At 42.3% G+C, this 43,032-nt stretch carries 33 protein-coding genes and 1 pseudogene; 14 read left to right on the forward strand and 20 right to left on the reverse strand.

Features of this window, described 5'->3' with window-relative positions; translation table 11 throughout:
• Positions 1–490 precede the first annotated feature (490 nt).
• Positions 491–1,210 carry a response regulator transcription factor gene (locus ACEYW6_RS27755; protein ID WP_190894864.1) on the reverse strand — a complete coding sequence of 240 codons (720 nt, stop codon included), beginning with the start codon at positions 1,208–1,210 and terminating at the stop codon, positions 491–493.
• 576 nt (positions 1,211–1,786) lie between these two features.
• Here ACEYW6_RS27755 and ACEYW6_RS27760 point away from each other — a divergent pair.
• Positions 1,787–2,413 carry a CPP1-like family protein gene (locus tag ACEYW6_RS27760; RefSeq protein WP_190894865.1) on the forward strand — a complete coding sequence of 209 codons (627 nt, stop codon included), beginning with the start codon at positions 1,787–1,789 and terminating at the stop codon, positions 2,411–2,413.
• A gap of 430 nt (positions 2,414–2,843) precedes the next feature.
• On the opposite strand, the gene ACEYW6_RS27765 is transcribed toward ACEYW6_RS27760, so the two are convergent.
• Positions 2,844–3,449, reverse strand: a complete 606-nt coding sequence (locus ACEYW6_RS27765) for a DUF4360 domain-containing protein (protein ID WP_412982276.1) — start codon at positions 3,447–3,449, stop codon at positions 2,844–2,846.
• A 425-nt stretch (positions 3,450–3,874) separates the two neighbouring features.
• Between ACEYW6_RS27765 and ACEYW6_RS27770 the strand changes: the two are divergent.
• A pseudogene (locus ACEYW6_RS27770) lies at positions 3,875–3,982 on the forward strand (IS5/IS1182 family transposase); the annotation flags it as partial.
• A 446-nt stretch (positions 3,983–4,428) separates the two neighbouring features.
• Here the strand turns inward: ACEYW6_RS27770 and ACEYW6_RS27775 are convergent.
• Together ACEYW6_RS27775 and ACEYW6_RS27780 are read right to left on the reverse strand one after the other, a co-directional pair.
• Complete coding sequence (locus tag ACEYW6_RS27775; protein ID WP_190894867.1) at positions 4,429–5,196, reverse strand: circadian clock KaiB family protein; 768 nt, start codon at positions 5,194–5,196, stop codon at positions 4,429–4,431.
• A 234-nt stretch (positions 5,197–5,430) separates the two neighbouring features.
• Positions 5,431–6,705, reverse strand: a complete 1,275-nt coding sequence (locus tag ACEYW6_RS27780) for a type IV pilus twitching motility protein PilT (RefSeq protein ID WP_190894868.1) — start codon at positions 6,703–6,705, stop codon at positions 5,431–5,433.
• A gap of 736 nt (positions 6,706–7,441) precedes the next feature.
• On the opposite strand from ACEYW6_RS27780, the gene ACEYW6_RS27785 reads away from it, so the two are divergent.
• Complete coding sequence (locus ACEYW6_RS27785; RefSeq protein WP_190894869.1) at positions 7,442–7,816, forward strand: hypothetical protein; 375 nt, start codon at positions 7,442–7,444, stop codon at positions 7,814–7,816.
• A 245-nt stretch (positions 7,817–8,061) separates the two neighbouring features.
• Positions 8,062–9,192, forward strand: coding sequence for a non-hydrolyzing UDP-N-acetylglucosamine 2-epimerase (wecB, locus tag ACEYW6_RS27790; RefSeq protein ID WP_412982277.1), 1,131 nt, complete (start codon positions 8,062–8,064; stop codon positions 9,190–9,192).
• Positions 9,193–9,379: 187 nt separating this feature from the next.
• Here wecB and ACEYW6_RS27795 read toward each other — a convergent pair whose 3' ends face one another.
• Together ACEYW6_RS27795 and ACEYW6_RS27800 are read right to left on the reverse strand one after the other, a co-directional pair.
• Positions 9,380–10,048: a peptidoglycan-binding protein gene (locus ACEYW6_RS27795; protein ID WP_412982278.1), complete on the reverse strand. Its 669-nt coding sequence runs from the start codon at positions 10,046–10,048 to the stop codon at positions 9,380–9,382.
• 83 nt (positions 10,049–10,131) lie between these two features.
• Positions 10,132–10,335, reverse strand: coding sequence for a RidA family protein (locus tag ACEYW6_RS27800; RefSeq protein WP_412982279.1), 204 nt, complete (start codon positions 10,333–10,335; stop codon positions 10,132–10,134).
• A gap of 43 nt (positions 10,336–10,378) precedes the next feature.
• On the opposite strand from ACEYW6_RS27800, the gene ACEYW6_RS27805 reads away from it, so the two are divergent.
• The 4 genes from ACEYW6_RS27805 to ACEYW6_RS27820 are packed head-to-tail and all read left to right on the forward strand — an operon-like array spanning position 10,379 to position 11,616.
• Positions 10,379–10,675 carry a hypothetical protein gene (locus ACEYW6_RS27805; RefSeq protein ID WP_412982280.1) on the forward strand — a complete coding sequence of 99 codons (297 nt, stop codon included), beginning with the start codon at positions 10,379–10,381 and terminating at the stop codon, positions 10,673–10,675.
• 11 nt (positions 10,676–10,686) lie between these two features.
• The gene (locus ACEYW6_RS27810) at positions 10,687–10,830 is read left to right on the forward strand and encodes a hypothetical protein (protein ID WP_412982281.1); all 144 of its coding nucleotides are present in this window, start codon (positions 10,687–10,689) and stop codon (positions 10,828–10,830) included.
• Positions 10,823–11,458: an NB-ARC domain-containing protein gene (locus tag ACEYW6_RS27815; RefSeq protein ID WP_412982282.1), complete on the forward strand. Its 636-nt coding sequence runs from the start codon at positions 10,823–10,825 to the stop codon at positions 11,456–11,458. The genes ACEYW6_RS27810 and ACEYW6_RS27815 overlap by 8 nt, the downstream gene beginning before the upstream one ends.
• Positions 11,459–11,490: 32 nt before the next feature.
• Positions 11,491–11,616: a hypothetical protein gene (locus ACEYW6_RS27820; protein ID WP_412982283.1), complete on the forward strand. Its 126-nt coding sequence runs from the start codon at positions 11,491–11,493 to the stop codon at positions 11,614–11,616.
• Between the two features lie 89 nt (positions 11,617–11,705).
• Here ACEYW6_RS27820 and ACEYW6_RS27825 read toward each other — a convergent pair whose 3' ends face one another.
• A complete protein-coding gene (locus ACEYW6_RS27825) occupies positions 11,706–12,110 on the reverse strand; it encodes a Fur family transcriptional regulator (RefSeq protein ID WP_412982284.1) in 405 nt (134 codons plus the stop codon).
• Positions 12,111–12,254: 144 nt separating this feature from the next.
• Between ACEYW6_RS27825 and purS the strand changes: the two genes are divergently transcribed.
• Together purS and purQ are read left to right on the forward strand one after the other, a co-directional pair.
• Positions 12,255–12,533 carry a phosphoribosylformylglycinamidine synthase subunit PurS gene (gene purS, locus ACEYW6_RS27830; protein ID WP_190894877.1) on the forward strand — a complete coding sequence of 93 codons (279 nt, stop codon included), beginning with the start codon at positions 12,255–12,257 and terminating at the stop codon, positions 12,531–12,533.
• Positions 12,534–12,643: 110 nt separating this feature from the next.
• Positions 12,644–13,318 carry a phosphoribosylformylglycinamidine synthase subunit PurQ gene (gene purQ, locus ACEYW6_RS27835; RefSeq protein ID WP_196511026.1) on the forward strand — a complete coding sequence of 225 codons (675 nt, stop codon included), beginning with the start codon at positions 12,644–12,646 and terminating at the stop codon, positions 13,316–13,318.
• Between the two features lie 163 nt (positions 13,319–13,481).
• On the opposite strand, the gene ACEYW6_RS27840 is transcribed toward purQ, so the two are convergent.
• The 9 genes from ACEYW6_RS27840 to ACEYW6_RS27880 all read right to left on the reverse strand — a co-directional run bounded on the left by ACEYW6_RS27840 (position 13,482) and on the right by ACEYW6_RS27880 (position 35,783).
• Positions 13,482–15,065 (reverse strand): HlyD family efflux transporter periplasmic adaptor subunit, encoded by a 1,584-nt coding sequence (locus tag ACEYW6_RS27840; RefSeq protein ID WP_412982285.1) that lies wholly within the window; start codon positions 15,063–15,065, stop codon positions 13,482–13,484.
• A 73-nt stretch (positions 15,066–15,138) separates the two neighbouring features.
• Positions 15,139–18,141 carry a peptidase domain-containing ABC transporter gene (locus ACEYW6_RS27845; protein ID WP_412982286.1) on the reverse strand — a complete coding sequence of 1,001 codons (3,003 nt, stop codon included), beginning with the start codon at positions 18,139–18,141 and terminating at the stop codon, positions 15,139–15,141.
• Positions 18,142–18,965: 824 nt separating this feature from the next.
• Positions 18,966–21,653 (reverse strand): FG-GAP-like repeat-containing protein, encoded by a 2,688-nt coding sequence (locus ACEYW6_RS27850; protein ID WP_412982287.1) that lies wholly within the window; start codon positions 21,651–21,653, stop codon positions 18,966–18,968.
• A gap of 381 nt (positions 21,654–22,034) precedes the next feature.
• Positions 22,035–25,136, reverse strand: coding sequence for an esterase-like activity of phytase family protein (locus ACEYW6_RS27855; RefSeq protein WP_412982300.1), 3,102 nt, complete (start codon positions 25,134–25,136; stop codon positions 22,035–22,037).
• A gap of 652 nt (positions 25,137–25,788) precedes the next feature.
• Positions 25,789–31,212 carry a phytase gene (locus ACEYW6_RS27860; RefSeq protein WP_412982288.1) on the reverse strand — a complete coding sequence of 1,808 codons (5,424 nt, stop codon included), beginning with the start codon at positions 31,210–31,212 and terminating at the stop codon, positions 25,789–25,791.
• A gap of 688 nt (positions 31,213–31,900) precedes the next feature.
• Positions 31,901–32,677 carry a COP23 domain-containing protein gene (locus ACEYW6_RS27865; RefSeq protein WP_412982289.1) on the reverse strand — a complete coding sequence of 259 codons (777 nt, stop codon included), beginning with the start codon at positions 32,675–32,677 and terminating at the stop codon, positions 31,901–31,903.
• Between the two features lie 302 nt (positions 32,678–32,979).
• Positions 32,980–33,150 carry a photosystem II assembly protein Psb34 gene (gene psb34, locus ACEYW6_RS27870; RefSeq protein WP_190894885.1) on the reverse strand — a complete coding sequence of 57 codons (171 nt, stop codon included), beginning with the start codon at positions 33,148–33,150 and terminating at the stop codon, positions 32,980–32,982.
• Positions 33,151–33,700: 550 nt separating this feature from the next.
• The gene (locus tag ACEYW6_RS27875) at positions 33,701–34,747 is read right to left on the reverse strand and encodes a DUF1611 domain-containing protein (RefSeq protein WP_412982290.1); all 1,047 of its coding nucleotides are present in this window, start codon (positions 34,745–34,747) and stop codon (positions 33,701–33,703) included.
• Positions 34,731–35,783, reverse strand: a complete 1,053-nt coding sequence (locus tag ACEYW6_RS27880; RefSeq protein WP_412982291.1) for a dipeptide epimerase — start codon at positions 35,781–35,783, stop codon at positions 34,731–34,733. Before ACEYW6_RS27880 ends, ACEYW6_RS27875 begins: the two co-directional genes overlap by 17 nt.
• Positions 35,784–35,910: 127 nt before the next feature.
• Here ACEYW6_RS27880 and ACEYW6_RS27885 point away from each other — a divergent pair, with 127 nt between their 5' ends.
• Entirely contained in the window at positions 35,911–36,462 is a 552-nt protein-coding gene (locus ACEYW6_RS27885; RefSeq protein WP_412982292.1) for an NUDIX hydrolase, read from the forward strand.
• A gap of 20 nt (positions 36,463–36,482) precedes the next feature.
• Positions 36,483–37,787: a toll/interleukin-1 receptor domain-containing protein gene (locus ACEYW6_RS27890; protein WP_412982293.1), complete on the forward strand. Its 1,305-nt coding sequence runs from the start codon at positions 36,483–36,485 to the stop codon at positions 37,785–37,787.
• Positions 37,788–37,838: 51 nt separating this feature from the next.
• Here the strand turns inward: ACEYW6_RS27890 and ACEYW6_RS27895 are convergent, their stop codons facing one another.
• Positions 37,839–38,762, reverse strand: coding sequence for a nucleoside hydrolase (locus ACEYW6_RS27895; RefSeq protein ID WP_412982294.1), 924 nt, complete (start codon positions 38,760–38,762; stop codon positions 37,839–37,841).
• A gap of 15 nt (positions 38,763–38,777) precedes the next feature.
• Here ACEYW6_RS27895 and ACEYW6_RS27900 point away from each other — a divergent pair, with 15 nt between their 5' ends.
• Positions 38,778–39,209 (forward strand): nucleoside deaminase, encoded by a 432-nt coding sequence (locus tag ACEYW6_RS27900; protein WP_412982295.1) that lies wholly within the window; start codon positions 38,778–38,780, stop codon positions 39,207–39,209.
• Between the two features lie 160 nt (positions 39,210–39,369).
• Here ACEYW6_RS27900 and ACEYW6_RS27905 read toward each other — a convergent pair whose 3' ends face one another.
• Positions 39,370–40,494 carry a metallophosphoesterase family protein gene (locus tag ACEYW6_RS27905; RefSeq protein WP_412982296.1) on the reverse strand — a complete coding sequence of 375 codons (1,125 nt, stop codon included), beginning with the start codon at positions 40,492–40,494 and terminating at the stop codon, positions 39,370–39,372.
• Between the two features lie 233 nt (positions 40,495–40,727).
• On the opposite strand from ACEYW6_RS27905, the gene ACEYW6_RS27910 reads away from it, so the two are divergent.
• The gene (locus ACEYW6_RS27910; protein WP_190894893.1) at positions 40,728–41,600 is read left to right on the forward strand and encodes an S-methyl-5'-thioadenosine phosphorylase; all 873 of its coding nucleotides are present in this window, start codon (positions 40,728–40,730) and stop codon (positions 41,598–41,600) included.
• Between the two features lie 38 nt (positions 41,601–41,638).
• Here ACEYW6_RS27910 and ACEYW6_RS27915 read toward each other — a convergent pair whose 3' ends face one another.
• Both ACEYW6_RS27915 and ACEYW6_RS27920 read right to left on the reverse strand, forming a co-directional pair.
• The gene (locus ACEYW6_RS27915) at positions 41,639–41,785 is read right to left on the reverse strand and encodes a hypothetical protein (RefSeq protein WP_412982297.1); all 147 of its coding nucleotides are present in this window, start codon (positions 41,783–41,785) and stop codon (positions 41,639–41,641) included.
• Positions 41,786–42,167: 382 nt separating this feature from the next.
• The coding region (locus tag ACEYW6_RS27920) for a WD40 repeat domain-containing protein (RefSeq protein WP_412982298.1) at positions 42,168–43,032 on the reverse strand (865 nt) is incomplete at its 5' end.

A 43,032-nucleotide genomic window follows, 5' to 3' on the forward strand; every position in this document is an offset into this window, starting at 1 on the left:
CGACCCTGGTTTCATACCTATCTTTACAGCAATACTAATGAATACTCACACCTGTGTAAAAAACCTACACCTGTCAGCCTTAGTAAGGGGAGGGGCGGTTTTGGCTTTAGACAAAACCGGGGTGGGGTAAGGTGGATCGTAATGGTAAGTGAATGAACTCAATATCACGTATTGACAAGCATTTCACGTTAAGTTGACACCTATGCATAGCTGTGCGCCCCTACTAACTCCAACCTCAGCACCGTTATATCTACCAAAACAGTCATATGCAAAGAAATATTTTCCAGTGGACTCTCCTTCCTGCCCACTGTCTTAAACAGATAAATAAATATCTCAAATAATTGCCTGGTCTGTATTTGAGGAATATCTACCTATTTTGATTGTCTAAAATTTGTCTTTTACCGAAGCCAAATAAATTCATTAATCTCTCCGCCAAGAGTCAACAGTCAACAGTCAACAGTCAAGAGTTAAAAAACTCTAGACTGTTGACTCAGGACTTAGCTTCCAATTGCTGGGGGTGAGCAGGAGATTCAAACTTATACCCTACACCACGTACAGTTTGAATTAATGCTGGCTGACTAGCATCAATTTCAATCTTCTTGCGAATTTGTCCGATATGGACATCTACAACCCGTTGATCGCCGACATATTCATAATCCCATACCTCTTGGATTAGCTCCGCACGCCGCCAAACTCGACCTGGATGACTGGCTAAAAAATGCAACAAGTCAAATTCCAGAGCAGTTAAAGGTACTGCTTGGTTATTAAGTGCCACCTCCCGTCGCACTGGATCAATCATAAGTTTTTCAAATACCAAGCGTTTCTGCTCGGCAGTAGTTATCACTCGTTGACGCCTCAAAATAGCTCCAACTCTGACTTCTAACTCTCCTAGCCCAAAAGGCTTGGTGAGATAGTCGTCAGCACCTTTAGCAAAGCCGCGAATTTTGTCAGCTTCGTCAGCACGGCTAGTCAACATCAGAACAAACACACCATTACGACTTTGCATCTCTTGGCAGAGGTTAAACCCAGTGACATCTGGTAAATTCACATCTAGAATCACCAAATCGGGGTTAAATTGCTCAAATAGAGTTAAGGCTGTCTTTCCATCTTCGGCAGCCTCTACCTGATAGTTCTGCTTAATCAGAAAGCGTTGGATTAAATTCCGAACCGCAGGGTCGTCGTCTACTACAAGAATCTTGGCAGGAGCCATGACCATTACTTTGCACAAAAATTCGTAAGATTAACAAGAGGGTTGCGTAAAAACGCAGTTGCCACTTTAGGACTAACTAAGAATCTACATGGCTACGGTATGAGAATCCTGATCATTCAAAAATAAATACTCTAATCAGGTTCTTGACACCAAGACACGTTCTTGATCCCAGTTAGGTGGTAACTTAAAACGTTTCAATTTTAAATCGATATGCGGTTATATACCACAAGCGATTATTCAGTATAATTAAAAAAAACTCTATTAGGGCACAGTAAGTTGCCAAATTTGAAACAGAAAAGTTGATTTCTTCATAAAAACTATGTGTTTTAGGTACTCTCCGTTCAAATTCTAGATTAGAGCCAGAATTAGGCAACGACATGAGGGTATACACGGAGTTATGGTGATATGTTAAAGTGACTATAGTTGAAATTACAAAGTCGATCAAACTAACCCGTGCTACTATCCTGGTAGGGCATAAAATAGGTCGAGACTTTAGTTTCGATCAAAATAAAACCTAAAGCTGTTTTTTCTTCGACAAAAGACTGCCGCTGACTGAGGCTGAAGTAACAAACTCCCATGAGCGATCAAAATCCCTACGAAAAACTTGGGGTATCAGAAGAGGCTAGCTTCGATGAAATTCAGGATGCTCGTAATCGCCTATTCGAGCAACATAGTGGCGATGCCAAGCATTTAGAAGTAATTGAAGCAGCTTACGATGCGATTTTAATGGATCGCTTACGGATGCGCCAGGAAGGTAAAATTAAAGTCCCTGAGCGTATCAGGTTTCCCGAATTGCGCGTGCAATCGCCTCCAAAAGAAAGTCCAACCCCTCGCGAGCAGTCACCTGCATGGCTGCAACGCATGCTGGATCAGCCAACGCCTGCGGATATACTCTTACCAGGAGCTTGGTTTCTTGGTTTGAGTTCTATTAGCCTGTTTTATCCAGAGGGAGGCGATCAGGTTTTGCAGTTAGCATTGGTAGTTGGGGTAGGCACCAGTATTTACTTTCTCAATCGTAAGGAAGGCAAATTTGGCAGAGCAGTTTTGTTCACCCTGGTCAGTTTAATAATTGGCTTAATCGCTGGGGGACTAGTTGCTAGTTGGCTATTACCACAAATATCATTTGCCAGTTTGGGAACCAATCAGTTCTCTACTGTAGTGACGTTTATATTGCTGTGGTTGGTTAGTAGCTTTCTACGCTAAATTGCTATCCGTAAGCAAGTTTCTATCAAGAAGACGTGGTTTATATGTTTTCTTCTTAAATAATAAAATCAGGAGTCAGAATACCTTTTCTGACTCCTATTTTAATTTTCAACCTGAATGCTGATTAGATTATAAAAATGTTGGCTGAAAACCCTAAAGTTGAAACCTAAATCCACATTCCGCAGGTTAGTTAACAAAGAAAATAGTATTTTCGACAAGATATCAACAGCTTGATACAGCGACCTAGTTTTAAACGTACCGATGAAGATTTTTATACCAAGATAGCTAAAAAGTAAAACTGCTCTGGCCTGCGCCCAGAGCAGAATTTAAACAGAGGAGGTTTATTTCGGGACTTAATAGTTAGTGTTGTCCCGGTTCAGGTACACCCTTCCAAAGCTAAGAGTTTGGTTGCTCCTTGCTTTAAAAAGACCTAAGTACACTTGCGATATTTGATGTGATAAACCAAACCACGGTGGGCGAGGTCAAAGGAGTCAACAGTCGCCATCCCTTGACCATTGGCGGTCATCGCAGCATTCACCCGCATATTTACACTGTCGCCACAGCGTGACCAGACATCAGCCACAGTCACTAATTGATCTCGAACGTTGTAGTCTCTTTCGCCGTTAAATGTCCTAGAAAAAACAGGGCCACGTTGACCAGCAAAAAAGTACTCTGCTCTTAGTCTGCCAATTGTGGCGGGAGCAACATAGCCCCGATAATCAGCATCGTAGAGGGAAATTTGAAAGCCTTGGGGTACTTGAATCGGAATGCTCAAGTTACAGCTTTTGCGTCTTTCTGCTGTCTTATTCCCCAGAGCTATAAACTTATCAAATAGAATACTTAGCTCTTGGCCATCGGGACTCACACCCACACTAGCAGATCCTTCAGGGCAACCGTTACCACCATATTCTGCACCTAAAATTTCAACTTTGTCGTTAGCAAAAGCAGGGCCGATAGAAGCCGTCATCAGTGTAGCCGCAGCCAGAAAAGCTTTTATAAAGTTGTTAGATGTTTTCTTGAAGTTTTGATTATTCATCACTCACCTGTCTTGAGTATTTTCAATAGTATTAAATCCAAATTGGATGCGACCAATTTCGGAAATCTCTGAGGCTATTTATAAAAGATAAAGGGGAAACAATCCTGTAGAAGAATAACTGTAAGATTCAAATACAAAGTATATTTACTGAGTAATAATGTCTTGCATCCAGTATTTTTGAACTCTACTTGGTATTTCTTGGTATTAATCATTTTCGAACTCCAGTAAACTAAGTTACCCTCGTAAGGTAAAATTCACCTTTAACTTTTTACATGACTTACTATGCCTGGATTTTCCACTTGCGAGAAATCCAGGTATTGCTAAGAGGCTATTTATAAAGTAAATCTAAAGGAGGGTCATCAGGTAAAAAGGCAACGATATGATACTGTTTATGCAGTATATCTACATAGTAAGCAATAACGTGAAAGCCTTATTCTACAGACCTTAGTGACTCAGAATAAGCAATTTTAGCTCCTTTGATTCCACCAGCTAAACGCGGTGGACATCCCCGAACAACTGATATGCGATCCTTATCCCTAATAGGGATTTTAGTTGATTGCGATTTTTTAATTTCTTGTTCTGTCCCTCGTACTTTGTAGTTTCAATCTCTAATAGGGATTTTAGTTGATTGCGATCGCTTCTCTCTGAAAACCCTGCCTTATTTGGTTTTCAAGGTTTAATAGCGCGGGGTGCAAAACTATAACATAAAGAGTGGCAATTGTGCTAGACGAAAATAGCTGAAAGCCATTCTACATAAGCTGCGCGGATATTTGAAAGATTATACAGCCGTCAAGTCCTTAAGCTCAAGTACAGACTTTCTTTTATTCCTAGCGAAAACAATTGCCACCCCTCAAACCTCTGCGTTTCACTTTTAACCCTAAATTTGCCACGATGCACCAAACTGTACCTAGCTGATCTTAAAGCGATGCCTGGGTTGGGCGACATCTACGCACTTTCTATGATGATATCGTTATAAAACTTAAAATTTTTCCTTAGCAGCTAACATCTGTAAAATCTTTTCTACATGATCCAACTCTCCAACGATTCGCCGAATTGGGTGCGGCCAAACTTTGACAAGGGTGGGAGTTGCAGAAACCTGATTGAGTTCTGCTTGTTCTGGATGAGTTAAAACATCAATCACTTTCAGAGTATAAGGATGTCCGAGCGATCGCTCCAACAATTCGTGTAAATTTTGCAGAATGCGTTCGGTGGTACTGCTATGTCCGGCAACAAACAAGCGCAGAACATAGCCTTGTGTGATTACTTCCTTTTTTTGTACTATTACTGGCTGGTGGTATTTTGGCACAGGATCAGAAAGGTCTAGACGAACAATTAAGTCATGATCCTCCCAAAGCTGCGAAAATGAGGAACGATAAGTTGTTAACACCATGCGATCGCACAACCCCTCTTGCCAGGGAGCTGCTTGCCATACTAATTCCCCTGTGCCAAAAATGGCATTAAGCAAAGCTTGATGTCTAATTACAGCCGGATAAGCTTCAGCAAAAGTTCGCACTTTTTGAGTGCGTGGATCTAACCAGTTGTCAATAGTTGCAGTATAACAAGGCACTAAAAAGTGCGGCGGCTCTGGCAAATCTAGGATTTCTTGCAAAGCCGAGCATAAATGCAAGTGCCATCGACCTTGCTTGCTAGGGTCGATGCAATAAATTAAATCTCCTCCAGGTGTAAATAGCGCAATGCCTTTAAACAACTGGGGTGTAGATAGTTTATTTGTCGTCAAGTTATTCACAGAGGCTAGGAAGCTAAAAGTAAAAGTTCTCTCTTTTACCTTTTACCTTAGCTATAACCGCAACCAGGATCAGCTAGAAAATTGCGAACCTATTAAAAAGCATGTAAATCTCGTTTCTAGTCGCCTACTGGAAACGATCTTAATTGGGCTGGTGCCGCTAGAATTGGAGCCGGAGCCTCTGGATTCGCATTCCCAGCCGGAGACTGGGAACGAGACAATCCTTAATCCCCAATCTTAAACTCTACCTCGGAGAAACTGCGCCATTTCGTTAGGAGTTGGTGACATTTCTAAAGCAGTTTCTTCAGTAATGCGACCGTCTTGATAGAGATTGAGCAACGACTGATTCATCGTAATCATGCCGTCAAAGCTAGCTTGTTTCATTAACTCGCCAATTTCATCATACTTGCCGTCTTTGATCCATTCTTTAATTGCCTCAGTATTAATCAGCACATCGTGGAAAGCAGCCCGCTTCCCATCAGTTGTGCGACACAAACCTTGGGCAATTACTGCCACTAAAGACTCAGAAACTGCTACCCGCATTGCATCTTGTTCGTCACCAGAGTAGAGATTGAGAATCCGCTCAATGGTTTTGACAGCACTATTGGTGTGCAGGGTTCCCATGACCAAGTGACCAGTCTGAGCAGCTTTTAAAGCGGTGTTGACTGTTTCCTTATCCCGCATTTCCCCCACCAGAATCAAATCTGGGTCTTCCCGCAAAGCTGCTTTCAAAGCATTGTCAAATTTCCGGGTGTGCATTCCCACTTCCCGCTGTTTGACTAAAGACTTGCGGCTTTGATGGACAAATTCTATTGGATCTTCAATGGTGATGATATGCTTGGCCATCTCCTTATTGATGTAGTCAACCATCGCTGCCATTGTGGTGGACTTACCAGAACCAGTGGGCCCAGTCACCAAAATTAAACCTTTGTGGTGATGACAAATATCCCGAAAAACTGGGGGTAAGTTCAACTGTTCCATAGTTAAAATTTTCAGCGGAATCAACCGCAACACCATTGCAGCTCCTTTGAGGGAGCCAAAAACATTAATCCGCACGCGAGCAAAGTCGTATTGAGTTGCTCCGTCAAATTCTAAGTGTTCTTCAAAGCGCTGAATTTCCCCCTCACTCATCACCTCCCGCAACCAATTCATAAAAGCTTCTTTATCTGTTTCTGGATAATCCGTTGATTGAATTTCTCCTCGGCTGCGGAAGCGGGGTACTTCACCCACACCCAAGTGCAAGTCAGAATATCCCTGATCGTAAGCTTCTCGGATTAACTTCGCTAAAGTGAGTTCTGGACTGCTGTTTTGAGGGCGAACTGAACTAGGGATTGGCGGTGGACTACCCGGACGATGACCTGCAACAGGCGCGTTAGTGCTCCTATCCATTGACATATCCAATGTTTGTGTCATCTGCCGCTGTGTACTAAAGGTTGGCGGTGGTGGCGGCATTGGTGGCAAGTTACGTCCAGCAGCAGAGTTAGAATTTAATGGAGACTGTGATTCTGTCATATATCTTCACATTTGGCAGTTAATAAAGTTGAATTAACGAGAAGTCAAGTCACTTGCTTCGATGACTTTTGGAGAATGCTTGCGTGCAAGCCATAGCGCTGATGGGAGGCGATTGAAACTCTATAACCACGGTCAATCCATTTCATCCACATCAGTTTGTATCTTTTTTCTCTGAGATCCCATTACTCAGAAGATTTAGATAAATTATTTAACCTATCTAAACTGGTTTAACACACGCAAGGACTCAGAACACCTCAGGAATACTACATAGGTTTATTAGTGTTATATATTACAAAATGATGAAATATAATATTTTAAACCCTTAGATGAGAAATTTATCCCAGGCATAGACATGAGTTGCCAGCAATTAACAGCACAAACGCTAGCAGAGCATTTATTCAGCCCATCTATAAATTATGAGAATCACTATTAATTTTTATAAGAAATGTTAAGTAGGATAGGAGTAATGTCTTGGGGATCAAAGTTAAAAGCTCATGTCTTTTAGGTTATATGCCTGAAGATAGATGTAGGAAACAAGTTTTTTTAATAGATAGAAACTTGACTTTACATTCACAATTACAAAAAATTAACTGTAAAGTTTAGTAAACAAATGCTCATTTTCCCAATTAGTTTTTATATACTGAATTTCACTGAGAAACAAATTTCAGTTTACTCGCCAAAAGCGAGATATGACTGAAAAATTAAAATTTGCTGTGTATTTTTGGGAGGAAAAGTCATGGTTTCTGCTCAAAGCTCTAATCTAGGAAAGACCTACTCCTTGTTGATGATTAAAAGCTTTTTAATATGGACTTTTACATTGGCAGTATGCTTGTTGGTTGTGGGTTTTCCACTAGTTGTCTTGATGGCTACGGTCGGATGTCTGTTGTCGATTATTTTGCAATCTGTAATGCCTGTTAGTGCTGTTTTGCTAGTAGCAGGTGCTTTAATAATGTTTAATGTCATGGCAGTTGTATTGGCTGCGGGTGTACTAACTCTTAAAGGAGTTCATCCCAGTGAAATCAAATGGTTGAGCTGGCTTCATGGAGAGGCAGACCAAATGCAGTCTACTGTTTACGCTGCTTGCCCTTTAACTTGTGAGATTAAAATGTAGTCATTACAGGTAAATACGACAAACAGTGCGTCTGCCCGGTTAAGCCGGGTTTTTTCATGCTATTAGTCATTGCAGGTAAATACGACAAACATGCGTCTGCCCGGTTAAGCCGGGTTTTTTCATGCTTTTTGTATGATTCATCCTTTAATATTTATGATTTGTGTGATGATTGATCGACAACTATTGACTATTGTCCATAGACCATTGACTATAACCATTGGCAAATCACAGATGACTAATGACAAATGACTAATCAAAAACGGGTTTGCATTATCTTGGGTACTCGTCCGGAAGCAATTAAACTAGCTCCCGTGATTCAGGTCTTCCAAAAGTCTTCAAGTTTTGAGTTGCAAGTAATTCTAACTGGACAGCATCGGGAGATGGTTGAGCAAGTTATGCACCTGTTCAACATCAAGGCAGATTATGACTTGGAAATTATGCAGGTTCAACAATCTTTAAATGATATTACCTGCCGTAGTCTACAAGGGTTAGAAGCATTATTCAAGGAGAAAAAGCCAGATTTAGTCGTGGTGCAGGGAGACACTACCACAGCTTTTGCCGCAGCTTTGGCAGCTTTTTATCAAAAAATCCCTATTGGTCATGTAGAAGCAGGGTTAAGAACTGATGATATCTTCAATCCTTACCCAGAAGAAGCTAATCGGCGGTTGATTTCTCAAATTACTCAGTTGCACTTTGCGCCGACTCCTTGGGCTGTGGAAAACTTGCACCGTTCTGGTGTTTTGGGTGAAATTCACATGACAGGTAACACCGTAATTGATGCGCTGTTGAATATAGCTGCAACCGAAGCCGTTTGTAATGTACCAGGCTTAGACTGGGAATCATATCGGGTTCTGTTAGCAACAGTTCATCGTCGGGAGAATTGGGGAGAACCGCTCTTAGCGATCGCTCAGGGGTTTTTACAGATATTAGACAAGTTTCCTGATACAGCTTTACTGCTACCATTGCACCGCAATCCGACTGTGCGAGTTCCGCTACAAGAACTTTTAGGGAATCACCCCCGAATTTTCTTGACAGATCCTCTAGATTATGGGGAATTGGTGGGAGCAATTGGGCGATCGCATCTTTTGCTTACTGACTCTGGTGGTTTGCAAGAAGAAGCCCCCAGCTTGGGAAAACCAGTACTGGTTTTGAGAGATACCACCGAAAGACCAGAGGCTGTTGCAGCCGGTACAGCCAAACTTGTAGGCACTACGAGTGAGAACATTTTTGCAAATGCTGCTGAGTTACTGAGTGATCCAGATGCTTATGAAGCAATGGCAAATGCAATTAATCCCTTTGGGGATGGTCATGCAGCAGAACGCATTTTGCAGATTGTACAAAATTACCTGGGTCTTTCATCAGAAACATCAACTTAGGAACTTAGATTAAACAAAATGCAAAATTTCTCTTTTTTAGGGTGCATAAGATCGGCAAAAAAGCCGATTTTTCTTTTTTTAGCCTTTCTCATAATCTTGTGGGATAGGTATTTTGCCTAGATTTCTCCCCATCCCACAAGAAAACACCTAGAACTTAGAAACGAGATTTTCAAAGGGTGGCTTTTGGCTAAATACCCAGAGCTACTCTAGTTTCGGGCCCTACCACACCATCTACAAGTAGACCTTTACTTGCCTGAAAGCTTCGGACTCGACTAACAGTTTCTTGACCATAAATTCCATCAACTCTAAGATTACCTAAAGCGGTTTGAACGTCTCTTACAAGCTGACCTCTAGAACCAGGGGTAAGAATAACTGAACCACCAACGCCACCCGGTCTAGTCACAGGAGGGTAGTTAGGTCTATCACCAACCCATCGGGCAAAAACGTATCTACCCGTAGAAAGCCTAGCAAAACCGTTTTCATACCTTTCAATCGCTGGAAGTGTTGCGCCATTTGGTACACAATCCACATACGAATAGTTAGTGCCTGGGCCTGTACGGATACGCAAACAACTGCCGTTAGTCCTGACAAATGCAGCCGAACTCATTTGAATTTGAGCAGCAGCAATAAGTAATACACCAACACCAGCTAAAGTTAACCAAGCCGAAGATTTAAGAAGTTTTTTCCAATTGAATTTAGGTTTGCTTATTCCAGATGTGTCTTCTTTAGTAATAACTATGTCAGAAATTTTCAGATGTTTTTTCTCATTTAATTGAGATTTAGACGGATTATATTTCGTGTTTCCCGATGCCTCTTCTTGAGCAATAAACATGTGAGAATAAGCAAGATATTCCATAATGCACCCCTTTATATGAAAAAATGAGTACTCACAGAGAATTACTTCAATCTTCTCTGTATTTATTCTTAGTATATTTTATATCAATGTGCTTTAAAAAGGTTTACTTTGGCGACACACTTAATTTCAATCATGTACTCAGGGAAAGCGAGCCGCTGAATTTGCACGATGGTGCTTGCCACAACTGGGAAACCAGCAAAGACTGTCTGCCTGCATTTGACCGCAGCGGCGAAGGCCGTCTCCATATCTGTTACAAAAAGCACCTCATCGACGATGTTGGTCATCATAGCACCATAGTGTGTTTGCCCTCCATAACCCTGATAGCTGCCAATGGATTCTAATGCAACGAAACCCAAGCGCGATTATTGCACAAAGCGCAATGCCAAAGGCGAACGCTCTACTCATGGACGGGTTAGAGGAATTGTCCTCTCACCTCACGAATGGCAGAGGTTTCAGACAGCAAAGCAGCAAGCAGAATCTGAGGAAACTTGGAATAAACGGTTCACACAGGAAGATTTAAGCGATCGCACTGGACTTTCCCTCAATACCCTAGCCCGGATTTTTAAGCGCGAACAGGGAGTTGATCGCCAGTCGTTAGAATATTCCGGGCGTTTGGGCTGGAATTAACGAATGCAGACTTGACATCCCCCATTTCGTTAGCTGAGGAGTCCCAAAACCGACAGGCAAACCCTAAACAAGATTGGGATAATGCTGTTGATACATCGGTATTCTATGGACGCGAGACAGAACTAGCGCAACTATGGCAGTGGTATCATGGCTGAGGGATGTCGCGTTGTCCGGTTATTGGGCATCGGGGGGATTGGCAAAAGTACGATCGCTGCAAAGTCTGCACTTGGAATGCAGGCGGAATTTGAGATTGTCATGTGGCGAAGTCTCTCCAATGCGCCACCGTTAGAAGAACTCCTGTCGAGCCTGCTGAAATTTCTCATGCCCATTCAGGGAGAAGCTCCCGTCATTCCTGCCACCCTGGATGAAAAGCTGATCTTAATTGATGAGTATTTGCGATCGCAGCGATGTTTGTTGATTTTAGATAACGCTGAAACCATTTTACACAGTAAGCAAGCCGGTCAGTGGCGATCGGGCTATGAAGCCTATGGGCAATGGCTCAGAATGATGGGCGAAACGCCCCATCAAAGCTGTTGCTTGCTGACCAGTTGCGATAATCCACAGGAAATAGCAATACTGGAAGGCGAACGGAGCATGGTGCGATCATTGCCCTTAAGCGGACTGACTCCAGATGATGAACGGGGTATCTTTCGGCAAAGAGGGATATGTATGGGGTCAGAGACCGAATGGCAAAACCTCGTCCACCACTATGGCGGCAATCCCCTAGCACTAAAGATGGTGGCAGCGGCTACCCAGGATTTATTCAAAATGGAGCAAAGCTAGGTTGGTTGCTCGATTCTGCTGATGAGTCAATCATGATTTTTGAACCCAATAAATTACCAGAATTAAAAGAAAAACAAGATATTTTACCCGTATTGAGTGTTTTGGAAAATTGGCAATTAACAGTTGCAGACGTATTAAGGTGGTTGAGTTTTATTTGAATAAAGCATTTATTACAGCAGAATTCAGGAGTCGGAATTTAGAATTCAGAAGTAAAATACGCTTTATTCCTCTCATAAAATTGGTATAACTATTGACTAATTCCAGTAGCTTGATTTACTTGGCATTGACTGCACAACCCAAAAAACTCTAGGGTGTGGTAAAAAACTTTAAACTTATGGCTGGATTCTAACTGGTCTTCTAAGTCATGAACGGGGCATTGATTAATTGGAATTGAGACACCGCATTGCAAGCAAGTAAGGTGGTGTTTGTCTTGCTGTGCTAGGCTGTAGAGGGCTTCACCGTTAGCCAAATTCCGCACTTGTACTATGCCTTCGAGTTTTAAGGCATCTAAGGAGCGGTAAACTGTCGCTAAACCCATGCTCTGATTAGTGTTACGTAGTTCTACGTAAATATCCTGGGCGGAAATGCCTTTTTTAATGGTTTTCAGTAGGTTGAAAATACGCTCTTGACTGCGGGTGCGTATGGCTCTCATAGACAATTATTTAAATATGCCACTGTAGTTGAAGCTGTTAGATGGGCTAATTGATCAATTAACTTTAACCGCTTCGTAATCTTATTTTCACTCAGTTGGAACAGAAAGTTATAGTATAGCGATCGCAGCATTTAGAAAAAGCCCGTGCAAACCAAGTATCTAGCCAAAATTTTCGTGACCCTTCGTCCTTCAGTCTTAGACCCCGCTGGTGTGGCTGTACAATCCGGTCTTAAGCAACTGGGATACGAGAACGTTGACCAGGTGCGGATTGGCAAGTACATTGAACTCACCATTACCTCGTCTGATGAGAAGAAAGCGCGTCAAGACCTCGATCGCATTTGTGACCAAATGTTAGCAAATCCTGTAATTGAAAATTACCGCTTTGATTTGATTGAGGTCGAAACCCAAACGGGAGTCTTTTAAGGACTGGTCGTGGGGCAGAAAAGGCAGGGGAAGATTAAGAACTCCTAACTCCTGCCTCCTGCCTCCTGCCTCCTAACTCCTAACTCCTAACTCCTAACTCCTAACTAATCATGAAATTCGGTGTTGTTGTTTTTCCAGGTTCTAATTGCGATCGCGATGTTGCTTATGTAACCAGAGACTTGCTGGGGCAACCGACTCGCATGGTTTGGCATCAAGAAACAGACATTGCTGATTTGGATGTTGTTATCATTCCTGGTGGTTTTAGTTACGGGGATTATTTACGCTGCGGTGCGATCGCGCGTTTTTCACCCGTGATGCAGCAGGTTGTGGAACACGCCCAAAAAGGTAAGTTTGTAATCGGTATTTGCAACGGTTTTCAGGTATTAACTGAAGCTGGGCTTTTGCCAGGGGTGTTAACTAAAAATCGGGATTTGCATTTTATCTGCGATCGCGCCCTCGTGAAAGTTGAGCGTAGCGATCTCCCTTGGACACAAGATTATACGACTGGTGAAGTTATCACTTTGCCCATTGCCCACGGAGAGGGGCAATTCTACGCTGACGCAGCCACTCTTGCAGAAATTGAAGATAACGGGCAAGTTGTGTTTCGTTATGAAGGCGAGAATCCCAACGGTTCACTGAACAACATTGCCGGGATTTGCGATCGCCAGGGCAATGTGTTGGGGATGATGCCGCACCCAGAAAGAGCGTCTGACGCGATGCTGGGGAATAGCGATGGCTTGAGGTTGTTTCAGGGCTTGCTAGAGAAGGTAGCGGCATTAGCCTAGAGCAAATATCGGATGACTCGCTTGGGTATTTTACGATCGTTGTCTGAAAGATAAATTAAAATTCTTATACAGACAGCGATCGCTCCATCATATAAAGTTTTAGTTGCAAGCAGCGATGAATTTGCTTCACCAAACAGCCCATTATAGATATCACTTTTATAAATTAACGTACCTCTTTAAGAGTATCAACTTGCTTGGTAAACAACTCAGTAAATAAACTAAGCACAGTCCGTTCTTCGCGTACTTTTATATTGGCACTGATAGACATACCTGATTGCAAGGGGACATTTTTACCCTTAATCACTAAGGATTGTTTATCCAATGAAACTTTTGCCGGAAATCTATAAAACTGATGTGTTTGATCTGGCGGTAATGCGTCTGATCCTATCCCAAGCAATTCCCCTTTGATATCGCCAAACTCGCTGTAAGGAAAGGAGTCAATCCTAACATCTACCTTCATGCCTTTTCGCACAAAACCGATATCTTTGTTGGTGATGAAAACTTCAGCTATATAGTTCTCATTTGGGACAATTTGCAGCAGTTTTGTAGTCGGATTCGCTACAAATCCGGGATTCTTTGCTTGCAAATCGAAAACTGTTCCAGCTACAGGCGCACGGAGTTCTTGATATTTAACATTTAACTGGGTTTGAGAGATTTTACTATTGACATCTGCCAAACGCTGTTCATTATCGAGGATAACTTTCATGAACTGACTATCAATTGTGGCAATGCGCTGTTTGTTATCAGCTATCTTATCCACAATGTTTTTATCAGAAACGGCTACCGTATTACTTAGCTCTTGCCGTCCTTTTTGAATATCAAACTGGAGGCGTTTTTGTTCTTCACCTAGTTGTGCTACTTCCGCAACGAGGGTTTGTACTTGTTGTTGCTGATTTAGATATTGAAGCTGAGAAATTCCGCCTTCTTCTGCTAATATTTTCAGTTTATCTAAAATCTGCTGTTGGATTGCTAAACCTGCTTTAGTATCTTCTAGCTTGACTTGGTTTTGAGAAAGTTGTTTTTTGGTTTTTTCTATTTCTAATTCCGCCGCAGCAGAACGAGAATCTAATTCTCTTTTGGCAATTTGTAGACGTTGCTGTTCATCAATTCCCAGCCGAGAATCCTGACCAGAATTTTTTAATTGAGTCCGCAATAAGTCATTTTCTGCTACTAACGTTGCCCGGCTTTTCAGCAGAAAAGTAGTTTCTTGGGGCAAATTACCGCGCAAATATAACAATTCAGATCCCGTGCCAGTACTTGCACCCATCAATCGGCGATAAATCTGGTTTTCTTTAATTAATGCAAGGCGAATTTTATTCAAAGAATTTAATTCAGCAACAGAAGCGATAGAATCAAAAGTCAGCAGTAAATCTCCTGGCTTGACTTCTTGTCCATCTTTAACATTAACTGTTTTTACCACTCCACTAACAGGAGCCTGAACTTCTTTGATTGTTCCTTCTGGCTTTAATTGCCCTGTGGCTGGAACTACTTGCTCAATTTTTGCAAAATAAGCCCAAGTAATCCCAAAACAGGCTAGCCCCATTAGGGTCACCATGATTGTACGCGACCAAATTGGAGATTGGCGCAAGACAACAGATTGTTCAAATTCTTGAGTACTTGATTTAATTAAAGCCTCTTGGGCAGCTTTCTGTTCTTTTGTCAGTATCGGTGAATCTTGGTTGATTCCATTTTTTTGATTACCGTTTTTCTGATTGCCGTTGAGGTGATTCCCATTAAGTTGAGTCATAACGATTTTGGATTTTTTCTAGGGTGGGCAATGTTTACCAATGCTAAAAACCTTTGCTCCCAGCAATGACTAATTACAAGTTCACATCTTGTTGCTGATACAGGTAATAATAATGACCTTTAGTAGCCATTAATTCTTGATGGCTACCTTGTTCTATAACCCTGCTATTATCCATGACAACGATCATATCTGCATTACTTACGGTGTTCAGCCGATGGGTAATAAAAAATACTGTATCACCCTTGAATGCTTTGGCTAAATTGAGACATATTTGCCGCTCTGTGGGATAATCTAATGCGCTGGTTGCTTCATCTAAAACTAATAATTTTGGTCGTTGTAAAACAGAGCGAGCGATCGCAATTCTTTGCCGTTGTCCACCTGAAAGTGCAGAACCCCGTTCTCCCACACGTGTGTTGTAACCGTTGGGCAAATTCATAATAAATTCGTGGGCGCACGCAACTTGAGCCGCTTCGATAATTTCTTCGGTTGTCGCATCGGGATTCGTTAGGGCAATATTTTCCTGAACGCTTCCGTCAAACAACAGCGTTTCTTGGGGAACTACGCCAATTTGTCGTCGTAGAGAATAAAGTTCTACTTTGGCAATATCATAACCATCAATCAAAATTCTGCCGGACTCAGTTTCGTAAAGCCTGAGCAGTAACTTCATCATCGTACTTTTACCAGACCCGCTTTGTCCGACAATACCGATAAATTTCCCTGGTGCAAATTCGAGGTTGACATTAGAAAGTTGCAGAGGGCCACTTGTACCAAAGCGGAAGGAAACATTTTCATATTTCACTGCTCCCTTAATCGCAGGTAAGGGTATGTTGTAGCGGTCTGTTTCTCCTTCTTGTGGGGTATCGACAATATCGCTTAAACGCTCTAGAGACAAGGCTGTTTCTTGGAAGCTTTGCCAAAGTTGAGCTAAACGCAATATTGGGCTGGTGACATAACCCGATATAATTCTAAAGGCAATTAATTCGCCTAAAGTTAATTCTCCTTGGAGTACTAGATAAGCTCCTACCCACAAAACTAATAAGCTGCTGAGTTTGTTGAGAAAGCTGCTGGTAGAATTGGCGAGGGTGGAAGTCACAACTGTTTTAAAACCAGCAGCGACAAACCGAGCATAACGCTCTTGCCAGGAAAAGCGCGATCGCAATTCGATATTTTGCGCTTTTACTGTTTGAATTCCTGACATCACCTCCACTAAATAAGATTGAGTTTCGGCGTTGCGTTCAGCTTTAGCACGTAACTGTCTGCTAATGGTGGGAGAAGCAATTAAGGTGATCACGATAAACACTGGAATTGTGCTTAAGCCTACTAAGGTGAGTTGCCAACTGTAAATCAGCATCACACCGATATACACCACCGAGAATAGAGCATCCAACCCCACTGTTAAAGCAGTACCTGTGAGGAATTGACGGATATTTTCTAGTTCGTTGATACGAGTGGAAAGTTCACCCACCGGTCGGCGTTCAAAGTAACGCAGTGGTAAACGTAGTAAATGGTCAATAATTTGCGACCCTAAACCCATATCGATCCGGTTAGTGGTATCGACAAATAAGTAGGTTCTTAAGGTAGTTAGTACTGCTTCAAATAGCCCAACGACTAATAGCAGAATCCCTAAAATATGTAGTGTGCCAATACTATTTTGAGTGATAACTTTATCAATAATTAACTGAACTACCAGAGGATTTGCCAACGCTGCCAACTGCACGAAAAAGGAAGCGATAAAGACTTCTATCAGAACTCGACGGTGGCGTGACAAATAGGGTATAAACCACCGTAAACTAAAGCGTTCTTGGGGTGTTTCTTTGGTAGCAGTTAGCAGTAATACCCTAACTTTGGGCGGAAAGTCGGTTGGATCAACATCTAATTGTTCAACTAATTGAGCGGGTTTGCAGCGCACAATTCCTTGGGATGGCACACCTACAATCACGATATTTGCATCCGCTTCATATAAAACGGCAAAATTATCACCATAGCGAATCAATGCCGGTGTAGGAATGCGCGCCACTGAGGCGATTGGTAGTTCTATCAACTGGGCTTTAAGTCCGATTAATTCTGCCAGGTAGGCAGTAACTTGAAACGATATAACCCCCTGACGTTTGACTTGCTCAGTTAAGATACGGCGAACTACTTCTCGACGGAACGGCATTTCTAGGTGCTTCGCAACCATTTGGAAGCAGGCGAAGGCTGTATTTAATTCTCCCTTACCACTAAAAAATGGGTATTTGTGTTTTGACGAACTCTTTGAGGTCTGGGGGGCTATCTGTGGAACTATTTCGTCTGATGCGTAGGGAATATCTAATTCCTCTGCGCTATCTGATTTAATGTCACTTACTGCAAGTTCTATCTGATGACTATCTTCCAATATCAAATCTGACGGATGTATACCAAGCAACCGTGCGGGGTTTTGACCTATGACCTGGATTTTGTCTCTATCGTCGTCTGATTCTAAGCGATCGCCAGGTGATAAATTCGTGACTGTACCACCGCCACTCACAAACCAGACGCTTTTGTTATCGAGTTGGTTGAATGGAGTTTTTCCTGGAGGTAAGTATTGTACTTTTGCCTGTGGTAAGGCTTTTTCTGTCAGTTCTCTGAGATTTAAAGTAGCGATCGCTTGCTTTTGCCAATAGGAACCGAGAATATCGAAAACTTCCACCAAATAACTGCGGTTCTTGCGAGCATCGGCAAAAGCTGGGTATGAAGCCAGAAAGCTAAAATATGCCGATGCACTCAAGGTTAAACATACTACTTCGGTGGAGGCGATCGCTGTCTCACAGGCGACTTCACGCAACAAACCAATTTCGCCGATAATTTCCCCAGGTTGCAGTAATTTTAGGGTAATTGGCATTTGCGTCTGGGGGTCATATCCCAACAGGCGCACTTGTCCCTCATAAATGATCGTGATGCGTTCCGGGAGACTTTCTTTACCGATGATTTTCTGACCTATGCGATAGCGCCAGGCTTGCAGTTGTTCTGATAGATTAGCGATCGCCCCATCTGGTAAGTGATCAAACCCTTCTAGGGTAGTGAGAAATTCAAGAAAAGTGTTCTTAATATAAGTCATATAAAACAAGTCGTAGGTAAAAGTCAGGAATAAAGTCGAAAATATTAGGGAATAACTCTTTTATTAACAGTGGTAGTGTTTGGTTTTATGCCAGTAGTGCCAAGACTTCTATGGCATTTAGTGTAGCTAAATATGTAAAAACACAGAGGGTAAGTTTGTCTAAATTGCAGACCTGCATTCAGATCACAGGGTTACAAATGTTATACGTTGTTCAAAACAAAGATAATGTAAATAGGTCGAGGATAAGTTATCACTTAGTTAACGTTACATAATTTATACAAATTTAAAAGTAATATTTAGTATTGCAAGTATGCAAGATTGATACTCATCATCAAACCAAGACACAGAAACGCGGTTGTTAAATTTAGCGTTGCATATTTTAATTTGTGATAATCAACATGAAAATATCACAGATGCTTTCCTAAGTAAATACCCTAATGAAGAATTATGTAATAAAAAAAACTTTAAATTTCTGAATTATTTTTTACAAATTCTTAAATATAGGGATTGACAGTATCACTGATGGCGAAAGACAGTAAGCTTTCCTTGTTAAACAGCGTTATGCTCGATTTATGAAAGAATTCTCCATCAATTTTTTGCTAGCTTAATTTAAGAAAAATTAACTGGAAAAGTAAAGGTGAAGATTTTTTGTCACCTTACAAGAATCAACTATTAAATTTATGAAGGAAAGACAATAACTGCCTTCAGTAAATTTACTAGTTTAATTAATATCGAGTCTATTTAATTGCTCCGCATAAAATAGCCTCATCCCGCAACCGGGATGAGGTTATTATGTTTTACTAAGTAATTACTCGTATTTGATATTATGCAAGATTGACACTTAAATTTACCTGCACAATCACATCGTTGTAATCTTTATCACCACCATTTGCTAAATCTTCAAAACCAAAGGTGTTATTTCCCAACAGTCGAATGTGATCTACCTTATCTGAGTTAGCGCCCAAGAATGAGAAGTAAACATTCTTACTGGTATTCCCATTAAGAATAGCATCGGGTTTACCATCCACAATAATAAATGGTGCAAACAGAGAATTCGGCCCGAAAGTGCCAGTGTAATTTGCCGTACCTTGGTTGTCCACCGCCAAGTCAACACCTCCAATACGCCCACGCATAGCAGCTTGAGCGTAACCAGCCTGCCCAACGAGAATATCTGCTTTGCCATCACCGTTGGTGTCAATACCACCATTCTCATCAGCCACCTGATAGAAGCCGACAAAGTTGTTGTAAGATGCTTCTCTGTTGACTGTAAACTCAGCTGTTACTAACTGTGTCACACTCCGTAAATCAATCAGTTCGCCTTGATATTTGCCTTGCAGACCAGTACCTAAAGATACCTCTTGCTCTGTTGCCTGAATGTCCACAACCAAATTCTGGAAGTTGAGAGAAAACCCTTCACCCTCTATGTTGCTATTTGTAGCTGAGGAAAAAACGACACTTGAGAAAGAAGTTTTTCCAGACAGTACAGCCTGAGTAGTACTGTTAGATATCATATAGAATCTGAGCTTCGTACCAGACTCGAATTCTAAGATATTTTTCAAGTCATCGTTCTTAAAACCCTTGGGCAGTTTAGCAATGGAGGATAAAATCACCTTGGAACGCTCCAGAGCCACTCGCGTATAACCTTCTGCACCAGGGGCTATGCCGTTAATTCTACCTTCATCATCGTCAACAGCAAATACACACAGTTCATTCACCTCTTTAGCGCTGTTGTTTTTTATCTTAATAGATACCTTTCCTTTACGACCCTTAACTTTACTGTTGACGATAAAGATATTCTGAGTAATATTGACTAGCTGGAAAATCGTTGTTATCTGGGTATTTGTATTAGACCCAAAGCCATCAATATTAACATCCAATTCCTTGTCCAAATAAAGCCCATCAAGGTCAGTAGTGCGAACGCGAATTTTATAACTAGATTTAGTCGCGTCAGATTTAATTTTTAAGCTATCTCCCTCGATAATGAATGCACCATTATCAGTATCGCCAGTACCCGCTACCAAGCTATAAGTGTGTTCATCGTCTTGGTCTGGATCAATGGTGTTGAAGTTACCGATGATTTTTTTATCATCATCGTCATTATCATCTCCATCACCACTACCATTATCGTCATCATCATCATCGTCGTCATCGTCATCGTCATCGCTGATAGCGGTAAATATTAAGTTCGTGGGAATTTCGTTAACGTTGTTGACATTGATAACTAACTCTTTCTCAAAGATGAATCCAGCAATGTCAGTGCTAGATACTCGAATGTTGTAAGTTGATTTGCTTTCAAAATCGGGGGAATTAATTATTTGTAGGCTATCATCAACAATGGTGAAGAAAGTATTATCAGTATCGCCAGTACCCGCTATTAAACTATAGGTGTACACCTCGTTGGTGTCTAAGCTAGTAGTGAGAGTGGCAACAGAAGTTGCCGCAGCCACATTCTCATTTACACTGGTAACATTCAACATCAAGTCTCTATTTAGAAGCACAGAGACATTGTTAGAGCTGGAGTTAGCTACCACCAAATCGAGTTTGCTGTCACCGTTAAAGTCTGCCACAGCAAGGGACTCAGGATTTGAACCGACTGTGAAGTTGGTGGCAGTGCCAAAGCCGCCATTGCCATTGTTCAGCAGCACAGAGACATTGTTAGAACCAGAATTAGCTACCACCAAGTCCAGTTTGCTGTCACCGTTAATATCTGCCACCGCAACAGAACGAGGACTTGTCCCGACTGCGAAGGTGGTGGCAGCGTTAAAGCCGCCACTGCCATTGTTCAGTAGCACAGAGACATTGTTGGAACTATAATTCGCTACTACTAAGTCTAGGTTGCCGTCACCATCAAAGTCTTCCACAGCAACGGAACGGGGACTTGTCCCAACTGTGAAATTGGTGGAAGCATTAAAGCCACCACTGCCATCGTTCAGCAACACCGAGACATTGTTGTCATCAGAGTTCGTTACCACCAAGTCTAGGTTGCCGTCACTGTCAAGGTCTCCCACAGCAACGGAACGGGGACTTGTCCCAACTGTGAAATTGGTGGCAGCGTTAAAGCTGCCACTGCCATTGTTCAGCAGCACAGAGACATTGTTGTCCGCAAAGTTCGTTACTACCAAGTCTAGGTTGTCGTCACCGTCAAAGTCTCCCACAGCAACGAAACTAGGACTTGTCCCGACTGTGAAGTTGGTGGGAGCGCCAAAGCCGCCACTGCCATTGTTCAGCAGCACCGAGATATTGTTGTCAGCAAAGTTCGTTACTACAAAGTCTAGGTTGTCGTCACCGTCAAAGTCGGCTACAGCAACCAAACTAGGACTTCCACCAGTTGTGTAGTCAGTGGCAGTGCCAAAGCTGCCATTACCATCGTTCAGCAGCACCGAGACATTATTGTCATCGGAGTTAGCTACCACCAAGTCCTTTTTACTGTCACCATCAATATCTGCCACCGTAACGGAAGTGGGATTTGTTCCAGCTAGGAAGTTAATGGCATTTGTAAATGATGCGGTCATAATTGTTTTGAAGTATGATATTTGGTTGCCTCACACCTGTTTCTATTGAAATAGCAAGATAGTTAATAAAGGTAATATTCTTTGCTACCAAGGTGAGGAATGTACCATACAGCTTATTGTCTAATTTTTAGGAAAACCTCAGCGAATACACGTACAAAATCCCAATTTAGTACTTATGCAAAGGCTTGATTAGCGATCGCATTTACATATACATGGCTTACGTCAGTGTCACAAAAAAGATGTAAATTTAAGTTTATAGTAGGTACTAAAGTGGCTGAACCGTATTGTATTCTTTCCGCAAATTAAAAAACCCCATCCTGTAAGCAAGATGAGGTTGCAAAACTGTACTAAATTAGCTGTATGAAATTGAAAAATTAAGAACTAAGCCACGACACTAACAGAAAAAACGAAATCATTTGCTGTAAGGGTTGTTGAGGTAATTCCCAGTAATAAAGCCAACTCTGTATTTCCAGTTTTCACTAGAGTGTCGCTACCCTGTTGCAATACCGTGAGATTACTGAGGATAATGCCGCCCAGCCCGATTTTATCAATCCCGATCGCAAAATCAGTCACAATGTTTTTGCTAGTTGGCAGACTGGCGTTAGCAATCCAAAACTGATCAGCACCAGCACCACCACTCAGGCTATTACTACCCTGTTGTCCAGCAAATAGAGTGTCATCACCATCGCCACCAGATAGAGAGTCATCGACATTAGAGAAGAGTTTGTCATCTCCAGAACCACCGTAAAGACGGTTATTACTGCCGTTACTGGTGAGGGTGTCTTTACCTGAGCCACCGAAGGATAATTGACGAGAACCTTCAATTACTGTCAGGGTATCAGCACCGGCTGCCCCAAATAGATTATTACTACCACTAGCTTCAATTACGACAACAAGATCATCACCATTACCACCATTGGCACTGGTATTTTGAGCCGGGCCATTTTGACCAATAAATATCTGATCGTCACCCTCTCCTGTGGACAATGAAGAGCCACTACCCACAAGCACCGTATCATCCCCATTCCCGGTTTGGATTGTGTTACCTTGAGTAGCCTCGACAAAATCTGCTCCATCACCTGTAAATAAGGTTTGATTTGGCTGGGCTGTAATATCATCGCTGGTAGTGGAGCCAAATTTAATTTCTTCAGCTTTTGGTTGACCTACACCAGGAGCAAGATTGAGAGGATTCTCCAGCTTTAAGAGAATAATTTCATTGTTGTCTATGACTGGATTCTGAGGATCACCTCCAGGACGACCTGTTGAGAAGGGATAGTTGTTGTCATTAGCTACCAAAATGGTGTTTTTGTCAACAACCAAAACATTTTCAATGGTTACAAATGGGAAATCAAAGGTGGTTTTACCATCGCCATTGAGGTCGTTAGGGTCTTGGATGTTCAACAAGTCTGCAACTTCTTCTTTGACTACATAGCCATTAGAGTCTGTTTTAGACAGGTCTATTTTGAAAATTTTCTTGAATTGAGCAGAAGCTCCTTGACCACCATCCCGCTCAATGACTAGGTACTCATTGTCATTAATTACTGCTAGATCCCCGATCGCATACGCGGGATTTTCCAACTTGTAGTAAAGTTTATTATCGGTGTACTCGCGGCTGGCAATATCAAATTCGTTAATCCGCAAAGCACCAGCAGGATCACCCTGAACCGTACCCTCTAGCAGCATATAAAGCTTAGTTTTGCTGGCGTTGATTGCTCCACCTTCAAAACCTTTAGAGCCACCCAAATTAGCAAAAGCATCTCCTAAAAGAACATCGGGGTTTTGTGGCGATCGCACTAAGTTATTCTGAGGATCACTCAAGAAATCTCGGACTTTATCCCCTGTATCTGGGAAGTCTGTGAACAGTGCATCTACCCCTAGTTGAAAGAACTGCTGAAATTCTAGTTCTGGATTACCTTTGTAATCTGCTGCTAAATACAGGTCTTCATCGCGGAAGGTGTAAGGATGAACCTGTAAACCTGCATCGTGAGCATCTTGAATTAAGGTAGTGGGAGGTAACAGTGTCTTGTCAGCATCATTTACTGTTCCATCACCATTGACATCATCTGCCAAACCATCGTTATTAGCATCAGTGCCTTTGACACTGACAATTAACCGCTTCCAAGGGCCAATGCCATCAGCATAGGTAGCGATTTCAGCCAAACCTTCTGGAGTCCGTAAATCACCATAAGTCCGAAGGTCGTCACTGACTTCAAAATCATAAGGCTGAGTCTCTATGATCTCACCGTTTAGCTCAATGCCTGCTGCATCTAGAAGCTGGATCAGAGGAATATCTACGCCTGCCTCTGGCATAATGCGATCGTGGAGATCCTTGAGATTACCAACTTCAAAAGACTGGATGAAGATGCGACTGGGATCGGTGAAATTCTCAGCCTTGAGTGTATCGATGAGGATTTCACTGATGTTTCTGTTAATTTTCTCGGTAGTGCCTACGTAAGTAGCTTCTTCGGCAGAATAGGTGGGATGCTTAGTTTCAGGATAGATGCCAATCTTTTTACCCGTCTCGGCTTCAACTTCTTTAACCAAGTCGATGATTTCGGCGAGGGTGGGAATTTCAAATTGACCATTGAAGGATTGGTCGCGGAAAGGTACACGCTGTATCGCTCTTAAGGTCTTGATTTCTTCTAAAGTAAAGTCTTCAGCAAACCAACCAGTGATTTCAGTTCCATCTAGACTGACTGTTTTCTTGCGATCGGCAAACTGTGGATATTTGGTAATATCGTAAACGTCTGTGGTTGTATTGCTTAAATTAAGAGTGCCATCAGCATTCAAAATTGCCAAAGCAGGCTCATGGCGAGCAATTAATACCCCATCTTTTGTAACTACTAAATCAGGTTCAATAAAGTCAGCACCGTCGGCAATTGCTTGTTTGTAAGCTTCTAGTGTATGTTCTGGAAGCTTTCCACTTGCACCTCTATGACCAAGAATTTTAGGTGCTCCTCCATCTAGAGTTTTGAAGAAGTCAGGTGTAGCAATGGGAGCTTCTAACAGTTTACCAGTGGCATCAAAATGCAGTAGGTAAGGGCCAAACTCTTCTCCAACCCAAATTGTCCCGTCTTTATCAAAGACGAATGATTCTACATCAAAATCTGCGCCAGTTAGTAATCTTTCAGAACTTCCTTCATTAACTATTTGGAAAGGAATCTTGTTATTGGGATCAGATAGTTGAATGTAGTCTAAAACTTTAACAGTGCCATCTCCATTTTCTGTTCCCTTAAAACTTGGGTCTAGACGATGGATGCGTAACAGAAAGTCTTCACTATTATCTTTGCTGCCGTAACCATTATCTGACAGAAAGTATAAAGAGTTATTATTAGCAAACTGTACACCACTGAAGCCTTGTATTGGCTGTCCTGGGAAAGGCCCCGTTCTGCCATTCCCTGAAATTTCCTCACCAGAAACTGGCCCATCACCATAGGTATCAGCAGGTAAAGAGGCAAAGCCTACTAATTCAATTGCCATAATTAGAATGTTGGTTGGGTATTTGGATTTAACTGGTTCGCAAACTATTTAAGTTCTCTCATTGCATCACTTGTGGAAAAAAAAAATCATGTTCTCATGCTAAAAACCGGAATTACGGATAAATTTCAGAATTACAACACTACAGGTCGGGCAAGTCCGTTAAGTCCGATTTCGTCATCAACACTGAAAATAAATGCATTTACAAAAAATGTATTCTTTCAGAGTTATCGAAAGCTTGAGAAATGAGAATTTGATGTCAACTACTAATTGGTGTTAGTTAGTCATGAGTGTAGAAGACTGAGATACAGAATTGAAATCTGTTGATAGTAGTATGAGAGAACTTAGCTAGCAGTAAATATATTTTCATGAGAAGATTAAGAAAACAATAAGCTAACTGGAAGAAATGATTAATTGTAAGGGCTTATAAATCAATAAGGTTCAGCTAAGGGTTATTGCTGTAGGTAATTGGTCTTTGAAGACGCGATAAATCGCGTCTCTACATGAGGGTTTTGTTGCTCATTCTGAACTGTATTGGCTTATAAATTCATGAAAATCTTTGCAACACATGAAATATTTAGATCCCCGACTTCTTAAAAAAGTCGGGGATCTTGTTGTTTAGAAATAATTTAGGATTGGGTTAACGCTAGGTAACAAACTAAGCCACGACGCTAGGAGAGAAAACAAAGTCATTTGCAGTCAGGCTAGTTGAGATAATTCCCGACAATGAAGCCAACTCAGTATTTCCTATTTTCACCAAAGTGTCACTACCCTGTTGCGACAGCGTTAGCCCACAAAATTGAGTTACGCCAACACCGCCAAGCCCAATTTTGTCAATCCCGACTGTGAAATCAGTCACGATGTTATTACTAATTGGCAGACTACCATTAGCAATCCAGAATTGGTCAGCACCAGCACCACCACTCAGGCGATTACTACCTCCTTGACCGGCAAATAGCACATCATCACCATCGCCACCAAATAGCGAATCATTGATATTTGAGAAAAGTTTGTCATCTCCAGAACCACCGGAGAGACGGTTATTGCTACCGCCACTGCTAAGGTTATCATTACCGGAACCACCGAATAATGATTGGCGAGAACCTTCAATTACTGTGAGAGTATCATCACCTGCCCCACCAAACAGATTATTAATACCACTAGCTTCTACCACGACAATCAAATCATCACCATTGCCACCATCAGCATTGGTATTTTTAGCCGGGCCATTTTGGCCAATAAATATCTGATCATTACCCTCTCCCCCAAATACTGAAGAGTCACTCCCTACAAGTACAGTGTCATCACCGTTCCCAGCCTCGATTGTGTTACCTTCAGTACCTTCTACAAAGTCTGCTCCGTCACCTGCACTAAAGAATTGTCCTGGCTCAAGATTGACGGTATCGCTGTTGCTAGAACCAAAACCGTTCGGGAAAGTAGGCTCTACGACTGTCAGATTATTGGGTAGTTCGAGAATGCCGAGTTTTTCAGCGGCCGTATTACCCGTAACGTTGAAGTCGTTGTCGTTAAGCAAAGCTAGAGTGTTGGGTGCTACCAGCGCTAGACCTTCTAATTTTTCTACCCCGGTGTAACCCAACTGAGCAGCATTAGCTATTAGGCTTTTGGTGACAGGGGTGATATTGGCAGTAGTTAACTCGGCAGAAGTAAGTTGTTCAATGGTTTTATCAGATGGCAAGGTAAAGTTAGCAGGGTTGTTGATGTTGGTCGCCCCGGCTAAATCAATTTGGTAAATTAGTTTATTGCCAGCAGATGTAGCATTGTCATCTCGCTCAATTACGGCAAATTTGCCGTTACCCAAGGAGACTGCATCGCCAATTTTATCAGTTGCAGGGAGACCTTCCAGGAGATATAAATACTCTGCTGTTACCTGCTTGGTGACAATATCAAACTCTAGAATTCGCAGATTGAGAGAACTCTTGGAAGTTGCATCATTGGCGACATCTGGATTATCAATTGGACTCTGAATAAAGGCATATAATTTATTATCTTCCAGGGCGACAGCTTCAAATCCTCGGTTATTGCGGCGTTGAGCGTAAACTTCTGGCAATACCTCAGTGCCAAATGTTCTAGGGGGTTGATCTGGGTTGGGTGCAGTGGCAGTTTCTTGAGGAATAAAGCGGTCAATCAGTTTACCATTAACATCAAAGTGATAAATTGCCGGGCGGTATTCATCTACCATCCAGTAATCTCCATTTTTCGCAATTACAATTCCTTCTAAGTCAGCACCCAAAGGATCGTTAGCGAGAACATTGTTGTCTAAGTCAACGGCAATTTCATCTGTGTATGCTAAACCGTTTCCTACAGCTTGCAGGTTAGGCAATCCCATTAATGGCGTTGTCCCATCTTGACGGAATAGCCCCGTTCTCTTGGTAATAGTGATTTCACCTGTGGTGCGGTTGAGTTCAAAGCTGACTATTTCTGGTTGGAAGTCGGGTAATAAAAATGGTCTGTTTACACCATCAGGCTCTCCATTGGGGCCTCTGTCTGTGTGAGTGACAAACTTCAGGTTGCCATTTGCTGCAAACCCTTGGAAATACAACCCAGAAAAACCACCTAATAAAATATCTTGATTTTCAGAGGTTGTTCCTAACTTGGGTAGATTTTCAAATTCATAGATAGTCAGTTTGGGTTGGGCAACAGGATTGCGTGGATCGTAACTAGTGGTGTCAATAGTTAGAGAATTAGGGAAGGCATTGGCAATATTTTCCCAAGGTACAAACTTGAAGTTAGAACTGATATTTTCTTCTTCACCTTCATCGCTGACTATTGTGGCAGGTTCATTAGAACCATCTTGAGTGACAAATAAACCAAATGGAAAATTAGGCCCCAGTGGCACGTTAATTACTTCTGCACCATCTGACTCTTGTACGCTGTCAATTGGCCCATTGTTTCCAACGGCAAAGTTACCTACATATTCGTTGTTACCTTCACGAGTGTAGGCAACAAAGGTATTATCACCTTGGCTAGATGCTAATAGGTAGCCTGTGCCATTTTTGCCGTAATAAATGGTCAGTCCTTCTACGTCATCGGTTAGGTTAGTACCGCCCAAATCTCTGACTTGATCAATTAGCTTGCCAGTTGTCCCACCGTCTGGTTCTGCTTGGAACTTCCAGATACCGACATTTTCTTGGCCGATGTAGAGGAAACCAGTTTCCTGGTCTACTACCATACCCTCTGTTTGGGGATCGCGATCGCCAATTGTTGGTACAGTAAATTCTCGGACTCGTTCAATACCAATTTTGCCATTACCTTTGTCAATCAGCTTAAACTGAGCGACATCTCCGGTTTCGCGGCGATTGGCAAAGACATAATAATCATTGGTGATTGGACTACGGTACAATGCCAGTCCGTAAGCACTCCGAGAAGATGAGGAATAAGGTTCTGCAAAAGGTAGCCCTTGGAAGAGAGTACCAAGACTGCTGTCGGTAATATCTTCCAGGTAATTGCCGTCAGCGCCAGGGTTGGGGTTAATTTTGAAGATTGCTAGTTTATCATTGTTGCGATCGCTAGCTACGGCAATATCAACAGATTGATTGCCTAATTTAAAACCGTATTGCAGGTCTATGTTGTTGTAGCGAATACCACCAGGATTAACTGTCTCTAACAAATTACCAGACAGGTCATAAATCCGCAGGCCGCCATTTTTCACTGAGGTTAATACTAGGCTATCAGCAGAATTTGTAGCATTAATATAGATGGCAGGATCATCAGCATCGGCACGTTGATCGACTGGGAGTGTTTCATCATCCAACAAATCGGGACGAGTTTCTACCGTGGGTGCAGTAGTTGGAACTAAGTCTGCATCCAGCGTGAGGATTTGGGTAAATTGGCTTTGATTGAAGTTGTTATCACTTACCAGCACAATCGACTGGCTACCATCTGCTAATTTTGGGCCAAAGGTGATGCCTTCAATGTTATCTGTACCGTTAGGCAAATCCAGATCATTTAAATTCAACAGCAGACGTTTTTGAGCAGGTTGGATAGCTTCTAGTTGCTCAGTACTCAGATTATTGAGAGAATCGTAGAAGCTAATATCTGTTGATCCTTGCAGGGAAACTTCGTAAATTTTGATAGTGTTACCTACACCTTGTGCAAAGGAGCGTTCCAACGCCAGCAAGGTTCCTCGGTTGTCGATCGCAAGTAAATCCACTAAACCATTGTCAGCAAAGCCTATGCTAGGGTTGGGCACATCCGCGATCGCATCCGTAATATAAAGGTATTCTTTTTCTGGTTGTCCACTAACAAGATTGTATTGCAGAATTCGAGAAGGGCTGCCACTGGTGAGTGAAGCTCTTAATCCATCTTGAGAAAGTGCGTTTTCGGTAGCGGTGAATAGGGTTTTCTGATCGGGTGTGATGGTGAGGCTTTCAAATCCCAAATTATTGTAAACACCTGATGTCTGCGTGTCACCTGCATCTACAATACCGTTGCCGTTGGTATCCTGAACTACTGGCAAAAACTTGGTGGGCACAAATAACGACCGTACTTCTTGCCCTGTTGTCAGGGAAAATTCCTTAATAAAGGGATCGCTAACCCGACCTGCACCAAGATTAACTTCACCTTCAGAAGAGATGAAAACAGTCTCATTGTTAGTTAGAGCAATGCCTTCTGGGTCAATGCTAAATGTTGCAAATAAGTTTTTATTAATATCTCTCAGAGGTGTGACATTGGTAAAAGTCACCGCAGTATCAGTAGTGAAAGTATAGAAGCGGGCAGGGCCAAATTGGGAGCGATCGTCTGAGATAGCGTAGTAGCGGTTATTCGCAGCATCATAAGTGACACCAGATAGTCCGCCCACCGGAGTCTGTACCCCATCCACAGTTCCCGCCGCGCCAGTAGGTATAAAGCCAGTAACAAAAGTAGTTTGTCCCAAAAATCCTGCACGAGGAATGGTTTTACTTGGTTCATTTGGCCCAGTTTGTACATCTGTAAATACTAAGCGATGGTCAGAACTGGGGAAGGGAAAAGTACCTACCAAGGGGAACGTCGAGTTAGTATTCAGTGGCCAAAATACTCCTGAGTTGGCAATTGTCAGGTCAGCGGACGGTAGAACGTAATCAGTCCGCAGGTTTCCGGGAGCTGTATCAGCAAAGTCTGCGGTATCAAAGCTAGCATTACCCTTTTGGCTAGCATTTTCACCATTTTGTAAGTCTGCTTGTTGGGGTCCACCCAGACTGCTAGGAATGACATTAGTATTGATATTAGGGTTTTGCAACAGTTGGCGAATAGCGTTGTCAAAGCTATCACCATCTAACGGATCTGCATTTTGATCGCCCGCAATTACAAAGCTTGACCCAGCGGCAATCCCGCCCGTTTTCCCTTCATCATCGTATATGTAATTACTTTTACCAGGAGTAATATAATCTGCCCAAAAGCGGATCTCGTCGTGGTTGCGCTTACCGTTGCGGTCTTCCGGTCCATCAAAGGTTGGGGGTGTGGGGTGGCTGGCGAGGACATGAATTGTCTCCCCGTTCACCTGGATAGGTACATCCCAATGACTTTTAGAAGAAAGGCGTAAAACTGCCAGTTCCTCCTGAGAATACCAATCATTTAGCTGTGGTGTTGTAGGATCATCGGGAAGCAAAGCATTGGGCATATCCTTCCAGAGGAAGTTTTGGAAGGTGCGGATATGGGTGGTGTCGATGGGATATTTGGACAGCAATAACATTCCATATTGACCAGGGAAATCACCGAATCCAAAGGCATCATCGCCATATCCTGGTGTACCTGGGGTTGTAACTACTGTACCGTTGTTATTCAAGTCCAAATCAGAGGCGATACCCGTGTTGGAGGGAGCGATGTAGAAGTAGGGGTAGTCAACGGGAGCCGAACCGTTTTGGCTGATGGCTAAATAATTTTGCTGAAATAGTTGAACTGCCTCCTGGGAGTAGTCAAACTCATTGATTAGCAGCACATCGGGGTTGTTAAGCTGGATTATTTCTGCAATAGCTTTTGCTTGAGCATTATCGGGGGTTGACAAATCGGTAACTAATTGACCTTGAGCGCTGCGGTTTAGGGAAGCATTGAATTGGGAAAAGCGAATTGTATTATTAGTTACCATAAGTTAGTGCTTGGGTAGATTCAAATTTTGCGGAGATTAGTGGTTGTCTGCGGAAACCACAGAACCATTTAGCCCATCTGTTAGTAGTACGCCCTTGTACTAGGCGCACGTAGACGCTTCCGAAGGATGCGTGGAAAATTTGGAGTATAAAGCTTTAAAAGTAGGGGTACGGTGAACGCAATATCAACATGAACAAGAAAAAATACGTCTTCTAAACCACTGTTCCTAGAGGTTGTCAGAAGACAGCTACATAACTTTTTAGTATTAGTTCTTAATTGGGCACCCTCAAAGTATCCCAGCTAGATTAAGAAACAGCTAGCAAAAGGTTAAAACAACAAATGTAATTCTTAACTCATCCCCCGGCTGTAAAAACTTTGCTTTGCTCATTTTTTACAGCTAGGGGATTTTGAAGTCATTAGTGATTTTTCGTGGCTTTTTCATAGTAATGACTATTGACCAAGACGGCGAGAAAGCCCATTCTTTCAATGTATGGGATGAATCCGCCGTCTCTCTGTAATTTACCAGACTTGATATTAGTCCACGGAGGTAGACTTTGCTTGTCTAGCAGCGACTTCTAGTCGCCCAATACTTTTAAAACTCTTAGTCCAACAAAAATTAGGGTAGGCTGTTTGCCCACCCTACAATTCTTCTTAACTGAACTGTTTTGTATCAACTACTGAACTATCAATTAGCGGAACTTACCAGGATTTAGACGAGCACCATTAGGTTGAGACTGACGACGAATAGCTACTCCACTCCGCAAATTATTTCCAGTACCACCATCTTTGCGATCGAGGAAAGGTTTCAGATTAATCCCACCTCTAGACGAACTAACCCGATTATTACCACTGCCTAGAAGTGTGCGTCCCAAATTATATACTTCGTTGGCTCCATTACTGCGATTGCCATAAGTGTTAACGGCTATAGTCTGCTGTCCGCTGTCAGCAGTAGTCAAGTTTTGAAAAATGCTATTGCGGATAACAATGGCATCTTTCCCACGCGGTACTGTCAACACAATTCTACACGTTGGGTTAACTTCAGTTGTGACGCAGACAATATTTTCGTTATTTTCTACAGATGTCTGGAGTTCTTGTAAGCCATCTGGGCGATAAAGTTCTAAACGACTGGCAATTGCTGCACAACGCCTTTGTGCATCCCAACCACCGCCCAAAGCCGCAGGTGCCGCCCAAGGAAAGAATTGACCTGGTTGACTTTGTGGCTGATACATAACAGTGTACTGACCATTGTAAGTCTGACAGGTAAACCGAGTTGTACCGTCAGCTGAGGGTGAAGGTGGTATACCTGTTGATGTGTCTATTGGGACTGACGATCCACCTGATGGTACTGTTGGTACGACAACGCCATCGCCAGTAGAGTCATATTGAGCCATTGCTGCCGAATTGCCCAGACACAAAGATAAGCCAAGGCTGCCCAAAGATATCAATCGAAGCAGTTGTGATGACATAAATCATCCTCCAGTAGAAATAGGTAGGGAATTGATAGTTTAAGTGACGAATAATTCTGTTTTTTGATTCATCAAAAACGTTATTTTTTTCCTCTCCTGCTTTTTTCTCTTCGAGTAGCTTTTTCACCCGTATTTGAATTTCTACATGATGCCCCACTCCTTCATAGGCCTGAGGGTTGTAGCTACTACGGGTAATGAGGTTTTCTAAATGTGTAAAACACAAAAAACCCCGGCGAAACTAACCGAGGTAAGAGAGAAGTATGAATGACAATGAGATACAGCGATACTGAAATCGGAAAATCTTAGCTAACGCTAAAACCAACCAAAACTAAAGTCGTGACAATTAAAGTCGCAAAAAGACTTTGTAAAACATATTTACGTTGTTCCCAAATTGCCGGGTACTCGGCGTAGTAAACCTTGGGTTCAGCTGCGTAGTTATTGAGGATGCCGTCTTCATTTACAGTTGTGTACATAGTTTTTTCTTTTTTTATTTACTTATGTAACTAAATTTAACAATATTGTTACAAAACGTCAAGAGGGCTTGACAAAAAAAGGTTGATGATTTTAATAGAAATTACTTATCAGGCAATACACTTGGGTTAAGGCTTAACTCTTTGTCAAACAAAGTCAATTTTTTAACGAACCGCATACTCCTACGGGGAAGCAAGCTAGCAAGAGCGTCTCGTTAGAGAAGGACGCATAGACACGTTCGCGGAGCGTCTCGTAGAGAAGTGGCTGCCCGTTCGCGTAGCGTCTCCGAAGGAGAAGGGTAGGACGCAAAGGAAGAGAAAAAAGGGAAGAAAGAAATGCTTAACTGAACTGTATTGACTTAGGGAACTCCAAAAAATAAATTATCCTAATTTCTGGACTCAACACGACTGTTCCTCCCCCCCTGCTCCCTGCTCCCCTGCCAAGAAAGCGATGGGATATTTTTTTAGTTGGAAGTCCCAGGGCATAGGGAATTTAGGCGAAGCTGCCCCAGCCGCCGAAAGCGCCATATCTCTTGACTTACCGCTTATACGTTTAATTCTTCATCACCGCATCCAATAACACATTGGCATCAAAGCGGACTACATCTGTGCAAGGTAACCCGGTTTCTGCTATTGTTTGAGCGATGCTTTCCTCAGCCGCAGACTGATCTAGATGGGCTGTGTTAAGCGCTATACCCACTACAGGAACACTTCCAAAAGCACCACCAGCACTAGCGACAGTTTCATAAAGTCGAATCACCTCTGATAAAGGTGGAATTGGTACATGGGGATTATTGCGGTTATGAGTTTGTCCAGCGCGATGGACTAAAACCAGTTGGGTTGGTTGCGAACCACGGATTAAGGGTAGGGTTGCTGTTGAACCAGGATGTAACAGTGAACCTTGTCCTTCAATGTGCAGAATGTCGTAGTTTTTGCCATAGCGCATGACTATCTGTTCTACAGCACCAGCGGCAAAGTCTACCCGCACGGCATCTAAAGCCACGCCATCCCCTTCTAACATCACCCCAGTTTGGCCTGTAGCAAGAAATTTAGAACGCCAGCCCCGCAGTTTTGATGCCCAATGTAACTCTAGGCTAGTTGACATTTTACCGATCGCCATGTCAGTTCCCACCGTCAATACCCGCCGACAGGGAAGGGTGCGTGCCATTCCACTAGCAACACTTATATTAGATGGCTCTTTGCGTACATCCCAAATTAGTTGCCCTGGTTTGAGCAGTGCATTTAAATCTGGTATGTTCGCCATTGGTGTATGTAAACCATTTACCAGCGACATTCCAGCTTCTAGAGCGTCTTTGATTTCCACCCAGTAATCATCTGGTACAGCACCACCACCTGGAGCAATGCCAATTACCAAAACTTCCGGCTTGTACTCTAGGGCTGCGGCTACAGATGCCACAATCGGCACATCACGCTTGATACCTGTTAATTCTGGTAGGGATTTGCCAGCACATTCGCGATCAATTACGGCTACAATTGGGGCTTCACTATAACGTAAAATAGATAACCCCGTTTTGCCCTGTGTTCCAGTAGTTCCTTCATGTAGCAAGATAGCTACTCGTTGATTAAGTGGTAGTCGCACTGTGTTGTACCCCCAATCCTGGTAAATCGTTTGGCAAAACTCTCCCTTCTTTTAGCAATGCACCCATAAAGGGATCATCGATTAAGTTGAGGTGACTGTCTAAATCTAGATAATCAGCTAATGGCGCTAGCTGTAATGCTGCTGTATTAGCTAGCGAACTGTCAGAATAGCAACCAAACATTACTTGAAACCCATAGGCTCGCGCTGTATGTACCATTCGCATTGCCTCGGTTAGTCCCCCTGATTTCATCAGTTTGATATTAATACCATCCACGTAGTTTGCCAAATCGGGAATATCGGAGCTTGTGAAACAACTTTCATCGACAAAGATGGGCAGAGGAGAGTGTTCTTTGAGTTTTGCTAAACTTTTTTCCTGCCCTCGTGGCAATGGCTGTTCTACATACTTTATACCTAATTCAGCCAGCCAATTGCACATTGCGATCGCATCTTCTAAACTCCAGCCACCGTTAGCATCAACAAATAATTCTGGTTCAGATGCTTCTTCTCGCACTGCTAATAGCATTTTTTTATCTGCTTCTATGCCATCAGGACTACCTAGCTTTACCTTGAAAAGGCGGACATCGGTAAATTGTAACCAGTCTCGCGCTCTCGCTCTGGCACCTTCAGGTGAATTAATCCCAATTGTGACAGAAGTCGGGACTATTTGATTGCGATCGAGTCCCCAAATTTGCCACAAGGGTAATCCTACGCGCTTACCCAACCAGTCGTGCATTGCTATATCCAAGGCTGCTCTTGCAGCGGAAGGAACCTGCTTTTGTGTTAAAACTTGCTCAATTTGCTGCCTTTGTAAGGGGCTGAATGCTTGCAACAGTGGCACAACTTGCTGTAAAGCGTCTTTGATTGCATCAGTTGATTGCCGATGATTACCCACACCGAATGGCGATGCTTCCCCCCAGCCTTCGATCCCATCTTGTGAAATCCTCACCCATACATTCGTTGTCTGTGCCGTTGTACCTCGACTAATAGTCAACGGAAACCTTTTGTTTACTGTAAATAAATTTATATTTATTTGCATACTGGTTATACATATTATGTTATGCAAAAGCCAGTGTAAGTTCAAAGTTTAGATTATTAGATGCATCTGTTATACTTTTTTACATTCATTGCTTGATGACTAAAGGTTTTATACATTATTTTTATTTATGAACAACTTAAAAAAATGGAAGATTTTAAAATCAAAAATGGTTTTAGCTCATCCTTGGTGTCAGGTGAGGCAGGATGAAATAGAATTACCCAACGGCAAGATTATAGATGATTATTTTGTCAGTATTAAACCAGACGTGGCGATGATTTTACCTATCACTAGTAATAGAGAAATAATTTTTGTCCGGCAATACAGACATGCCGTAGGTGAATTTTTCTTGGAACTGCCAGCAGGCAATTTTGACCCTACAAAAGAGAGTGCAGAATTAGCAGCAATTAGAGAACTGACGGAAGAGACTGGTTATATTCCTCACGAATTTAAAAAAATAGGAACTCTATACGATAAGCCGAGTAAAGATACCAATAAAATACATTTATTTTTAGCAGGAAATGTACGCAAAGCTGGAGAACAACAATTAGATATTACTGAAGAAATTGAAGTTATACTTATTCCTGTAGAATCAGTTTTAGAGAAAATTATTCAAGGGGAAATTGCTGTGGCTGGAACTGTTGCGGCTCTTTTCTTAGGTTTAAAATTTCTAACCTTTTAATAATCTAAAAGTTAATTATTATGTTTATCTTTACAGTAACTGCTGATACTTTCCTTAAAGTTCGTCCAAGCGAACTAATGGAACTAGCTGAAGACGAAAAACTTCTCATTCCAGTTAAAAGTGTTCTTAAAGTCATTTCTTATACTGAGGAAAAAGAATATTACAGAATGATCTTGAAAGACTCTATCAAGGGTAAAGATATGTGGTTTATCTATAAGAAGTATGTTCAGATATCTGCTTTACGCAATTTATCACAATACCCTCCAAACTCCCCAATGGGGACACCGATGGAGAAGCCAAAACCGCCACGATGCGACACTTACAACATTAAAAATTCATTCGAATTAGAAGCAGGACAAGAAATTTTAAACTTAAGTATTCCATTAAGTAAAGGTGGCGACAGCATCGAGATTGAAGAAGGAGTTATTAAGCAACTTAAAGCGCAGCTACAAGAAACCCCAACTATTCAAGAACGATCTTCAGAACCTGCTGATATAAAGAAAGATTTGGTTGATTGTAGTGTTTTTAGTCCTGCTTCTGTAACTCCAGATGATATGTTTCTTGTCCAAGTCTTTGTTCATCTTCCTGAACAAGTTGAATTTGCCAAACAGTATGCTCAACAATTTGATCCTGAAGCTAAACAATTAGGAGTGAGAAGTTTAGGAGTACCTATTAAACGAGGAAGTGAACTCACTTTTAACTTGTCAATTCCAAAACTAGAAGTGGACGATCCGATTCAACGGTTGAGTTGGAATGGTAAAGCAAATTCTATTCAATTTGGTGTAACGGTTCCTGGTGATATCACTCAGAAAACAGTCATTGGAACTGTGACTGTCAGCCAAAATACAATTCCTCTTGGACATCTAAAATTCAAACTATCAATTATTCCTTCTGCATCTTCTACATCCAAAAACCCTCAATTAGTAGGAGAAGTTGCTCGATATTATAGAAAAGCATTCGTCTCTTATTCTTCTAAAGACCGAATAGAAGTTCTTAAAAGGGTGCAAGGACTGGCTGTAAGTGGTATTACAGTTTTTCAAGATGTCCTAAATTTAGAACCGGGCGATCGCTGGGAAAAAGAACTTTATCGCAACATTGATGAGTGTGATCTCTTTCTACTATTTTGGTCTACTGCTGCGAAAGAATCGCCGTGGGTGCTTAAAGAAGTGTTGTATGCCCTTGATCGGCAAGGATCTGATGGATTGCGTTCCCCCGAAATTATTCCTGTAATCATTGAAGGCCCACCGCTTGTTCCTCCACCTCCTGAATTGCAGGATCTTCATTTTAATGACAAACTTCTTTACTTAATGGCGACATCTAAATAGCAGATGGCGATTCAATTTGAGTATCACGCCAGCCACCAAATTTTTAGTTTTTTATCTTGCCCATTGCTGCAAGATATAAGCATAAAAAGCCTCTTTATCTACCTTATCCATCGCAGAAATTTTTCGACCACCAGGAACTACTTTAGTACGCCCCTGACTAAGACCAGTGGTGATAATTTCTGTTTCCCATTCGCGCAGTTGATAAAATTCTGGATGTCCTAGATAAGCTGTTGCTAAGACATCCCAAAAATAATAATCTTGGGGGATAACTAGTGCATAACATTGTCCGGCTAAATCAGATATGGGATAGTAGCGTTGTCGTCCCATTTTGTATACTAACTCCGATGTAACTGGGACATTGTTAGTTAAATCCAAAGGACACATAATAATTTCAATTTGGGTTTGCCATACTCGCGCTGCTGAAATTGCGTCCCAATAAACATTCCATTCGGCAGAACCATCTTGTCCTGATTCCAGACTTTTTTCCACATTACCACCGACATTTAATGCACCCCCCATCCACACAATCTTGTGAATCTTTACTTCAATGTCTGGTGCTTTGTCCAAAGCCACTGCTACTGTGGTTAACGGCCCAGTTACCATCAACGTTACGGGGTCTGATGCCTCCCGCAACACCTTGATCATGAAATCTTGACCTGTTTCGGCAACCAAAGGCGTAGTGATGGTTTCGCTTTGATTGAGAATGGGGAGATGGTCAACGATAAACGAATCACGGCGATAGAGAGTAGGAAATGGATTGATACCGCGCACAGTACTTTCTGCAACCGGGATATGAGAAAATCCCATCAAATCGATAATTTTACGTGTGGCGCTAACAGCCGGTTGAACGTAGCAATCGGCTGGAGTGACTACGACACCAAGGAGTTCAATATGATCCATTGTCAACAGCAGCATAGTTGCTAAATAATCATCTACACCGCCATCGTGATCCATTAATACTAGTTGTTTTGTCATAAAAGGAGAATTAATATGGATGAGTTTATGGAAGCTGCTATTCAAGAAGCAAAACAAGGCAGACAAGAAGGGGGAATTCCCATTGGTTCGGTTCTCGTCAAGGATGGCAAAATTCTCGGCAGAGGACACAATAAACGTGTGCAAGACGCAGATCCTGTCACCCACGCGGAAATCGATTGTCTTCGTAATGCTGGGAGAGTTGGCAGCTACAGAGGTACTACACTTTATTCAACTTTAATGCCGTGCTACCTGTGCGCTGGGGCAATAGTACAATTTGGCATTAAAAAAGTCATCGTCGGAGAATCCAGAACTTTTCCTGGTGCTAAAGAATTTATGGTATCTCACGGTGTGGAAGTAATTGATCTTAATCTTGACGATTGCGAACAAATGATGAGTGAGTTTATTGAAACTAACCCGGAACTTTGGAATGAAGATATCGGTAATTAGAGACGCGATTAATCGCGTTTGTACAAGAGTTGCAAGTGTCTTGGTGACTTTTGATAGGAGAATTATGATAGGAGCGATCGCTATCTAAAAAGCCACTCTGGAGAAGAAGAGGCTCTTTAGCCCAGAAAAAAAGTTACCTTCACACGGACACTCATCACTCCTAACCCAGCAAAAGTGTGCTGTTATTATCAATCATAGTAAGAGTTCCACTAGTAGCCATGCCTGGGTTGGGCTGCGCCGATGCACTATAGGACTGAATGTAGCGCCGCACCTCTAGCGGAAAGTGGGGGTAATCTAACATCGCATCTCCATCGGCAATAGTTGCCCAGAAGTCTCGCAAACTAGGAGCTAATTTTTTTGCCTGCGATAACGGTAAGTTTAATGGAGAAAGAGTTAGTAACTTAATTAAAAATGGGAAAGAGCGATCGCCCATCCACTGCCGCGATGACTGTTGCAAGTCGGGAAAATCAGGCACTGACTCTACCCGATGGGATAGAATTTGCAACGATTCTTTACCTTGGTTATCACGATGAAACTCTAGCACCCGATAAGGGTGAGGATAGCTCACTAAAGAACCAGTGGTAATATCATATACTCCATCTGAGTAAGCAATATCCTGAACGTGCAAATGCCCCGTAAATACTAGTTTGACTCCGTAGCGCTTTAGCAGCTGCAACAGTTCTGCTGAATTGGACAACATATAGCGATTTGCCAGTGGATGATTTGATTGATTGGGCAAGTGCTCTACCACATTATGATGCACCATCACTAGAACTAATTCATCACTAGATGCCGCCAATACTTCTTCTAACCACCGTAGTTGTTTGGTATCCAAACACCCTACCTGCTCACCTTGGTCATTAAAGGAGTTAGAATTAAGTCCAATCAGCTTAACTCCAGGCAATAACTGACGCGTGTAGTAAATCTGCTGCGGATCTTCATAGCCAAACTTCGTGTAATAGTAGGGAAAATCCGCAAAAGCAATTGATTGCTGATTAGCCAACAGCACAGGAACGTCATGATTACCAGGAACTACATAGACGGGAAAAGGTAGCTGGGCTAAACATTGTTGTAACCAAGCATGGTTCTCTGGTTCGCCGTGTTGGGTTAAATCTCCTGGCAACAACAAGAAATCTAAATCGAGTTGGATTAGATGTTCTAGTACACTTTTAAATGCTGAGATACTTACTTCCACCAGATGAAACCGACTGGGATGATCCCAGATTGTGTGAGGAAGTGCCAGGTGTAAGTCGCTGACTACCGCAAAGCGAAAATTGAGAGTCATTGATTTATAAAAATGTTAAAGCAGGGGTTAAAATAAGCCTTTTCCCAAAAGTATAACGCTTGCTTTGTTTCACTGCTCAGAAGTGCGTCTGTTTAACTTTTGTATACATGAATCATCGATTACACACTATCGTGACAATTAATTTCATATAATCACTTTGTTTTTTGGTTTCTCTGCTACTCCCCTTTTCGGTAAAATAACTTAGCAGATCAGCAAGGGACAGGTTCAGGATCATGGCTCAAGCTAGTATTGGGATTATTGGTGGCAGTGGTCTGTATAAAATGGACGCGCTCAAAGATGTAGAAGAGGTGCATATCCAAACTCCCTTTGGTTCACCATCAGATGCTTTGATTCTGGGAACTTTGGATGGTACAAGAGTAGCTTTTTTAGCGCGTCATGGCCGTAATCATACACTGTTACCCTCTGAGTTACCGTTTCGCGCTAACATCTATGCGATGAAGCAATTGGGTGTGGAGTATTTAATTTCAGCTAGTGCTGTTGGTTCCTTGAAAGCAGAGGCTAAACCACTGGATATGGTGGTGCCAGATCAGTTTATTGATAGAACAAAAAATCGGATTTCAACCTTTTTTGGTGAGGGAATTGTTGCTCACATTGCCTTTGGCGATCCGATTTGTAAGAATTTGGCTGTTGTGTTGGCAGATGCGATCGCATCTCTCAATTTACCAGAAGTTACTCTCCATCGCGGCGGTACTTATGTGTGCATGGAAGGGCCAGCTTTTTCCACAAAGGCAGAATCGAATCTTTACCGCAGTTGGGATGCAACAATCATTGGCATGACGAATTTACCAGAGGCGAAGTTGGCAAGGGAAGCGGAAATTGCTTATGCAACTTTAGCGCTGGTGACAGATTATGATTGTTGGCATCCAGATCATGATAGTGTGACGGTGGAAATGGTGATTGGCAATTTGCTGCGGAATGCTGTGAATGCTCAAAAGGTGATTCAAGAAACTGTGCGGCGCTTGAGTGAGAATCCGCCAACCAGTGAGGCGCATTCGGCGTTGCAGTATGCGATTTTGACTCAGTTGGATAAAGCACCAGCCGCGACGAAGGAAAAGTTAGGGTTATTGTTGCAGAAGTATTTGTAATATTGGTGGTGAATTAGCGATCGCTACGACGTATTTTCTCAGATTACATCAAGAGCTAATACTGTTCGGTTAAGGCAAGAGACGCGATAAATTGCCGTCTCTACGAAGGACTGATTATTGTAGAGACGGGGATTTATCGCGTCTTTGTGATGATTTATCACAAAGACGCGATCTAGAATTTTCATTATTTCATTAAAAACCTTAACCGAACCATATTAAAGCAAGAGCGATCGCTACAATGGGCTACGCCTACGCACCATCAGATTCTTTGGTGACGTACCATTATTATAAAATCATATAAGTGGTAACACGTAAACACATGAGTTTCATCAACAAACACATGAGTTTCGTTATGAAGCTTTGCTTGTTCGTGGTGTCTGGCAGATTTATCGCACCATCATCATAAAATCATACAGGCGATCGCTTTATTCTAAGTTGGGGCTGCTCATTACAGAAATCTCTTTGTGTAGCTCAATCAAAGACCTCTCCCTGGTTTTACTACGCAAAACCTTCCCTCTCCGAATCGGAGAGAAACTTGAACTTTAGTTCAAGGCAGGGAGAGGTTTATTACCTGCGTGTGCCAACATCATCACATAAACGCTTATCGCTCTCACTAACATTGCGGTTATTTTGCAGATAATCGCGCACCCAAGCACAACCCTTAACCATTAAATCATCCAAATTGAGATTCCACAACTTCACCGTGTTGTCATCACTGGCAGAGGCAATAGTTTGACCGTTGGGGCTAAATGCCACGCCCAAAATCGAACTGCTATGACCTTGGAGAGTTTGTAACAGTTGCCCATTGCGATTCCACAGGTTCACCGTGTTGTCATAACTGGCAGAGGCAATAATTTTACCGTCGGGGCTAAATGTCACGCTATTAACCGAACTGCTATGACCTTGGAGAGTTTGTAACAGTTGCCCATTGGGATTCCACAGCTTCACCGTGTTGTCTAAACTAGCAGAGGCAATAATTTGACCGTCGGGGCTAAATGCCACACCCCTAACAGAATTGCTATGACCTTGGAGAATTTGTAACAGTTCTCCGTTGCGATTCCACAACTTCACCATGTTGTCATCACTAGCAGAGGCAATAATTTGACCGTCGGGGCTAAATGCCACGCCCCAAACCGAATTGCTATGACCTTGGAGAGTTTGTAACAGTTGCCCGTTGCGATTCCACAGTTTCACCGTCTTGTCTGAACTGGCAGAGGCAATAATTTGACCGTTGGGGCTAAATGCCACACCCAAAACCGAACTTCTATGACCTTGGAGAGTTTGTCGCAGTTGCCCGTTGCGATTCCACAGGTTCACCGTGTTGTCATAACTGGCAGAGGCAATGGTTTGACCGTCGGGGCTAAATGCCACGCTATTAACTGAATCGCTATGACCTTGGAGAGTTTGTAACAGTTGCCCATTGCGATTCCAC

The organism is Nostoc sp. UIC 10607, assembly GCF_047228265.1.
Lineage (GTDB): Bacteria > Cyanobacteriota > Cyanobacteriia > Cyanobacteriales > Nostocaceae > Nostoc > Nostoc foliaceum_A.

What these genes read in the sequence shown, in the direction of transcription:
- ACEYW6_RS27755 (WP_190894864.1), bottom strand. Translation starts at nt 1,210, where the DNA reads ATGGCTCCTGCCAAGATTCTTGTAGTAGACGACGACCCTGCGGTTCGG.
- ACEYW6_RS27760 (WP_190894865.1), top strand. Translation starts at nt 1,787, where the DNA reads ATGAGCGATCAAAATCCCTACGAAAAACTTGGGGTATCAGAAGAGGCT.
- ACEYW6_RS27765 (WP_412982276.1), bottom strand. Translation starts at nt 3,449, where the DNA reads ATGAATAATCAAAACTTCAAGAAAACATCTAACAACTTTATAAAAGCT.
- ACEYW6_RS27780 (WP_190894868.1), bottom strand. Translation starts at nt 6,705, where the DNA reads ATGACAGAATCACAGTCTCCATTAAATTCTAACTCTGCTGCTGGACGT.
- ACEYW6_RS27785 (WP_190894869.1), top strand. Translation starts at nt 7,442, where the DNA reads ATGGTTTCTGCTCAAAGCTCTAATCTAGGAAAGACCTACTCCTTGTTG.
- wecB (WP_412982277.1), top strand. Translation starts at nt 8,062, where the DNA reads ATGACTAATCAAAAACGGGTTTGCATTATCTTGGGTACTCGTCCGGAA.
- ACEYW6_RS27795 (WP_412982278.1), bottom strand. Translation starts at nt 10,048, where the DNA reads ATGGAATATCTTGCTTATTCTCACATGTTTATTGCTCAAGAAGAGGCA.
- ACEYW6_RS27800 (WP_412982279.1), bottom strand. Translation starts at nt 10,335, where the DNA reads ATGATGACCAACATCGTCGATGAGGTGCTTTTTGTAACAGATATGGAG.
- ACEYW6_RS27805 (WP_412982280.1), top strand. Translation starts at nt 10,379, where the DNA reads ATGGATTCTAATGCAACGAAACCCAAGCGCGATTATTGCACAAAGCGC.
- ACEYW6_RS27815 (WP_412982282.1), top strand. Translation starts at nt 10,823, where the DNA reads ATGGCTGAGGGATGTCGCGTTGTCCGGTTATTGGGCATCGGGGGGATT.
- ACEYW6_RS27820 (WP_412982283.1), top strand. Translation starts at nt 11,491, where the DNA reads ATGATTTTTGAACCCAATAAATTACCAGAATTAAAAGAAAAACAAGAT.
- ACEYW6_RS27825 (WP_412982284.1), bottom strand. Translation starts at nt 12,110, where the DNA reads ATGAGAGCCATACGCACCCGCAGTCAAGAGCGTATTTTCAACCTACTG.
- purQ (WP_196511026.1), top strand. Translation starts at nt 12,644, where the DNA reads ATGAAATTCGGTGTTGTTGTTTTTCCAGGTTCTAATTGCGATCGCGAT.
- ACEYW6_RS27840 (WP_412982285.1), bottom strand. Translation starts at nt 15,065, where the DNA reads ATGACTCAACTTAATGGGAATCACCTCAACGGCAATCAGAAAAACGGT.
- ACEYW6_RS27845 (WP_412982286.1), bottom strand. Translation starts at nt 18,141, where the DNA reads ATGACTTATATTAAGAACACTTTTCTTGAATTTCTCACTACCCTAGAA.
- ACEYW6_RS27850 (WP_412982287.1), bottom strand. Translation starts at nt 21,653, where the DNA reads ATGACCGCATCATTTACAAATGCCATTAACTTCCTAGCTGGAACAAAT.
- ACEYW6_RS27860 (WP_412982288.1), bottom strand. Translation starts at nt 31,212, where the DNA reads ATGGTAACTAATAATACAATTCGCTTTTCCCAATTCAATGCTTCCCTA.
- ACEYW6_RS27865 (WP_412982289.1), bottom strand. Translation starts at nt 32,677, where the DNA reads ATGTCATCACAACTGCTTCGATTGATATCTTTGGGCAGCCTTGGCTTA.
- psb34 (WP_190894885.1), bottom strand. Translation starts at nt 33,150, where the DNA reads ATGTACACAACTGTAAATGAAGACGGCATCCTCAATAACTACGCAGCT.
- ACEYW6_RS27880 (WP_412982291.1), bottom strand. Translation starts at nt 35,783, where the DNA reads ATGCAAATAAATATAAATTTATTTACAGTAAACAAAAGGTTTCCGTTG.
- ACEYW6_RS27885 (WP_412982292.1), top strand. Translation starts at nt 35,911, where the DNA reads ATGAACAACTTAAAAAAATGGAAGATTTTAAAATCAAAAATGGTTTTA.
- ACEYW6_RS27890 (WP_412982293.1), top strand. Translation starts at nt 36,483, where the DNA reads ATGTTTATCTTTACAGTAACTGCTGATACTTTCCTTAAAGTTCGTCCA.
- ACEYW6_RS27895 (WP_412982294.1), bottom strand. Translation starts at nt 38,762, where the DNA reads ATGACAAAACAACTAGTATTAATGGATCACGATGGCGGTGTAGATGAT.
- ACEYW6_RS27900 (WP_412982295.1), top strand. Translation starts at nt 38,778, where the DNA reads ATGGATGAGTTTATGGAAGCTGCTATTCAAGAAGCAAAACAAGGCAGA.
- ACEYW6_RS27905 (WP_412982296.1), bottom strand. Translation starts at nt 40,494, where the DNA reads ATGACTCTCAATTTTCGCTTTGCGGTAGTCAGCGACTTACACCTGGCA.
- ACEYW6_RS27910 (WP_190894893.1), top strand. Translation starts at nt 40,728, where the DNA reads ATGGCTCAAGCTAGTATTGGGATTATTGGTGGCAGTGGTCTGTATAAA.
- ACEYW6_RS27915 (WP_412982297.1), bottom strand. Translation starts at nt 41,785, where the DNA reads ATGAAAATTCTAGATCGCGTCTTTGTGATAAATCATCACAAAGACGCG.